The following is a 56,687-nucleotide window of genomic DNA, read 5'->3' as shown; positions in this document are numbered from 1 at the left end:
AAGGCTTCGTCCCGATTCAGGCCAGCTCTGGTGCCGAATGCCTAAAGATGGTCGCCGAGAATGAGATCGACGTAATCCTGCTCGACCTGATGATGCCCGAGATGGACGGCTTCCAGGTCGTGCAAGCACTCAAGGAAAATGCCGACACGGCGGAAATTCCCGTCATCATGATCACGGCGCGCGACGATATGGACGCACGCGCCGAGGGGATGCGACTTGGAGTGAGCGATTTTCTCGCCAAGCCCGTGTTCCGGCGTCAGCTCGCGAATCGAATCCGCGCCCAGCTCGAGGCCGTCGCGGCCGGCCGCAACGCCACCGAGACGCTAAGCCGCTTCGACGCGGCGAGTAAAAAATAGCTAGACGATTTTTGCGCCGAGCATTTGGACGATCGTCACCGCCTGCGGCGGATCGATCGTTAACTCGGAGAATTGCGCTGCCTTGATCTCGAGGCCGTCGATTTTTGAGCCGCGCAGATCGACGTTCGTCAACTTGGCATGCGTGAGGCCGGCCTTGCGCAGATCGCATCCGATGAATGCGACGCTTTCGAGATTGGACTCCATGAAGTCGGCTTCCGTCAGGACGCATCCTTCGAAGCGGACATTGCGCAGTTTCGAGTTGGCAAGCCGCAGATAGTCGATGCGGCAATCATTGAAGCTCACGTCGGCAAGCTCGCCTTCGGCGATCGTGAGGCCGGTGAGGCGCGAGCCGAGTATCTCGACGCGGCGGAGGCTGGCCTTAGGCCATTCGCCGTTGGCGGCGCTCGATTTTTCGATTCGCACGTCGAGCAGCTTGAGGTTCGGCAAGCGCGAGCGGTTGAGCTCGAAGCGGTGGAGCACGCACGAATCGAAGCGCAGGCCTGAGAATGATGAATCGACGAGCTTTGCGCCTTCGAGCGCGAGCAGTTCGTAGGCGTCGCGCTCGAATTGCTCGATCGCGAGCGTCTCTAGCCCGCTCCTGGGTAAATCCGGGGAGTCGATTTTGAGTTCGCTTCGGGCGCTGGCTCGTTTCATCTCAAATTGATGCAGCAGCGGCGCTGCGTCCTGTATCATTGCGTATCGCGCTAAGCTTCGACTACAGATTAGGCGGCCCGGCCCACGCAGCCGGGACCGTGGCCAGGAGGAAATTACTCGATGAACGGTGAGGCAGCCGGCAAGCAAAACAATGTGATCGCGGCGCTTACTTATCTGCTGGGTTTCGTCACCGGCATCATTTTCCTTTACCTCGAACCCTACAACCAGGACGAGTTCGTGCGCTTCCATGCGCGCCAGTCGATCGGCTTTTCGATCGCGTGGTTCGCGGTCTATATCGTCTTCAGTGTTTTCATCGGCGTACTGCCGCATGCGCTCGGCGCCGTGCTGAATTTTCTGTTGACGATTATCGGGATCGCGTTCGCGTGCTTATGGGTCTTCCTGATGTGGAAGGCCTACAGCGGCGAGCGGTTCAGGATTCCCGAGCTCGCCGACATTATCGACAACGTCGCGGGCAGTTCGGTCTGAAAATCGTTTAGGCTGATTCTTTTTCGGCGGCCGCGCCGTCCGACGCCGGTATCGGCACCGCCTGGATATTTGCCGTGCCGGTGACGAGGCGGAGCGCCGGCTCGCGGGCGATCGCGTCGAGCGTGCGCCGCGCCACTTCATCCGCGACCTGCGCCGCGCGCCGCGTCTCGGCGGGATAGCGGATTATCACTTCGAGGCCCGACGAACTGAGGCTGAGGCGGCTCTGCGGCTTTGGCGAATCGAGGATGATATTGAGATCGCGCTCGAGGTGCCGATAGTCGCCCTGCACCTGTTCGCGATAGCGGGCATAAACCTGGTCAACGGCGTCGGTAAGACGCTTCTCAGCCAGCCGATAATCGCAATCGGGCGCGAGCGTCAGGCGAATCTCGTTCCAGACGAAACTGGTGCCGGGCGCCTGTTTGAAGAAATTGCCGTTGGGCTGAAAGACGACGGCGTTTGAAAAAACCACGACGCGGCCGGTGGGCTGCAAATGATTGCCGTTGCCGCCGAGCTCCATCAGGCTCAGCTTTACGAGACCAACGTCGATAACATCGCCGGTGACGCCGCTGATCTGCACGCGATCGCCGGCTTTGATCCCGAACCTGCCGATGAGGAAGAAATAGCCGGCAATCGAGAGAATCACGTTCTGGAGTGCGACCGCGACGCCCGCCGCCGCAAAGCCAAGAATCGTCGCAAATGAGCCGAGCTGATCCGAGAACGTGATCAGCAGCACTATAACCACGAGCACACCGACAACGAGGCGGCGCGCAGCGAGCACCTGGCCGCGGCGGCGCACATCCTTGACGTACTTCAGCGTCAGGCTTTTCCACAGAAGGCCAAGGCCGAAGATCAGCAGGAAGGCGAGCGCAATACCCGCGAGCCGAATCGACAGGCTGCGGATATCCTGGCGCATCCGCAGCCGAATCGCGTCGCGCCAGCGCTCGACATTGTTGCTGTATGCGTCGAGCAGGAGGAGCTGCTTGCTGAGCGGCAGCGCAACCGCGGCGAGCGCCTTGTGCTCTTCGATCAGCGCGTCGAATTCCTTCTTGCGTTTGCGCAGCGTGGCGGCGTCGGCGCTCGTGGCGCTCCTGGCGAACTCGGTGCCGCGCGAATCGAGTTCCTGGATGCTCTTCAGAAAGGGATCGCGCACGCGCGTCACGTCGCTGATAAAGACGCTTGTCTGCGTGAGCGTCTGATCGAGCAGATCGAGCTTGTGCCTGAGTGCCAGCAGGTCGAACACAAAGCCCGTGGTCCCCGAGCTCTGAGCGGGCTTGAACGCCGGAGCCGGTGTGGCCGGCGCGCCAGGGTTCTTCTGCGGTGATTGCTCGCTTTCGGGAATCGATTTCTGCAGCTCGTCGATTTGCCCATGAAGTCCGCTTGATTGCTCGGGCGACGAGGTGCCGGTCTGATACTCGATGATCGAAGTCAACGCATCGGCGCGCGCCTGCGCGAGATCGACCTCGCCCTGCGCCGCGACCACCTGCGACGCGAGCACGTCGCGCTGTTTGCCGCGCGCGCGAGTGAGTTGCGCTTGCAGAAGCTTGAGCCGCGCTTGCGCCTGATTCAGCTCCTGCTGAATCGCGGCGAGCTTCGTGCCGACGGCGGTATCGGATGCGCGCGCGCCCGTCAGGGTCAGGTTCTTGCCCGATGACTTGGCGAGGAAGTCGGCAGCCTTGCGCGCGTACTCAAAGGCGAGCGAGAGGATATCGGTCGCGGTCTGGCGATCCTCGGCATAGAAGAGGGTTTCGCTCGGCTCGTCGACGAGCTGCGCCTCGACGTTGAGATGGCGATACCAGTTGATCGCGTCGCCGAGGTAGCTGAGCACACCTTGTGGCGAAGTCGCGTGCGATTCGGCCACGGGTGTCGCAGTCGCGCTCGGCATCGCCGAAGCAGTCGCGGCGGATGACTGCGAGGCCGATGGCGCGGGCGTTGGACTCAGCGTCGCTGACGGCGATGCACCGCTGGCGCGAGCCGCGAGCGTCACGACCATTGCGAAGCCAAGCAGGATCGAGGCAGCCGGTCTGACGAAAAGAGTTTGCAAACGGGAGCGAATCATTTCGGGCAGTTCCGGAGCGAGCAATTAGTCGGGCAGCAACTTCGCGACGCAAAGGACTCTATCACGCGCGGGAAGCGTGTTCGATTCGCGCGCGGTCAGCCGCCGACGTCGAGTTCGAGGCTTTCGACTCGCACACCCGCGGCTTCGAAGCGGACGACGATCTGGCACTTGCCGGTCTTGATCGTGAGCGAATACGCGCCGGGGCTCCGCTGCGTCGTCGTGATGTGCTCGATCTCCTGTCCGCGCAGCTCGCCAAGCGCCTGGTTGAGCTCGGCGATCGACGCTGCGATCTCGCGTCCGCGCGGCGTCTTCATGAAGAGCGAATTGAGCGCGAGCTCGGCACCAGGGCCGAAGAGCTTGCGCACACGGCCGCTGGTGAGCGCGACCTCGACGATTGCGCCGAGGCGCGCCTGCAGCTGCGCCGGAATCGACATCGCCGCGACGGCCTCGCGCAGCGCTTCATAGACCTCGCGCGCGGCGGGATCGCTCGTCGCATCAAGGAACGCATCGATTTGGGGGATCAGAACATCACGCTGCAACGCATCGAGCTCGATCGCCATGTCGGAAGTATCGGCCATCGGATGATTCGAGATGATAGCGTGTTTGCGCGAGACGCGCCGCACGTGTTGGGGCCCGGCAACGCACCCCATTAGCTATTTATTCAATCGGCGAAAAAGACCGTCATCCCGAGCGACGTCGAGGCCCCCAAAGGGGCCGGTGCCAGACATCGCGCCAGCGCTTTCATTACGTTCCGTTAGCGTGATGCTTGCGCTGAGTGCTATGCGCTGCACCTCTCCCTGGACTAGGAGAGGAGATCAGAAAAGAGGCTGTCGGATGCGATTAGTGCGCTTTGCCGTTATGCCCGAGCAGCGCGGCTAGCTCGTGCTCGAAGCCGCCGGTTTCGATTGAGCAGTGCATGCCGCATTCTTTGGGTGCGCCCGTTTCCCACCACCATCTGCCCGCGCGCGGATCCTGGCCTTCGCCGACGGCGCGCGTGCATGGGGCGCATCCGATTGACTTGTAGCCCTTGTCGTAGAGCTCGTTGTAAGGAACGTCGTTGGCGCGGATGTAATCCCAGACTTCCTCGTCGGTCCAATCCGCCAGCGGCGCGAGCTTCACGATTCCGCCGTGATCGTGATCGATCTCGATCTTGCGGATATTCGAGCGCGTCGCCCACTGGTCGCGGCGCAGTCCCGTCACCCACGCGCTGTAGTTCATGAGCGCGCGGCGCAGTGGCAGCACTTTGCGGACCTGGCAGCAGAGCAGGCGCAGGTTGATATCGCGATAGAATAGGTTGTTGCCGTGCCGGGTGAGCATCTGCTCGACGATGCGCGTGTCGGGCAGAAAAATCTCGGTCTTGATTCCGTAGCGGTCGCGAACCTTGTCGATAAGGTCGTAGGTTTCCTGCGGCGTGCGGCCGGTGTCGATCGTGAAGACGCGAATCTTCGGATCGATCTTGGCCGCCATGTCGATCAGCGCGCATCCTTCGGCCTGAAAGCTCGAGCAAATCGCGAGTTCGCTGCCGAAGCGATCCATCGCCCAGGCCAGCACCTCCTGCGGTTCCTTATCGTCGAGCTCGACCGCGGCTTCGCCCGCTTCGAGTTCGTCCATCTGAAGAGTCAATTCGGGCTTTTCGATTTGCTGTTCCACGGCTGGCTCCGGTCGTTGTCGAGTAGGAATCCTATTGAGCGGCGGCCTGTGCGGCTGCCGACTCTCCCTGGGCAATCGCGATCAAATCGATGTCTGGTGTGCGAACGCAGAAGCGGCTGAAAGTCTCATTGGCTGAGCGCTGCGCAAGATAACCAGCGAACAGGCGCGCCACCTGGTCTTCGACTTGCTCCGATGGCACCCGCCGCAATAGAGGCTTCCCGATTGCGGCATCACGCCCGAGCCCGCCGCGCAGGATAATGTCGAACGCCTCGAGCGGCTCGCCGTTGGGACCGCGTCCCGTCGTGCCCTGGAGGCCGATGTCGCCAGTCCAGTGCTGAGCGCACGCGTGAGGGCATCCATCGAGATTCAGCTTGAGGTCACCGACCGCATCGCCAAACTGTGTCGACAGCCGCTCGATAATCGATGCGAGCTTGGTCTTCGTCGGCGTCACCGCGTAATTGCAATGCGGATCGCCGATACATCCGATCGACGACGCGTACAGGCCGTTGACGTCGAGCGGAAATCCGATCTCGGCGACCTTGGCGATCACTTCCTCGAGGCGCGCCTCGGGAATTCCGGCGAGGATGAAATTCTGGCGCCGCGTGAGCCGGATATCGCCGCCGTACGATTCCGCGAGCTCGCCGACCTCGCGCATCTGCTTGCCGCTCATCAGGCCGAGATAAACCGGGAAGCCGACGTAGAAGAGCCCCGCCTGCTTCTGCGCATGGATTCCCATGTGATCGCTCTCGTCGTCGGGCAGCGGCATCTCGTCGAGGCTCTCGAGCGGCGCGCCGAGCCGATCTTCGACCAGCTTGCGGAACTCCTCGACGCCGTAGTCGTCGATCATGAACTTGAGCCGCGCCTTGACCCGCGAGATCCGGTACTCGGTGGTGAGGCGCCATACGTCGAGAATCGCGCGCAGAACCGGAATCACCTGCTCGCGGGTGATGAAAACGCCGAGATGGCGCGACAGCCGCGGCGTCGAAGATTGCCCGCCGCCGACGCGCACGGCGAAGCCCTCGCGTCCATCGCGAATCATCGCGACCAGCGATATGCAATTAATCTCGGGCGCGTTGCATTGATGGACGCACGAGGCGATCGAAATCTTGTGCTTGCGCGGCAGGTCGGAGTACTCGCGATTACCGTAGAAAAATTCCGCTGCGTCGCGCACCTCTCCGGTTACGTCGAACAGCTCGTTGCGATCGACGCCCGCGACCGGGCATCCGGTGATATTGCGCACCACGTCACCGCATCCGCCCATCGTCGTAAGACCGGCGGACTTGAGCTTGTCGAAAATCGCAGGCGCCTTGTCGAGCGTGATGTAATGAAGCTGGATATTCTGGCGCGTCGTGAGCTCGCCCTCGCCGCGGCCGTATTCTTCGGAGATCTCGCCAATTGTGCGGAGGCCTCGCGCGCTCAGGATGCCGCTCGGAATCTTGACGCGCATCATGAAGGTGCCGATCTTCGGCTTGTCGTGATACATCCCGAACCATTGGAGACGCACGATGTCCTCCTCCGGCAGTTTTTCGTAGGACGTGTCAGCCAGCCGCTGCCATTGGTTGGCTAGCTCGGTGGGAAACAACTCATGCTTGAGGCGCTCGACGGAATTGCGCTTCAAGACCATTTCCCACGCAGGCGCTACCCTCTTCGGCACAGACAATTCTCCTCGATACTTTGGAAAACGTAACTTTGATGAGTACCTTAGTCAACTAATTACATGACTTATCAAGTCAACTATTTAATGTTCTCGTCACTTCTGCTAGAAATACCTCAGGAATGCAATGAAATTTGGCGTCGGAGTGGATTACTCGGTCAAGGCTCTGCTGATGCTGGCCGAGCGTTTTCCGGGCGGAAAACCGACCCGCGTCGAGGAAATCGCCGAGCGGCAGGGCCTGCCTGAGAACTACCTGAGGCGCCTGCTGATCGAGCTCAAGCGCGGCGGCTTAGTGGTCAGCCAAAAAGGCCCCAGTGGCGGCTACCTGCTCGCGCGGCCACCCGGACGGATCTCTATGGCCGATGTCGTCGAAATAATCGAGGGCGACTACAATCCCGTCGAATGCCTTGATGATCGCGCGGGAGCGCCCTGCTCGCGCGATAATCCATGCGCGATGCGCGACGTATGGCGCCAGGTCCGCGACAGCACAAATCAGATTTTACGCAGCGCAACGCTGCAATCTCTCGCCGAAAAACGCAAATCCGCGCTTTCCTTCAGCATTTGATGTCCTGGCCGTTTAGTGCGACTATCGTCCAGATCTCAGCCGTTGAACTTCACTTATGTTGAACGCATTGTGAAATAATGGTTATGATCAAAATAAGGGCAGGTGGTGGATGAGGCGGCGGTTTCGCTTCTGCTGACGCCGTCCGAAGTGACGCCAGAAACCGCGAGCTGCCGGAACGGAAAGCATATGGCGAACGCAGCAGCATACTCCTCTCTCAACGGCACAAATCTCAGGCGGCCGTCGCTTTTCGATGCACTCGGCGAGTTCCGTGTTCCCCTCGAAGCGACGATGACTCTGTGGAGCGCGATCACCAGCACGTGGCCCGCGGTCGAGCCCGCGCAGCGCAAGATCGTGATGCTGATTCCGGGCTTCATGGCCGGTGACAGCTCGTTAATCCCGCTCGCGAATTTTTTGCATCGCCGCGGCCATCGCACGATCTTCGGTGGCATCGTTTCGAACTCGGATTGCCCGCGCGACACCGTGCGCAGCCTGAGTTCGCGGCTGCTCCAGGCGCGCGAGCGGTTCGCTCAGCGAATTGTGGTGATCGGCCAGAGCCTCGGCGGCGTTTACGCGCGCGAGCTCGCCCGGATTCATCCAGATGCGGTTGAGCGTGTGATCACGCTCGGCGCGCCGATTCGGCAGCCTCGCGACGCCGCCAACGTTGCGGTGCAGGCCGTCGCGCGCTCGATGGCGATGCTCCGCGGCAGGGCCGACGGATGCCTCAGCGAAAGCTGCCGCTGCGGCATGATGATCAACGACATCGCGCCCATCGGCGTGCCGATCACGGTGCTCTATTCGCGCAGTGATGGAATCGTCCACTGGCAAAGCTGCATCGACCATAGTGAGCTGCGCACGGTCGAAAACGTGGAGATCCCAGGCAGCCACTGCGGCATGGGCATCAACGTATCGGCCTACCGAATCATCGCCGACCGCCTCGCATTGCCTCGGCGCTCCGTGACAAGGCCCGGCCGCGCGTCGGCCAGCTCGAACTAACTATCGGTCAACTCGGCGCGAACTCGGAAATCCCTCTCCTGTGCGCGGCTACGGCCATCGGCCGCAGCCGCCGGAGAGGCTATTCCAGAAGCTGCGCGCGAATTGGATGCATTCACGGACTCAGCAATCAGGCGCGGCCGTATACCGGTACCACCGCGCCCGATGTCACTTGGCAGTCCTCTGAACACAAGTAGTTGAGCGTGCGTGCGATGTCCTCCGGCTTCACCCAGTTCTCGTGCTTTGCCTTGGGCATCGCCTTGCGATTCGCCTCCGTGTCGATCGTGCTCGGTGCGATCGCGTTGACGAGCACGTTGTCGCCCAGCACTTCTTCGGCGAGCGATGCGGTCAAAGTTGCGATCGCGCCTTTCGCGACCGCGTAGGCGGCGAAGTCACCCGCCCCTGAGAGTCCGCTGCGCGAAGTCACCGACACGATCCTGCCGTACTTGTTGCGCTGCATGATCGGTACGACGCTACGTGCGGCAAGGAACGCGGTGCGCAGGTTCAGATCGATCATGCTCTGCCATTCGTCGAGCGTGGTTTCGGCGATCGGTTTGCCGCCCCAGAAACCGCCGACCAGGTTGACGAGAATATCGACCCGGCCCCACTTCGATGCGACCTCGTCGGTAAACTGCTTGACCTGCGCCTCGACGCCGACGTCCGATTTGCGCACCAGGTACTGCGTGTCGGGAAAGCGGTTGCCGAGCCGCTCGCGCAGCATCGGCACTTCAGCATCGACCACGTAGGGGATGGCGACCTTGGCCCCCGCGACGAGAAAGTTTTCGGCCACGGCGCGGCCGAGCGCCCCCGTGCCGCCGGTAATAATCGCGATTCGGTTTTCGAGAGTCTGCATCTGCGTTCCCTCCACCTTCCCGCATACGCGAAAAAAAACGCCGGGCGCAAGCCCGGCGCTCATTCTTTTTCGTGAATGATCTCAGCGGACCTTTCAAGGGCCGCCTCTGATCCCCCTTCCCGCACCGGGAAGGGAAGTTGCCGATACGAGCACTGCGCTTGACTCGCCCGCATCGTTCACCCAACTAGTTGCTTACTTCAGGTTGTCGTTGGCGAACTCCCAGTTAACGAGCGTCCAGAACGCCTCGACGTACTTGGGGCGCGCGTTGCGATAGTCGATATAGTACGCATGCTCCCATACGTCGCAGGTGATTAGCGGTGTCTGACCGTCGCGAATCGGGCATCCGGCATCGTGGGTCGAAGTCACTTTGACTGAGCCGTCCTTGTCCTTCACCAGCCAGGCCCATCCGCTCCCGAAATGCCCGGTCGCGGCTTCGGTGAACTTTTGCTTGAAGGTCGCAAAATCGCCAAATGCTTTCTTGATCGCGTCGGCCACCGGACCCTTGGCCTCTCCACCCGCCTTGGGCGCGAGGCTCTTCCAGTAGAAGCTGTGATTCCAGTGCTGCGCGGCCTGGTTGAAGAGCACACCGGGCTCGGCCTGCTTGACGATCTCGTCGAGCGAGGTGGCGTTGGCGAACTTGCTCGTCGGGAGCAATTCGTTGAGGCGCGTCACGTAGGCGTTGTGATGCTTGCCGTGGTGAAACTCGAGCGTCTCCTTGGAGATCGCTGGCGCGAGCGCATCGATGGCGTATGGCAGCTTGGGAAGTTCGAATGCCATGATCGGGACTCCATTCTTTCGCCGACCGGACGCGCAATTGGCGTCAGGATCGGGCCAGGTTTAAGCAGATCCGGCAAGCCGGAATTAACGAAAATGGGCTGATCGTTCGACTCGATCCTTACCTTACCGCCACGCCGAAAGCGGTTGCAAGGCGAGATCGGCAGCGGGAGCGCGTCAGCGCTCCTCCTCAGGAAACAAAAAGGAAAGCGCTTCGCGCGCTAACCGGTGCCGGCACTTTCGGTGCCACCAAAGATCCCTCAACTCCGCAGACTTTGCTCAAGTGACTCAGGAATATAGTGGGGCGGGCGTCCCTGCCCGCCGTTGATTGCGCGGAGCTTTCTCCGCGCCACCTTTTGGGCAGATATCGAGGGCGCGCAACGCGCCGTCTTAATGGCGGGCAGGGACGCCCGCCCCAGGACATTGTTTTCTATTCTCAGAGTTAGAGTTCGCGCCGACCCGTGAGGGCGCTGGCGAGGGTGGCAGAGTCGGAGTATTCGAGGTCGCCGCCTGCGGGGAGGCCGCGGGCCAGGCGCGTGGCTTTTACGCCGAGAGGTTTCAGCGTGCGGGCGATATAGAGCGCTGTTGCTTCGCCTTCGACCGTCGCGTTGGTCGCGATTATAACTTCGCGGACCTCGGCGGGCGGGCTGACGCGCATCACCAGCTCTCGCATCTTGATGTCGTCGGGGCCGATTCCGTCGAGCGGCGACAGCGCGCCGTGCAGCACGTGATACAACCCGCCGAATGAGCGCGCGCGCTCCAGCGCCATAAGATCGGCGGGGCCTTCAACGACGCAAATCAAATCGCGCTCGCGCTGCGGGTCTTCGCAGATCTGGCATCGCGGATTATCCGACAGCGCGAAGCATTCGGCGCAAAGGCCGACGCGCTCTTTCATTTCGAGCAGCGACTCCGCAAGCGCAATCACCTGGTCACGCGGACGATTGAGCAGATTGAAGGCGAGACGCGAGGCAGTCTTCTCGCCGATTCCGGGCAGGCGCGAGAGTTCCTTCACGAGCCGCGTCATCGCGGGCGGCAATCCGTCGCCGCGCTTCAGGTTCTCCGCCATCGCGATTCGCTACGCGCCCGGAAAGCCGGGGATCTTGAGGCCAGCCAGCGGGCCCATCTTGCCCATCTCTTCGCTGACGAGCTGTTGGGCGCGCGCGAGGCCGTCATTGACGGCGACGACGATCAGATCCTCGAGCATCGGCTTGTCGTTGGCGGCGATGAGCGTCTGGTCAATTTCGATGCGCCGCACACGCAGGCCGCCGTCGACGGTCACACGCACCATGCCGCCGCCGGATTGCGCCTCAACGGTTTTGGTTGCGACCTCTTCCTGCATCTGGCGCAGTTTTTCCTGGAATGCCTGGGCCTGCTGCATCAACGAGGCGAAATCGAAATCTGCCATGATCAACTCCACCCGCGCGGGCGGGACTTCACGATTCCTCTTTGGTGCCGGGAGCCGGGATGCGCACTTCAACGAGGCGCGCTTCGAGCGTATCAACGATTCGGCGCATCGTGGGCTCGGCGAGGAGTGCGGTGCGTTCCTCTGGAGTTGCACTCCGCCGCGGCGCACCGGGATTCGCTGGCGGAGGCACGGGATCGATCGTGAGCTTCAGCGTCCGCTCTTCAGGCTCGGGCTCGGGAGCGGGACGTGATGGTGCGGCCGTGGCCGGAGCGCTCGCTGCGGCGTTCGCCGGTGCGCTCGTGCTCGAAGGCGGCGCGGGCCTTACCGGCGCCGCGGGATTGAACTGCGCAAGCTCGACGCGCATCGGACGCGCATAATGTTCCGTTGCGAGCTCGGCGATCACGGCCTTGTTGTCATTTAGATAGCGAACGTAGATGTCGTTGCGCGGCGTGACTGTCAGCAGGTCGCCTTCGGGGCTCAGCGCGAGCGCGGCGCCCTGCTCCATGAAGCCCGCGAGCGCAGCGCGCTTGCTGCGGATAAAATCGCGCAGTTCGGGCAGCTCGCGCTCGCCGCTCGTGACCGGCGGCGGAGGAGGCGCCTGCGGAGCTGGACGCAAAGGAGCGTCGGCCTTTACCTCGCCTTCGACGCGAAGCTTGCGCGTTCCGGCGGGAGGCGGCGGAGCTGCGGGCATACTGAGCGGACGCGATCCTCCGCTCGAAGATGGCGTTCCGCCCGATGAGGTAGGCGCGCCCTTTTCGAGCATCCGCATCAACTCGTCCGCATCGACGACCGGCGCGAGCGACGCCATCCGCACCACGGCCATCTCAAGCAGCAAATCGGGATACGGCGACTTGATCACCTGCTCCTGCGTGTCGGCGAGCAGGCGGAAGAGGCGCATCACGTCGCGCGAGCTGAGCTTGGCCGCGATGCGTTTGAGCTCGGTCACTTCGTGATCGGGAATATCGTCGAGCGGGCTCTGGGAGCCATCGGCCGGCAACTTCGCGACTGCGAGGTTGCGCAGCGTTTCGAGCAGGTCGCGGCCGAGAGATTCGAGGTTCGCGCCGCGCGCGGCCAGCTCGCGCACCTGACGCAGCGCCGCGGCGGCATTCTTATCGACGATCGCATCGGCGATTTTGAACACCGTCGAGCGGCTCGCGACTCCGAGCGACGCCGCGACTTCGGATTCGATCACCTTGCCATCGGTGCCCGAGGCGATCGCCGTTTCGAGCATCCGCTCGGCATCGCGCATGCTGCCGCCCGCCTCACGCGCGAGCACGCGCAGCGCAGCCTCCTCGGCCTCGGCATTCTCGCGCGAGGCGAGCTCTTTCATGCGCTCGAGGATCGTCGTGTATGGAATTCGGCGGAAGTCGTAGCGCTGGAGCCGCGAGAGGATCGTCTCAGGCATCTTCTGCGGCTCGGTGGTGGCGAGAATAAACTTGACGTGAGGCGGCGGCTCTTCGAGCGTTTTCAGCAGCGCGTTGAAAGCCTGGTCGGTGAGCTGATGCGCCTCGTCGATAATGTAAATCTTGAAGCGGTCGCGCGCGGGCCGGTAGCTGAGGTTTTCGATAATCGCGCGCGCGTCGTCAATTTTACGATAGGTGGCGCCGTCGATCTCGCTTACGTCGAGGGCGCGCCCGGCGCGAATCTCAACGCAGGCGGCGCATTCTCCGCACGGCTCGGCGGTGGGACCCTTCTCGCAGTTGAGGCATCGCGCGAGGATTCGCGCCGCCGTGGTCTTGCCGACGCCGCGAATTCCGGTGAACAAGAATGCGTGCGCGATCCGGCCGCGCTCGAGCGCCGCGGTGAGTGTGCGTGTGACGTGCTCCTGGCCGACCAGCTCGCTGAAGCGTTCCGGGCGCCATTTGCGGGCGAGTACGAGATGTGAAGCTGGAGATGCGGCCATCGCGAGTATCTAAATAGCGACGCTGCCCGTCGAATGATAGCCAGGCACCCCTGCGGCACAGGGTGGCGGCCGGTGCCGTTGCTTCCTTCCGGACCTGGCGGGGTTCGCGGCCTTCCCTTGCGCAGGACCCGGCTATCAACGGCGAGCAGCGTCGCGAAAAATTGCGCGGCGGATTCCTTGGCGCCGAGCTATTAGAGTATCACAGCAAGGGGCATGCAACCGCATCGCGGGATTTTGATCCTGATGGACCGCTGATACGCGACGATCGGCAGTGGAAGAAATAACCACGAAGACACAAAGGCACGAAGGGGTTGAACAGGCGCCCCTTTTTTTTCTTAGCGTCTCGGTGCCTTGGTGGTGATCTTTTTCTGCGAAGTCTTGGATGCAGCTTGCGCCGCCACCACTCAATAAATTAGTAGCGTGAGAATTGCGCGGTTGCTATCTGATCTTAGATGGCTCGTGAAAAGGACATTCTCTCTGTCGGGCTCATCCAGATGGCTTGCGATCCTGAGCCGCGCGTCAATCTCGCCAAGGCCATCGCGCGGATCGAGGAAGCCGCCAAGCGCGGCGCCGAGATCGTATGCACGCAGGAACTCTTCGCCTCGCATTACATGTGTCAGGTCGAGGATCCGGCGCTGTTCGATCTCGCCGAGCAGATTCCCGGCCCGACCACCGAGATGCTGGGATCGATCGCGCTCGCGCGCAAGATCACGATCGTCGCCTCGCTCTTCGAAAAGCGCGCCCCCGGCGTTTACCACAACACCTCGGTCGTAATCGGTCCGGACGGCAAGATCGTGGGGCGCTACCGCAAGATGCATATCCCCGACGATCCGCGATACTACGAAAAGTTTTATTTCACGCCCGGCGATCTCGACTTCGTGGCGCATCCGACGCCGCACGGGCCGATCGGCGTCCTCGTGTGCTGGGACCAATGGTTCCCCGAGGCGGCGCGGCTGACCGCGATGGCCGGCGCGCAGATCCTTTTTTATCCGACCGCTATCGGATGGTGGCACGGCGAGCCCAGGGAAGTGCGGCCCAAGCAGCAGAACGCATGGGAGACGATCCAGCGCAGCCACGCGATCGCCAACGGTGTCTACGTCGCCGCGGTGAATCGCGTCGCCGTCGAAGGCGAGCTCGAATTCTGGGGCCACTCCTTCGTGGCGGATCCGTTCGGCGAAGTGATCGCGTGCGCGAGCACCACCGACGAAGAGACGCTGGTCGTCCAATGCGATCTAAAGAAGATCGAGTACACGCGGCGCAACTGGCCGTTCCTGCGCGACCGCCGAATCGATGCCTACGGCGACCTCACGCGGCGCTATCGTTCATAAACGTGAAGTCGATTCCGCCTGAGCATCGCCGGCTCCTCGCGAACTACCGGATGCCGCCGGAGTGGGCGCCGCACGAGGCCTGCTACCTCGTCTGGCCGCATAATCGCGAAACCTGGCCGGGCATGTTCGAAGTGATTCCGCCGCTTTACGCCGCGATGGTCGCGGCGATCGCGCAGTTCGAGCCGGTGCGGCTACTGTTAAAGGACGAAGCCACGATGCCGGATGCCGCCGCGCTGATTCGCGAGGCGGCCCGCGGCAACGATGCGATTATACGCAACGTCGAGGCGTTCGTGCTCCCGACCAACGATTCGTGGGCGCGCGATCACGGTCCGATCTTCGTCAATCGAATCACGGGCGCAGGGCCTGCGCAGATCGCACTCGACTGGAAATTTAATTCGTGGGGCGAGAAGTACGGCGAGTTCGATCTCGACGATGTCGTCCCGCAGAAACTCGCCGCGCGCTACGGCTTCGAGTTTATTGAGCCCGGAATCGTGCTCGAAGGCGGATCGATCGACGTCAACGGCGCGGGCACGCTGCTCACGACCGAATCGTGCCTGCTGAATCCCAATCGCAATCCCGATCTCACACGAGAGAAGATCGAAGACTATCTCAAGACCTACCTCGGCGTATCGAACGTGCTGTGGCTCGGCGACGGAATCGAAGGCGACGACACCGACGGTCATATAGATGACCTCGCACGCTTCGTCGCACCCGAGAAGATCGTCACCGTCGTCGAGAACGATCCCGCCGACGCCAACTACGAAGTGCTCCAGGAAAATCTGCGCAAGCTGCGCGCGATGCGCGATCAGGACGGACCCCCGTTTCGAATCGAGACGTTGCCGATGCCACCCGCGGTCGTTCACGACGGCACGCGCCTGCCCGCGTCATACGCCAACTTTTATATAGCCAACGGCGGAGTCGTGATGCCGACCTTCGGCTGTCCCGCCGACAAGATCGCCGCCGACACGCTCGCGCGCCTCCTGCCAGGCCGCCGCGTCGTCGGCGTTCCAAGTACGGATCTGGTGTGGGGCCTCGGCTCAGTGCACTGCCTGAGCCAGCAGCATCCCACGCCGAGCAGATAACGGAAAAAAGCCACCACAAAGTTCACGAAGACACCAAGGGAAGGAAGGGCTGCCCTTCTAATCCTTAGTGCCCTCCGTGGTAAATTCGTTCTTAAGTCTTTTAACTTTGATATTGACTTAATTAATTTCTAGTTTAATATACTGCACATGAGGCCGCTTATTCTTAAGTGTCCGTCCTGCGATGGCGCGCTTAGCGTCGCTCGGCTCGAGTGCGCCAAGTGCGACATCGGTATCGAGGGCGAATTCTCGATGCCGCCCCTGCTGCGGCTCTCGCCCGCGCAAATCGACTTCGTCGAGGTCTTCATCAAGAACCGTGGCAGTATCCGCGACGTCGAGCGCGAGCTCGGTGTGTCGTATCCCACCGTGCGCGGTCGTCTTGATGACGTGATTCGCGCGCTCGGCTACCCGGTGAAGGGTGAGGCCGCCGAAGAGGTGCCACCCACCGAGAGCGCCACAGGCCGACGCTCCGTGCTCGCCGATCTCAAAGCGGGCCGGATCTCGCCCGAAGAAGCGCTGGCCGCGCTCAACGAACCCGAACCGCAAAAAAATCGCTGATCAAACGGAGAAGCTGGCGATGGAATCTAATCTTAAAGGAATTGAAACGCTTCGAATCATTCGCGCCGACGGCAACCTGAGAATCTCGGGAGGCGCGGGCGTCACCGAGCTCGGCAGAGATGCCGAAGTGATGCGCGATGGGGGCCTCGCCGAGGTCCGCCTGCGCAGCAACGCGACGGTGACGGTGGCACCGGGCGTGACCGTCGAGGTGATGGACGCCGCCGGCAATCTCGAGGTGCGCGAGCTGGCGGCCCCGCTCACGCTGGAAAAGGTGCGCGGCAACTTTAACGCCTCTCGCGTCGGCGCTGTTTCGATTCGCTCGCGAATCGCGGGCAATGCTCATCTGGAACACGCCGGCGCGATCGAGGCCGAGCAGATAAGCGGCTCGCTCACGGTTGAAGACGCGAAGTCGATCCAGGTTTCGCAGGTGGCGGGCGGGGTCGAATGCGGAATCATCACGGGCGATATAGCGATCGAAAAAATCGCGGGTGGTGCGCGGCTCTATGAAGTGCGCGGCAGAATCACGTCGCGCCTCGTAGCGGGCTCGCTCGAAGTTGCCGATACCGCGACAGTCGAAACGAGCGTTGTCGGCGGCAAGGTGCGCGCTACGCAAATCAACGGCAACCTGGCGTTTGGGAAAATCGGCGGCAAGTTCGTCGCCGACGGCGTCACTGGCGATGTCGCCGCCGGATTCGTCGGCGGCCGTGCGAGTATCACGCGCGCCGACGGCAAGATCGAACTCTTCGACGTGAGCGGCGCCGCCGAGGTGCGCAGCCAGTTCAAACCCGGCACGACCTGCACGATAAAGAGCCGCGGCCGGATCAACGTCGAAATCGATGGCGGGCCTGTGCTCGCGATCGCGGCCTCCGCCGGATGGGGCAAGGTCCGCCTCTACGGAATCGATACGGCCGGGCTCAAGTGGACGGGGCGCGCTCGTGTCGAGGGCACAGTAGGAGCGCAGCCCGAAAACGCCGAGCGTGCGCGCCTCGAGCTCGATACCACTTCTGCCGACATCATTATTACGACCGCATCTGCCGAAGGCCGCGACTACTGCGGACGCGAGGGCCGCTTCGGCAAGCGCTTCGGAGGTCCGTTCGAGGATTTCGCTGCCGACCTTGGCGAGGAGATTCCCGAGTTCGTGAGCTCCGTGCTCGATTCGGTCGGCAAATTCGTGTCCGACAGCGGCGTCCGCTCGGGCAGCTTCGTGCGCGACGTGACGCGCGACATGAGCCGCGGTATCCGCGAGGCGATCGGCGAACTCGAGCGCACGATGTCCGATCTCGGCAACCGCGTGCCGAACGATATCAAGGAGCAGCTCGCCAAGCTGGGCCGCGATCTGACCGAGCTGCTGCGCGAGGCGACCGCCGCCGGCTCGAGCATCACCCGCGAGGAGCGCCGCGAGCTGCGCGAGAAGATCCGCCGCGCCGTGCGCGAGATGCGCGACGCGCTGCGCGATGCCGCTCGTGCCGCTCGTCCCCGTTCGGCTGGTGCGACGCACGATGCCGCTCATTCAAGCGATTCATCGTTCAACACCGATACCGACGACATCCCGCGTCCGGGCACGACAGTAAAACTCTCGCGCGACGAGGCGATCCTGCAGATCCTGCGTGCGGTCAAAGAGGGCCGACTCGAGCCCGAAGAGGCCGACGATTTGATCAATGCATGGAACAAGGAGCCGGGCGACGCCCGCACCGCTTAGGCGGACGATCGTGGCACGAACTTTTCGGCGTAAGCGCGCAGTGCGCTGACAAACAGATCAAGCGTTTCGCTGATTTCGCGGCGCGCCTTGGGCTTGTCGTTGGATTCGGCGATTCGCACTGCGGCGGCCTCGAACGCTCCCGTCATAAGCGACGAAATCGGCTCGAGGGGAAGGGTGCCCGGCACTTCGCCCGCCTGCCTCAGCGCCGCGACCATCGATTGCACGAAATTTGCCTGCACGGGGCCCATCCGGCTTCTGATCTCGCGCCGGCGCGCCGGGCTCAGCACGCTGCGGCCATCGGCCAGCACGATGCGGTAGGCCTCGGGCTCGCTACAGCAATCGAGGAAAGCCTCGCGGCCATTGTGGATTCGCCCCCACAGCGTCGGACCCTCGGCCGCCGCAGCGAGCGTCTTCGCAAACATCCCGCGCAGCACGCGTTCAAAAACCTCCGCGAACAGGTCGTCTTTACTTTTGAAGTAGAAATAAAGCGCCCCGCGCGTGACCCCGGCCGCATTCACCAGGTCCGGGATCGAAGTGTTGGCGTAACCCTTTTCGGCGAACAGCTTGCGCGCGCCGTCAATTATCTTCTCGCGTACTGCACCGCGATCCTGCTTCATCAAACGCCTGCGCTTTCCCGGACCGGGGTTAAGCTTCTGAAGTTCTTACCGATGAACGAAGGAGACTGCCAACGGTTTTCGAGGTCCCGTTCGACAGCTTGTGTAGCATAGCTATACTGCGAGGTCACCCCGCTTTCCCATATCCGAGCTTACGTACTCTGGCGTTACCTTCGAACGCGCGTTCAGATTCCTTGACCGGGACCGCGGCGTTGATGTTCACTCAATGCCGCGGAGCGGCGGCCCATGATCAAGCGCATCCTGGTCTTCTATCTTTCGATGCTCGTCCTGACCCTCGCGGTGTCGGCGCGAGCGCAACTCCCCCCCGATCAGATGACCTCGCTGACCCTGCCCGAGATTGGCCCGGGATGGGTATTCGTTCTTGACGCGGGCTTTCCGACCACCAGCATCGCGCACTTCGACATAATCGACGGGCAGCATTTGAAGATCCTCGGCCAGTTGAGCGGCGGCTACCTGTCGAACTTTCTCGTTGCCCCCGACCATCACGAGTTCTACGCCATCGATACCTTCTACTCGCGCGGCTGGCGCGGCACCCGTACCGACGTCGTGTCGATATTCGATGCGAAGACGCTCAACTGGCAGGCCGAAGTCGAGCTGCCGCCCAAGCGCCTCCTGATCGTTCCCAAGCGCGACTCGGCGGCGATCACGCCCGACGGCCGCTTCGTGCTGGTTCAGAATATGACCCCCGCGACTTCGGTCAGCGTCGTCGATACGCAGTCGCGCAAGTTTGTCGGCGAGATTGAAACGCCCGGATGCGTTCAGGCGATCGTCTCGGGCAATCGTCAGTTCAATTCGATGTGCGCCGACGGCTCGCTGCTCACCGTTCAGCTCGACGACAGCGGCAAGGAAAAAGCCAAAGTTCCGGGCAAGCCGTTCTTCGATGCGAGCCACGATCCTGTTTTCGATCAGCCTGCCGTCGCCGGCACCAAGGCCTACTTCGACACGTATCATGGCAGCGTGCATGTCGTTGAGCTCGCCGGCAACGAGGCCGTGCCTGAGCCCGCGTGGCCGCTCCTGACTAACGCAGACAAAGCGCAGAAGTGGCGGCCAGGCGGATGGCAAACGGTCGCCGTTGAGCCGAAAAGCGGGATGCTCTTTGTGCTGATGCATCAGGGCGGCGAGTGGACGCACAAGCAGACCGGCACCGAAGTGTGGGTGTTCGACATCGCGAAGAAATCGCGGGTGAAACGGATCAAGCTCAAGACCAAGGGCTATTCGATTTTCGCGGCCAACGCGGACAAGCCAATGCTCTACGTGCTCGACCTGATCCCGCCGGCCGGCCAGCTCGAGGCTTACACAGTTAACGACGGCAAACTTGCCGGCACGCTGACGGAACTCGGTGCGCCGTTCCTGGTCTCGGGGCCGTGATGATCGATCCGGTTATCATATGGATCGCCACGCTCGCGCTGGCCGCGATCTTTACCGCGTCAGCGATCATCAAGTTCGCCGACCTCGATGAATTTCGCGGTGCGCTTGAGAATTATCGGATTGCGCCCGAAGCGACTGCGCCTCTGCTGATGATTGCGATACCGGCCACGGAGCTCGCGGCTGCGGTGGCGATCGTGATTCCCGATACTCGCTCGTGTGGCGCCGCGATTGTGTTCGCCCTGATCGCGGTATTCACCGCGGCGATCGCAATCAACCTTTGGCGCGGCCGCGTGTATATCGATTGCGGATGTTTCGGGCCCGCGCTGCATCAGAAGATCGGTTGGCGGCTCGTCGTGCGCAACGGCGTGCTGGCGATACTCGCGATGGTGGCCGCGATGCCGCAATTTGGCCGTGCGCTCGAAACGCTCGACCTCGTGACGATCGCTCTGGGAGCCGCCACGAGCGTTCTCGTCTATGCCGCCGCAAATGTTCTGCTCGCGAACGCGCCGCGCCTCGCCGCGCCGGAGATGAGCGATGCATGAGGCGCTGGTCATCTCTCAGATCGTGCTGTGGATCGCAATCGTCGCGCTGTCGGCCGTGGTCTTCGCGCTGGTGCGGCAAATCGGAGTGCTGCACGAGCGAATCGCGCCGATGGGCGCGCTCACGATCGACAAGGGACCCAAAATCGGCGAGCATTCGCCGGTCTTCGAGCTTGCTACGCTCGACGCTCGCCCGCTCACGATCGGCGCGCCCAATACTCGCGAGCGCTCTACCCTCCTGATGTTCGTGTCGCCGACGTGCCCCGTGTGCAAGAAGCTTTTGCCGGCGGCGAAATCGATGGCGGCCAAGGAATCGCGCTGGCTCGACCTCGTTTTCACCAGCGACGGCGATCCCGCTGAGCAGGCCGACTTCGCGCGCAAGGAACGCCTCGACGGATTCCCGCTCGTGCTCTCCTCGGAGCTCGGCATGACCTATCGCGTCAGCAAGTTGCCGTACGCGGTTTTGATCGACGAGGAAGGCGTCGTACGCGGCAAAGGCCTTGTCAACACGCGCGAGCATCTGGAGAGCATCGTGCAGGCCAAGCAGATGGGTGTGGCTTCGCTTCAGGAGTATCTTACCAGGCGGCACGAGCAGTCCGGGCACGCCGAGAGAGAGCATCATGGATAACCTGGTCGAAAGGATGACCCGTGCGGTTGCGCAGCGCTCGTCGCGCCGCAGTTTTATCGCTCGCGTCGGCAAGCTGCTCGTGGGCGCTGCGTTTATACCGCTGCTGCCAATCGATCGCGTGGTGAACAGCGCCGCTGCCGCCGAGAAAACTCCCAAGGGCATCAACGACGACACCAGCTGCGATTATTGGAAGTATTGTGCCGTCGATGGCTATCTCTGCAGCTGCTGCGGCGGCACTTCGCACGATTGCCCTCCCGGAGCGACACCGTCGCCGACCTCGTGGGTGGGGACCTGCACGCATCCGACGGACAGCAAGCAATACATCGTGAGCTACCGCGATTGCTGCGGCCAATCGGCGTGCGGACGATGCCTCTGCGGCAGGACCGAGGGCGAGATGCCGCTCTACCGCACGCAGCTCGACAGCGATCTGATCTGGTGCTTCGGCTCGCCGACCATGATGTACCACTGCTCGACGGCCGAAATCGTGGGAGCGAAATAGCGCTTGAGGATTGCGATCGGGGCCGCGGCGCTCATGCTCGCGGCCGCTTCATGTTCGAACAAGCCGGCCCAGGCTCCGCCGGCGACGGGACAAGTCTTCACTGAGCGCTGTGTGATTTGCCATCAGTCGAACGCGCAGGGAATCGCGGGCATGTATCCGCCGCTGGCCGATTCGATTGGCAACTACGTGCGCGAGCCCGGCGGCCGCCAGTATCTCGTGCACGTTTTACTCAACGGCTTGAGCGGCCCGCTCGACGTGAAAGGCACGACGTACAACGGGCTGATGCCGCAATTCGCAAGTCTGAGCGATGACGATGTCGCCGAGGCGCTCAACGAAGTGCTCGAGCGTTACAACTCGAGCGAGCTACCCGCCGATTTCCAGCCGATCACGCCAGATGAAGTTAAAGCTGGCCGCGCGCTCGAAGAGACGCCATCGCAGCTGAAGAACGAGCGCGCGCAAATTTTCGATGAGCTCAAGGCTGCGGGAGACGCAAAGTGAAACGTATCGCTGCGATGCTCGCGCTGGTGATGTTCGCGCCCGCGATCGCGAATGCCGACCCGCCGGCGCAGCTCTACATGCTGAACTGCTGGGGATGCCATCGGCCGCAGGGCGAAGGAATTCCCGGTACGGCGCCGCCACTGCGCGGTGTGGCCGATTTCTTGAAGGTGCCCGGCGGGCGTCAGTATCTGATCGAAGTACCAGGCGTGTCGCAATCAGCACTGAGCGACGAGCAGGTCGCCGACGTGATGAACTGGATCCTGCGCTCATTCAGCAAGGATCGCCTCCCCGCCGACTTCAAGCCCTATACCGCCGAAGAAGTGAAACAGTACCGCACAGTCAAAATGCTGAGCATCATCGACAAGCGCCAAAAGCTCGTCGACGAAATGGTCGCGATGAAAGTGCGCCCGGCCGAGAAGCCGTGAACGCTATTCCGCATTTTCGGGTTCGCTTCGATCACCCACGCTCTGCCCGAAGAGAATGAGATACCCATGGAAGGCGCGCTAGTGCGCGGCGGGCGTGGTTGGATGCTCGAGGCGAGGGTGATGTTGGCTTAGCGGCAGGACGATCGTGAAGGTTGAGCCGACGCCGGGCTCGCTATCGACTTCGAAGCGGCCGCCGTGGGCGGCGACGACCTTGCGACAGATCGCGAGGCCGATGCCGATGGGCTTCGGCGGTTGCGCGCCGACGCGCTGAATCTGGGGCGACGTGAGTATCCGCGAGAGGCGCGCGCGGGTCATCCCCGGACCCTGATCGACAATCCTGAGCGTAGCGTTGGCGCCCGACTGCTCGAGGCTCACGCTCACGCTCGCGCCGCTCGGCGAAAACTTGATCGCATTGGCGACGAGATGATTCAGCACCTGTGCGATACGTCCGGGATCGACGCGCGCGGGATGCAAATCGCCGGGCAGCGTCGCGCTCAGGTGCACATTTCGTTGGCGCGCGAAGAGTTCGTTGGTCGCGAGCGTGCCTGAGACGACCTCGCTCAAACATACGGCGCGTTTTTTCAGCTCGAGGCGGCCACTTTCGATCGCCGAAGGATCGAGGAGGCTGTCGATCAGATCGATCGCGAACTCGCTCGACGCCTTGATGCGGCTGAGCGACTCGCACGCCTCGGGACGCATCGCCCCGTCGCCGTCTTCCAACATCAGGCTCGCGTAGCCGTTGACCGCGGCAAGCGGGCTGCGTAGGTCATGCGCGACGGCAGCGTAGAGACGATTGCGTTGATCGGCGGCGCGACTCAGCTCGGCGCTGCGCACGCTCAGCTCGCGCTGCATCGTGTCGAGTTCGCCGTAGAGTTTGGCGTTGTTATCAAAAGGCTGGGGCCGCGGTAACGGTTCGGATCGCAATGCCGCGAGAAACTGGTTGAGCGCCGACTCGGGACATTCCGAGCTGCCGTCGCATTCGAGCAGTTCCTCGCAGGTGCGGATCAGGCCTGAGCGCGAATGCGATGCGACCAGCAGCAGATGATTAAATCGCACCGCGCATCCCACGAACGAGAGCGACACGCGCCGCGCGAAGATTGGCATTTCGAGCTGCCATTCTTCGATCGGCTCGCCGAGGCGCAGGGCTTCGATGAATGCGCGGGCTTTGGCCGCGCTGCCGACGCCGATAATGTCCTGGAGCAGTCTGCCCTCGATGAGGATTTCCTCCAGTCCGATCGTGTCGCGCAGCACGCGCTTGATTTGGCCCGCGCCGTCACAGATGAGGACAGCGCTCGCGGCCTGCGCTTCCTGGACGAGACTCAGCTTCATCGCTCGGGGCTCATCAGCCAGTTAGCAAGGAGCACTGCGTCGGTCGCGTCGCGCGCATAGCCATCGGCGCCGATCTTGCGCCAGAGATGAGGGTCTTCGTTGAACATCCGCCCGCCGACCATGATGCGAAGGCCTTGGAGCGCCCCGCACTTACGAATCTCGGTGACCACGTCGACGACGCGAAGCAATCCACCGAGCATCGTCGCCGAGAGCGCGAGCACGTTGGGCTTGCGGCGTTCGAGCGTGATGATCAGGTCGTGAGTCGGCACGCAAGCGCCGGCACAATACGCGTCCCAGCCATCGAGATCGATCAGGTCCGACAGCATGAGGATACCGATGTCATGCTGATCGCCATCGACGCATGCGGCGACGATCGAACGGCCGCGGCGCGCCTGACGCGGCACCTCAGCCTGAAGACGCGCCATCAGCCGCTGTGTGATCGTGGCCGCATAGCGCTGGTCGGCGGCAGTGGCGAGATTCGCTTCGCATCGCCGTCCGATCTCGGCGAGAGCGGGCTGCAGGATACGCACGTAGACCTCGGCGAGGGGAATTCCCGAGGCGACCGCGCCCTCGATTATTTCCATCGCCCGGCGATGGTCCGACTGCATCAGCAAGTCAACATAACAATTGAGAACCATGTCGCAGGGCGCGGGCGAATCGGCGACGACGCGGCCCGGAGTATGCCAGGCAACACGCGAATCGCGGCGCGGAATCGGGCGCCCAACTTCGACAAAGGGTGTTTCGTTTTGTAGTGCGGCTTCTTCCGGCATGGCGAATTATCCTTGAAAGGAAATTCAGCAAGAAACATTCCCCGGAAAACCGCGCCCAGCGCCTTGAGATATCCTTTGTTATCGCTCTTTTGGTGCGGGGAACGACGCATCGCGGGTCTTTCGATGTGTCATGAAAGAACACGGCGGAAAACAAGGATTTTTTCTTTCGTGGCAGATGTAAACGAACCGCGCGGGCTTCGCGTCTAAGTTTCAAGAACGCAGAACATAACCCAACAAATCGGGGTGAGGATCATATGAAGAATCTAAAGACAAAGTTGGCAATCGCGGGAGTCATCGCAACGATGGCGCTCGGTAGCGGCACCAGCTTCGCCGGTCAGTGGGGCTACAATCATCCGCGGCGCGTCGAGGTCAACTCGCGCCTTGCCAACCAGAACCGCCGCATCACCGCGGGCGTCCGCGACGGCCAGCTCACCCACCAGGAAGCGCATCAGTTGCGCAGCGAAGATCGCAGCGTGCTCCACCAGGAGCGCCAGTACGCACACTTCGACGATGGTCACATCTCGCGTCCCGAGCAAGGTGTGCTGAACCAGGACGAGAACGGCATTAGCCATCAGATCTATACCGACCGTCACGACGGCGAATAGGTTTGACCGCGAGCGCATCGACGGGCGGCTCCGATTTCGGGGCCGCCTTTCTTTTTGTAAGCTCGAGCCGGCGTCGCTATCTGCGAGTCAAGCTGATACCACGTCGAGCTAGCGTCTCAGCGCCGCTTCGGCTAAATCATCTTCGTGGATGCGAGGACCAAGGGGGCGGCGGCTGCCAGCATCGGGTTGGCCGTAGGTTCTGGCTCGGCCGGCCCGGCGCGCGGCGCGGGCATTTCGCTCGCTGCCACGATCGCGGGTCTCATCGTTGCGCTTGCGTTCCCCTTCGTTCCGCATGTGAAGCTGCTGCCGTTGCCGCACGGACTATCGGCGTCGGAATTACTCGGTATCCAGGGAATCGCGGCGGGCCTGACCGGCCTTGCGCTCCTGCTTGTGATCATCACGAGGTGGGAGCGCTTGCCGCTGAGCTCGGTCGGAATCCGGCCGCTTCGAACAACTGATTTCCTGATCGGGATCGGGGCTTTCTTCGCGATCCTGGTTCTGAACTTCGTGGTCGGGCTTCTTTATCACGTTGTGTTCGTGGGCGGCCCTTTTCCACATTTGATGGGAATCGCGGAAGTCGCACCCAGGCAAACAGCGCTTCTCCTGGGGATGCCGCCGACCATGATGCTGCTGACCGCGACGGTGGCGGGCTGCGTCGAGGAGCTGGCGGACCGCGGCTTCTTCATCGAAAGGATCGAGATGCTCACCGGCAGCACGGCGCTTGCCGCTGTGGCTGCCTGGCTGCTGCCGTCGGCGCTGCATATCGCGTTCTGGGGCCGGAACTACTTACTCGTAATCGCGCCGATGGAAGCCGCGCTGGTTGCGCTTTACCTGTGGCGCAGACGATTGCTGCCTTGCGTAATCGCGCATGTGCTGGTGGACGGATTCGTCGCTCTGGTGCTGATCTTCGTCCCGCTGATTCCCGGTGCGCCGAGCGCGGACGACCTCCAGGGAATTGCCTTTTACCTGCTCGGCCGTCAGCCGCAGGCGATCGCGCGTTTCGACGCAAGCCTCGCACTCAACCCGAGGGACACGACTGCGCTCATCTGGCGCTCCAACTCGTACTGGAACCTTCACGAAACCAAACGATCAATCGACGATCTGGATCGCGTTCTTCAGATCGATCCGCGTATGGCCGCAGTTTATGACCTGCGCGCACTTCGACAATTTGTGTTGAGTGACTACGATGCGGCGCTCGCCGACATCAACAAGGCGATCGCGATAAAGCCGCTCGCGCAGGAGTACGAATTCAAAGGCGCGATCGACGCCGCAAGAAACGACAGCTCCGCGGCTATCGAGGACTTGACGCGGGCGCTGAGCTATTCGCCGTCCGACGCGGGCGCTCTCACTGCAAGAGGCAGGCTCTATGGGCTGCGCGGGCAGAATGATCGTGCGATTGACGATCTTACCGCGGCGATTCAGATTGCGCCGTCAGCACAGGCTTATCTGGGCCGGGGTCAGGCTCTGATGGCGATCGGCGAGTGGCAGCCGTCCTACGAAGATCTCAAGAAATCGGTCGCGATGAACGGCAAGGATCCCGAAGCGCTAAATGCTCTCGCGTGGATAATGAGCACGGCGCCGCTGGGCAGCGTCCGCAACGGCGAGCAGGCTGTTCTGCTCGCGACCAGGGCCTGCGATCTCACTTCGTGGAAGAACCCCAAATATCTTTTGACCCTGGCCAGCGCATACGCGGAGGCGGGCGATTTTCACAGCGCCGTAGATCGGGCGCGGCAAGGAATCGATGCCTACGACGCCAACGATCCCTGGGACATGTTGACGGCGATCGACGAGCGGGGTCTCTACAAGAGCGGCCACCCTTATCGGATGAAGCCGCCGAACGCTCAGCCGACTTCCGCTCAACTGCCGCAATCGCAGCGCAACTGAATATTGCATCGGGCATTCGGTTTGTCGTTGCGGCGGCCAATTGATATTGCGTGAATTGTAGCAGTCAATTTTGGCGCCTTCGAGGTGACTCATGATCTTCACCGTCGTTGCCGATGTTCAAAACGATACGGAGCTGGCTGGTATCGCGGCGGTCGCGCTTTTTGGCGCGGGGCTGACGCAAGCGATCGACGGCTCTCCGTTTGGAATCAACCCGGTAAACAAAGGCTCGCTCGACATCTCGTGCACGACCGAGAATGGACCGCGGGTTCGAGCCGCGTTCATCCGCGCCGGATTCACCACCACGCAGGTCGTCGACGCTCCCGTCACTCCGCCGAAGACAAATCTGCTGACCATCACTACGGGCCCCGAGAAAACGCAGTACCTGCAGATGGCCGATCCCGCATGCGACGCGCTCTGCGGCGCGGGACTCACCGTGCAATATGCCGACGGCAGGTCATACAGCGGCGATCTCAATCATGATGCGACGCTACAAGTGCAATGCGACAGCTCGGATTCAGCCGCCGTCAGAAACGCGTTCACGGCGGTGTGGAACTTCCTCGCCAATAGTTAATGACCGGAATTTCCGAAGAGGTGCGCAATGCTGACTGAGCGTGAACAGGACATCATCAAGCGCTGGCACGAGTTCTACCTGAATCCGACGCCGTACCCGATTGCCGAGCAGCGCACGCGCCTGGTCGATTATTTCAAGGAGTTCAACGCCGACCCGCCCGCCATCGGTGCGCTTCATGAGCGCGTTTCTCTCAAAGCCGGGCTCACCGCCAATATCGCCGTGCCCAAGGGCGCAGGGCCGTTTCCGGTGATGGTCTATCTGCACGGCGGAGCGTGGACGCTCGGCAGCGCTTCGACGACGCATCGCAAGCTCATCCTGCAATTCGCCGAGGCTGGTTATGTAACGATCGCACCCGACTATCGCCTCGCGCCCGAAAATCCATTTCCGGCGGGCTTCGATGACTGCGTGTTTGCAGCGGAATGGGCGGCTGAGAATGCGCGCCAGTACGGCGGCGATTCTTCGCGGATGGCGATGGGGGGCGATTCTGCGGGCGGCAACCTCACGGCCGCGGTGCTGCCGTCGATCGCATCGCGAGCGCACGGTCCGAAGTTCAACGCCGCGGCGCTCATCTACGGCGCATTCGATTTCGCCGGTCTCGTGAAGATGGCTCCGCAAGCGGCCGAGCCGCTCGCCAAGGCATATATTGCCGGCAAGTATCCGGCGTTGCTGAGCGACCCGCGCGTGAGCCCGATCAATGCGATCAAGCCGGGTGCGATGCCGCCGAGCTTCATTATCGCAGGCACCGCGGATGGGATCGTCGGCGAATCGCGCACGATCTCAGAAGCGATGCATCGCGCCGGAATCGAGAATGAGCTGCGCATCTTCGACGACATGCCGCACGGCTTCATGCAGATGAACGAGCTGTCCGGCTGCCGCGAGGGGCATCGGCTGATGTTCGATTTCCTGCGCCGTCACGTGTGAATTAAGCGCCGGTGTCGTTTACCGGTGGTCAGAAACGAATGGGTCGATTTCGCTTGGAATTTTTCCATCGTTGCATAAGAATGCCTGTAGCTCTGAATTAGCCGACAGTCCTTACCCTGGCGAGGAGGGAACACCAATGGCCGAGTATGACATTCAAATCAAAGGCGGCACCGTCGTCGATGGAACACGCGTGCCACGTTATCAAAGCGACGTCTGGATCAAAGACGGCAGAATCGCGCAAATCGGCGGCCGCGCTCCTGGCTTCGCCAAGAAAGTTATCGACGCCAACGGCCTCGTCGTAGCGCCGGGCTTCGTCGATCTGCATACGCATTACGACGCGCAGATCAGGTGGGATCCCTGGTGCACGATTTCCGGATGGCACGGCGTGACCTCCGTCGTGCTCGGCAACTGCGGCTTCGGCTTCGCTCCGGTGAAGCCCGACTTCCGCGATCGCTCGATGCTCACGATGACGCGCACCGAGGCGATTCCCTACGACTCGATGAAGGAAGGGATGACGTGGGATTGGGAAACGATCCCGCAGTATCTCGATTCGCTCGATCGCTCGCCCAAGGGCGTCAACTGTATCCAGTACATGCCGACTGCGTCGCTGATGACTTACGTGATGGGCCTCGACGCCGCCAAAACGCGCGAGGCGACGGAGGCCGAGCGCGCCGAGATGCGCCGCCTGCTCAGCGAAGGCATGGACGCGGGCCTCTGCGGATTTTCGATCCAGCGCCTGGGCAAGCATTCCGCGCAGGCCGACTTCGACGGCTCGCCGATGGTCACCGACACGATGTGCGACGAGGACATCCTGAATCTCGCGCGCGTCCTGCATGAACGCGACGAGGGCTTTATCGAGATCACGCAGGCTACGGGACATATCAAAGACGACCTCGCATTCGTCGAGACGCTCGCCGCCACGGCGAACCGTCCGATCCTGTTCCAGGCGATCACGGCGAGCACCCGCAACGCCGATATCCATCGCAAGAGCCTCAACTGGCTGCATAAGGCGCGCGCCAAGGGTCTGCCGATCTTCGGCCAGGCTGGCACGGTGCGCAGTGGCTTCGCGTTCACGCTCGAGCATTGGAACCTCTACGACATGGCGCCGGCGTGGCGTGACATGACGACGGGGACCAAGGAAGAGAAGATCGCGAAGATGCAGGATCCGGTGATCCGCGAGGCGGTGAAGAGCGAGCGCTCGATGGCGGCGCTCGACAAGAACGCGCCCGGCATCGGCGGGCGCCTCGTGAAGCTGATCGTGCAATGGGTCGAGAACAAGCCTGAGCTCGAGAAGTACGTCGGCAAGTCGCTCGGCCAGATTGGCCAGGAAGAGGGACGGCATCCGGTCGACGTGATGGTCGATCTCGCGCTCGCGACCGATCTCAAGGCCGAGTTTCTGCAGGCCGAGCCGCAATTCAACGGCGAGTTCAACGCCGAGATCATCAACAGCTCGATGTACACCTTCCCCGGCGTATCCGACGGCGGTGCGCATACGAAGTTCTTCACCGGCGGCGCGTTCACCACGGACTTCCTGCGCTGGATGGTTCGCGATGAAGGGCGCGTCACGCTCGAAGAGGCGCACTATCGGTTGTCTGCCCTCCCTGCTCATGCGGCGGGCTTCCGCGATCGCGGTGTGCTGCGCGAAGGCGCGGCGGCCGACGTCGTCGTGTACGATCTGAAGAACCTCGGCATCGAGCCCGACTGGATCGGCGAAGTGGTCCATGATTTGCCGGGCGGCGAATGGCGCCGCGTGCAGCGTGCCAAGGGCTACCGCTCGATCATCGTCAACGGCGAAGAGACTTTCGCCGAGGACAAGTGCACTGGCGCGACCCCCGGCAAGCTGCTGCGCCACGGCCACGCCTGATTGCGGTTCTCACCTTGATCAACGCGGGAGCGGCTGAACGTCGCTCCCGCTTTCTTTTGCAAACGTCGTCTTTCGCGGCGCGCCGCAAACTGGCAGATTGCACTATCCGACGATGCCTGGAGGATCCGTGAGAATCGCAACTACCATGGCGCTTGCAGCGATATTGCTCGCGACGCCGAGCCTGGTTCTGTGTCAGACGAATGCTTCACCTGCTGCGAGCGCGACCTCGGCGCCAGCGGACTGGGATTCGCACATCCCTATACCGCCGGGCGCAGTGTTGATTTCCTCGACCAAGCCCAAGGTCGGCGTCGTCCACTCGGCGACGTTCGAGGTCGCAGGCGATTACCAGGAGCTGGTCGATTTCTACGAAAAGGCGATCCCCAAGGCAGGTTTCCAGCCGGGGCCTAAGGTGGTGCTGCCCGCGCGCAAGGTTTACAACCGCAGCTTCATTCACAAGTCCGCGCTCGACAGCGTCGTGATCTCGCCGAGCACCGATCATCCCGGAAAATTCACCATTAATATCACCTACACTCCTGTGGCAAAGTAGAAGCATCTTGCCGCAGGAGTTTCGGTCATGGCTGGATGGCCTGATCGCCGCGTTCTCGAGCTGTTCGATATCGAGATTCCTATCATCCTCGCGCCGATGGCTGGCCCGGGAACCCCCGAGCTCGCGATTGCCGTTAGCGAGGCGGGCGGTCTGGGCTCGCTGCCTTGCGCGCAGCTCAGCGTCGATGGCGTTCGTTCCGCATTGCAGACGATTCGGCGTGCGACCTCGCGTCCTATCAACGTCAATTTCTTCTGCCACACTCCGCCTACGCCCGATCCTGTGCGCGCGATGGCTTGGCGCGCGCGGCTCGCGCCCTACTACGTCGAGCTCGGCCTCGATCCCGAGGCGCCTGTGCCGGGACCAACACGCAAGCCGTTCGACGGTGAGCTTTGCAAGATCGTCGAAGAGGTAAGGCCCGAGGTCGTGAGCTTTCACTTCGGCCTGCCGGAGCGAAGCCTCCTCGATCGCGTGAAGGCCACGGGTGTACGTGTGATCGCGTCGGCAACCACGGTCACAGAGGCGCGATGGCTCGAGGAGCGCGGATGCGACGCGATTATCGCGATGGGCCTCGAGGCGGGCGGCCATCGCGGCAATTTCCTCACCGACGACATCACGCGGCAGGTCGGAACCTTCGCGTTGGTGCCGCAGATCGCTGACGCCGTGAAGGTCCCGGTCATCGCGGCAGGCGCAGTTGCTGATGCGCGCGGGATCGTGGCCGCATTCGCACTCGGCGCATCGGCGGTGCAGATCGGGACCACGTACCTTTTTTGTCCGGAAGCCAAGATGCCTCCGCTTCATCGCGAGGCGCTTATCACCGCGGCTGACGACGATACACAGGTGACCAACGTCTTCACCGGGCGCCCCGCACGGGGAATCATCAACCGCGTGATGCGCGAAGTCGGTCCGATGTCGCATGACACGCCGGCATTCCCGCTCGCCAGCAGCGCGCTCGCACCACTCAGGGCAAAATCCGAACCGGCAGGCTCAGCAGATTTCGTGAATCTATGGTCCGGCCAGGCTGCCTGCCTCGCACGGCACGACGTTCCCGCCCGCGAGCTGACGCTCGACCTGGCTAAGGGAGCCCTCGCAAAATTATCTTTACTCTCAGGCTAGAGCTTAAAAACCCGGCAATTCGCCGCTATTCCGGACCGATTGACGCCGAAGATCACGTGCGATCGTCTTCCGTTCGCTGAAGTCCTACTTTCGTACGTTAACGTTGTACAAAATTGTACCGTGGGATCTTACGCCTCCTCTTCAAAAGTGCCGTCAAGCGCAGCAGCTTGCGGCTAACAATCGGAGAAGGAGGAGACTCATGAACTCACAAACCATGGCAGGAACTAACAGCACCCTGCCACGTGCCAAAGGATTGATGCTTTCGCTGCTCCTGATGATGGCCTCGGCCTTCAGTTGTGTCACAGCGTCGGCGGCCACCTTGACCGTCGGCCTCTGCCAGCCGGGTGGTTATTCCACGATTCAGTCCGCGGTGAACGCTGCCGCGGCGGGCGACACCGTCAATGTTTGCCCTGGCGTCTATCCGGAATCCGTACTCATCACCAAGAACCTGACGCTCGCGGGAATAAACGCAAAGGACCAACTGGGTGTCCCAACGATCACGTACGGGGGAAAAGGCGACAAGCCGGTATGCCAGCCCGAGGCTGAGGCTCAAGGTGCGTGTCCTCAGGTCTTTGTGGTTGGCGCGACGGCAAAAATCATCGGTCTGCACATCGACGACTCCGCGTTTCCTAAATCCACCTGCGATGCGACGCCTGTGGCAATTTTTTTCCTCAACGCAGCCGGCACCGTTTCTTCCGATACTCTCGTGAACCAGAACACGATTTGCGATGAACTGCAGAATGGTCTTGGTGTTCTGGCAGCTTATACGATCGATACCGGGAGTTACTCGCTCGATATCGCGAACAATACGATCAACAACTTCGGCTTCGGCGCTATTTATCTGGATGGTTACGATCTTTCCGGGGACGGCCTCGAAGCTGTAAAGCTGACCGGATCGATTTCGGGCAATATGATCACTCCGGTCCAGAGTTCGACTGACGTCATTAGTCTCTTCGTTACCAGTGCGGAGATAGTCAGCAGCAACAAGATCACTGGAGTCGGCACCCAGGACGATAGCCTTGCAATATACATTAATCACAGTGACAAACCGTCGCTTATTGGCAACACCATCAGCAATATTGGTGCGGGAGTCGATCTCGAGGATGTCGGTCCGGGTACTCTAGCCACGAACTCATTGTCGAACATCGGAGAATCGGGCGTTATTTTAGTTTGCAGCCACAATAACGCGCTGATTGCCAACACCATCGCCGATACGCCGAATGTCGGAGCCGTCGGAGTCTTTTTCGTCGATTGTAACTCGTTGCCACCGGTAGGCTCTGACGACAACCTGCTTATCGGCAACAAGTTCAACGGGTTTTGCAGCGGAATACTCACTGGCAGTTCCCTGAATGTCGGGAACATATATGCCGGTAACTCGTTCGCGAACATCACGCCGGGAACTGACATCATGGCGGGCGACAACTGCCCCTGAAGCGGGTTGGGGCCGCCGCGCAACGCGGCGGCCCTTCACCTCGCCGGTTGACGCTCGCCTGCGCAGTAATAAATAGTGGCGCAGGAGAATCGCAATGATTCTGAAATCGCTTGAAGTAGATCGCAAAGCCTTTGAAGCCCGTACCGAGTGGGCGATCAAGCCCGAGGGTGCCTGCAAGGGTGATGTATGCGTTCCGTTGCCTCCCGGCGCGTCGTCAGCCAGCAAGCTCAATGCAAAAATGCTCTCCGAGCGGCTCGGGATGCCGCTAGTCCAGGATGCCGACGCGAAAATCTGGTCGCTCGGCCCCGAGTCGCTCGGCGGCCGCGCGCTAACTACCGCGCGCGCACCCGAGCTCAAGCTGCCCGACTACAAGGGCAAGGAATTCGCGCTGAGCTCGCTGCGCGGACAGAAGACACTGATAGTCACATGGTCCTCCTGGTGAGGATGCCGACTTGACCTGCCCGTGTGGCAGGCCCTGCGCAACGAGCTGCATCCGAAGGGTCTTGAGATCGTAACCGTCGCGCTTGATGTCGATCCCGATGCGGCGCGGCAATGGATCGAACCGGTAAATCCGAATCATCCGACTCTGATCGACAGCGCTCATCGCGTCGATGAGTTGTTCGGCGTCATCAATGTTCCCAACAGCGTCTGGATCGATGAAGACGGAATGATCGTGCGCCCGGTCGAGGCGGCGTGGCCCGAGCGTGCCGAACAGCCCGACTGGCAGAAGATGGCCGACAGCCCCGACATCCCGCCCGAGATGCGCGAGACGCTCCAGCTCGCCAAGGGCATCAAGGTCCAGGCGAAGGAATATACCGACGCGCTGCGCGATTGGGTGGCGAAGGGCAAAGATAGCAACTTCGCGCTTTCGCCCGAGGAAGTTGTCGCGCGCAGCGGACCGCGCGGTGAGGCTGAAGCCACGGCAGCCGCGTACTTCGAGCTGGGCGAGTATCTATACGAGAACGGCCATCGCGATCTGGCGCCGCGTCACTGGCGCGAGGCGCATCGCCTGCAGCCTGACAACTGGACCTACAAGCGGCAGGCCTGGTCGCTCGCCGACCCGTTCCAGGGTCCGACCCAGCTCTACGATTCGTGCTGGGTCAACGACGTGAAAAAAATCGGTGCGGAGAATTACTATCCGCCGCTCGATCTCACTCCGGCCCGCGGCAAATAGTCAGTTGTGCGGCGACGCGTTGGTGTCGCCGCATAAGTATTTGCGGTAAATCGGCAGCGACGGATCCTTCGACGTATTGACGGTGCTGCGCTTGTCGTTTTTCCAATCGCCCTGCTCGACGCACATATACTTGATATTGCGCGAGCAGTCGTAAGCGTCCTTCATGAACCCGCTCTTGCCGATGTCGTCAGGCTTCATCACGTCGGCGCTCTCATTGAAATAGACCAGGCCGTCGCTCTCGCGATGCACCGAAGCGGCGTCGAGGTAGGCGCGGCCCGAGCCGCCTTTCTCGTTCAACGTTTTGAATCCGGGTTCTTCGATCCAGCCGTCGGAATTCGACTGCGCGAGAGCGATGCACGCGGTCGCGATAACGAGCGCGGCGACGACTACCGAGGCGCCGAAATGTCGAGGTCCCATCGGTCTTGATCTTTCGCCGCGTGATCGCGCAAACGCAAGCCGGTTTGGGAAGAGCGTCTGCTCCCAAGTTCCATCGCCAAGTCAATTTGACGCAGGGCCTCCTCTTATGCGAATCCCTATCAGTTACGCACTGGAGGAGTTGGCATGCCCTGCTGCGCGTTCGCGGCTTTCATCCTCGGGCAGGTTCTGATCGGATTCGACGCTGTGAAGCGGTTCGTGTTCGGCCGCACCACGCCCGCGGTGGTAAATCCCGCCACCGAATGGCGCCTCGGCGCGCCAGCCGCCCCCGCATCCAGGTCCCGACACGCGTTTAGATGGTTCGCGATAGCGGCTCCAATCGAGATAGCGCTCGTGCTCGGCGCCGGTTACGGGCTGCATGCGCATCGCAGTCACGATCATGAAGCGAGTGCGCTCGGCGCCCTCGTCTGTCGCAGTCCGCGCATCGCACAAATCAGATAACAAGAATCCGCAGGAGAAGAAGCGATGGCAGTTGCACCTCGCGAAATGGTTCAGCCCTTCATCCGTCGCGAATCGAGCGAAGGCCCGGTCACGACCGCGCGCCAGCGCCGCACCGCGATGATTTACGCCGCGATGCTGGTGGTAGGGTTTCTGCCCTACTTGTTCGGCCTCTCGCCTGCCGCACGCGTGACGGGACTGGGACTCTGGCTACCAGGCGGCGGTTTCGTCGCAGTGGGCGGCTTCGCGATCCTGCTCTTTCCGGTGACGCTCGCGCTTTTTGCGCTGGCGGTCTTCGCCTGGTTCGGTGCGGGGATGGTGATCGCGCCGATCATCGTATGGCTCGGCAGCGCTCTGCTCGCGGGTGCAATGACCGGCGACTCGGTATGGTCACTCGCGCCCCTTTGTCTCGCCGCGGTCATCGGCGGTATCGCGATTTATGAGTATCGGCGCCGCAGCGCGCGCCGAACCGCTGATATCGTGAAGCTGGAAGCCCGTAATCAATATCTCGCCGACGCGATCGTCGAAGTCGAAACGACCGCCGCGCCAATCACCGCTGCAGCCGAACGCGAACTGACCTTCGACGAGCTCTCATCAGTACGCTATGCGCTCGAGCGCGCATTGCAGCCCGTCGGCCAGATCAATGGCTACGACAAGGTCGATCAATTTCAGACGTCCGCACTGCGCTATCAAATCAACTATCTCGGCTACATGCTGGGTATGCTGCAATGCCAGTACACGCCGAGTTTTCATGGCTACCTCTCAGAAGCGCAGCGCAACCTGATCGATCTATACTTGCAGAAGCAGATTTGGGGCTACTGGGTCTACGAAAGCGCGTGGGGACATCTGAATCTCACTAATCCCGATCCGGCCGCCAAGGACAACATCATGCTCACCGGATGGTTCGGCATCCAGCTCGGCATCTACATGTCGAACACGGGAGATCGCCGTTACGCACAACCCGGCAGCCTGCCATTCCGCCTCAACAAGCATCGCGTTTTTCACCACGACATTCACAGCATCGAACAGTCAGTGGTGAAGAACTTCATGGATTCCGAGTTCTGCCTCTATCCCTGCGAGCCGAACTGGGTATATCCAATCTGCAATCACTTCGGCATGACATCACTGGCTATTTACGATCGTCTGTTCGGCACTTCGTACACGCAGGCGACGCTCGATCGATGGCTCCACAGTCTCGATACTGAATTCACCGACGACAGCGGCAGCGTAATCGGTTTGCGCTCGGGTCTTACCGGAATCAAGTTTCCGTTTCCCGCGGGCGAGGCAGGTTTTGCGATTTTTGAGAATTGCTTCGCACCGGATCGTGCCAAAAAGATGTGGGCGATCGCGCATACCGAGCTGAAGTACATCACCAAGCCCGGTCCTGATGGCGCCCCGCGCCTGATGCTCGATGGACGCGGCTTCGATTTCGGCAATTATAAACCGGGTTTCGGCGGCGCCTATGCCGCGATCATGGATTCGGCGCGCGAGTTCGGCGACTACGAATTGGCGGAGTCAGCGCGCCGCGCACTCGATCAGGATTGCGGCCTGACGGCCGAGGGCGGCATCAAGCGCTATTCGAAGATGTCGAATCTCTCAAATATCAACGCCGCGCGCGGCGCGATCCATCGCCGCGACGATTTCCGAAATACTATTATGCAAGGGCCGCCCGAGGCTGCGCTCAAAGGTCCGATCCTGACCGGCGCAAAATATCCGGACGTGTTAGTCGCGCGCGCATTCAGTAACGGCGACGATCTCGATCTCGTTCTTTATCCCGGTATGAGCGATAGTTCGCAAAATATCCGAATCGAACGCCTGCGAGCCGGCGCCAACTACGTGATGCGTAATGGCACCGAGCATCAGTTCCAAGCCGATGATTCGGGCGCCGCTTTGCTCACGGTCGATCTGAAGGGCCGTACGCCGATCAGGATCATTCCGGCCAACTGAGATCGCGCGCAACAAGGAGACCAGCGCCATGGACCGTCTCAAGGGAAAGATCGCACTCATTACCGGAGGTGCCCGCGGACAAGGCGCGGCCGAGGCCAGAATTTTCGTTCGCGAAGGAGCGAAGGTTGCGATTGCTGACGTTCTCGATCGCGAAGCGCGCGAGCTTGCCGATTCGATCAATCACAGTGCCGCTGCGTCCGTTGCGCTAGCAACTCATCTCGACGTGAGTCGCGCCGCTGACTGGCGCTCCGCCATCCAGCTCTGCGAAAAACAGTTTGGCGGTCTCGATATCCTGATCAATAACGCCGGAATACTAAGTTTCAACCGGATTGAAGATACGACCGAAGAAGAATGGGACGCCATCGTCGCGGTCAATCAAAAGGGCGTCTGGCTCGGCATGAAAGAAGCCGTGCCTGCAATCCGCAAACGCGGCAGCGGCGCGATAGTCAATATATCTTCAATCTATGGAATGATCGGCTCGGGCGGCGCCGCCGCGTACCACGGCACCAAGGGCGCAGTTCGAATACTAAGTAAAGTCGCCGCCGTCCATTACGCACCCGACAATATCCGCGTGAACTCAGTGCATCCCGGCGTAATCAAAACGCCAATGACCGACATAATACCAAGCGATGAGCTCGCAATGATCGCCGCGATGGCCCCGATGAAGCGTGCCGGCACCCCCGAAGAAGTCGCCAACGTAGTCCTGTTCTTGGCCTCCGACGAAGCCTCCTTCGTAACCGGGGCAGAATTCGTAGTCGATGGCGGATACACCGCCGTCTAATCAGGAGAGCTGCGATGCGTATCGGATTCATCGGTCTTGGCAACATGGGCGGGCCGATGGCGCTTAACCTGCTGAAGGCCGGCCACTCGCTCATGGTTTACGATGTTCGCCGCGAGGCTGCTGAGCCGCAGCTCGCGGCGGGAGCGCGATGGGCCGAGTCGCCCGCCGCTGCTGCTGCCGATTGCGATCTCGTCATGACCTCGCTACCCGGACCCAAGGAGATCGAGGAAGTTGCGCTGGGCGAGGGTGGAATCATGAGCGGCCTCGCGCGCGGCGCGATCTACGCCGATCTCTCAACTAACTCGCCCGCGGTGATTCGACGTCTTAACGCCGCATTCAAAGTGAAAGGCATCGAAGTGCTCGATGCGCCCGTGAGCGGCGGCGTTCCTGGCGCGCGCAATGCGACGCTGGCGGTGATGGTCGGCGGCGATCGCGCGGCCTTCGACAAGGTCAAACCTGCGCTCGATGCGATCGGTGATAAAGTTTCTTACATCGGCGCGAGCGGCGCGGGCTCGGTCGCCAAGCTCGTTCACAACATGATCGCGATCTGCTCGACGCAGCTCCTGGCCGAGGCTTTCACGATGGGCGTGAGGGCTGGCGTCGCGCCCGAGGCTCTCCTCAAAGTTGTGCAGGATGGCGCGTATGGGCAGGGGATGCTGCTCGCGGGCACGATGCCGAAGATGGTGTTTCGCGGCAACTTCGATCGCGTGACGTTCGCGCTCAAGCTCGCGCGCAAAGACCTGGGCCTCGCGACCGAAGTCGGACGCGAGCTCAACGTGCCGATGCCGCTGGCGAGTCTCGTCGAGCAGGATTTTCTCGCCGCGCTGGCCAACGGCCTCGGAGAGAAGGACTCCACCGCCGCGGTGACGATCCAGGAGAACCGCGCCGGAGTGAAAATCCGCACTTAGTCGTTGCGTGGCGCGTCAACGACTCGTTCGCGATCCGATAAGCGCGCCGTCTTCGAGACCTCGCGAGTGGCGCTCCGGCCATTTGCCGCGCTCGACCGTGTCGAAGAATTTTTGCACGGCGCGATTGAACGCATCCGGCTCTTCGAGATTCACGGCGTGCCCGGTGCGCGGCACCATCCAGAGTCCGGCGCTGGGAATCGTCCGCTTGAGATAGATATTAGCGTCGAGGCACGGATCGTCCTCGTCTCCGACCACGAGCAGAACCGGAATCGTCAACGTGGCAAGCTGCTCCGACAAATCGTAGAGCGAGGGTCGCAGCGCCTGGTAATTGCGCAGCGTGAGCGCTGAGCCGAGGGGAGAATGCTCGCTCAGATGTCGCACGAACTCGTCCCATCCGCGCGGATCTTTGTTACGAAGCTGGATGCGCGTCGGGCCGAGACCCAAATCCTTCGCTACCCGAGCGGAACCATCTGTCAGAAAGCGTTCCGCAGTCGCGTTGCACTGGCGCTTGAAAGTTTCGCGCTCGGATTTCGGCGCGCCTGAGCCGCATCCCGCGACGATCAGCGCGGTCGCTATCTCGGGATAACGCATCCCGAAGTGCAACGCGGCGAAGGATCCCATGCTGAGTCCGACGACGTGCGCCTTTTCGATCTTGAGATGCCTCAGCACCGCCGCGACGTCGTCGGTCGCGTGATCCTGCCCATACTGCGAGTCAAGTTCGGGAACGTCAGACGGCGGATAGCCGCGCGCGTTGAACGTGATGCAGCGATACTGGCGCGAAAACCACCTGACCTGCGTTTCCCATTCGCGCAGGTCCGAGCCGAACTCGTGCGCAAAAATAATCGGATGGCCGGTCCCTGTTTCCTCGTAGTAAAGCTTCACTCCCGATGATTGTGCGTATGGCATCGGCTGATCTCCCGGCTGACAGAATCTTGATCCTTGATCTATTGCAGAGCAGGCTCGTTCGTACAGAGCGGGAGACGATTCATATGGCGGAAAGAGTTGCAATCGTGACTGGCGCGGGAACTGGAATCGGCAAGCACGCGGCACTCGCCTTGATGCGCGAAGGATTCGCCGTCGTCTTTGCGGGACGGCGGCTCGAGTTGATCGAAGCGGCGGCAGCCGAGGGCCACGCTTCCGGCGCTCTCTCTCTGACGGTGCAGACCGACGTTCGCGATCCGGAATCGGTGAAGAGTCTTTTTGCCGCGACGCGCGAGGCGTTCGGCCGGCTTGATGTGCTGTTCAACAATGCCGGAATCGGCGCTCCTGCCGTGCCGCTCGAAGACTTGTCGCTCGAGCGTTGGCGCTCAGTTGTCGAGACTAATCTCACAGGCGTATTTCTATGCACACAGGAGGCCTTCCGTATCATGAAGGCCCAGGAGCCGCGCGGCGGGCGTATCATCAACAACGGATCGATCTCCGCGCATGCGCCGCGTCCCAATTCCGCACCCTACACTTCGACCAAGCACGCGATGACGGGGCTGACGAAATGCACCGCGCTCGACGGCCGCAAGTACGATATTGCCTGTAGTCAGATCGATATCGGCAACGCCGCGACTGAGATGACGGCGCGGATGTCGAAGGGAGTTCCGCAAGCCTCAGGCGAACTCGCGGTCGAGCCGACCTTCGATGTCGAGCACGTCGCGCGCGCCGTCGTGTACATGGCGACGCTGCCGCTCGACGCGAATGTGCAGTACATGACGATCATGGCGACCAAGATGCCATTCGTCGGCCGCGGCTGATTGGATCGTTACACAACAAAAAAACGCGGGCCGCATTTGCGACCCGCGTTTTGCGTTGATCTGATTAGCTACTCAACCCAACTCGAGGCCTTCGAGGTCGCCTTTCTCGCGCCATTTTTTCATCAGCGCGTTGAATGCGTTGATCCCCGGTGCATAGGTGCCGCCGCCGAAACCCTCGGCGCCGTCTTCGCCGAAGTGGCCTTCGTTATTGTAATAGCCGGGCGTGCAATTCGTCAGGAATCGCGCCGCGACGACCGCGAGGCGCTTGATTTCCGCGACCCATGCCGCTTCCGCCTCTTTGGTCGGATGCGCGTAGTGCAGGCCGCGATCCTTTATCTGCTTGATGATCCAGGTAATGTGCTGGGCCTGGTCGTCGAGCACCGAGGTCAGGTTTACCGACGCACCGTTCTGCGACTGCCCGAGGATGTAGCAATTCGGGAAGCCGTGAGCTGAGAAGCCGTGGTAGGTCTTCACGCCGTCGGACCAATAGTCAGTCAGCGTTTGGCCGTCGATGCCGTAGATCTCGTAGCCCGCCCGCCGCGTCCATGCCGTGCCGACCTCGAAGCCGGTCGCGAAGATGATGCAATCCACCGGGTATTCAACGCCGTTGGAAACAATTCCGTTCTTGGTGATCCGCTCCACGCCCTGGTTCGGGCTGGTGTCGATAAGCTGAACATTCGGCCGATTGAAGGTCGGCAGATATTGATCGTTGAAAGTCGGCCGCTTGCAGAACTGGCGATACCACGGCTTGAGCGCATCGGCCGTAGCCGGATCGCTCACGATTTCATCGACTCGCGCGCGTACCCCGTTCATTTTCTGGAAGTCGGCGATTTCCATCATCATCGCGGCCTGACGCTTTGTCATCTCCGTCGCGCGATGATTCTTCTTGGCCGCGATTCCCAGGTTGCGGAAGATGTCGGTCCATCCGTCGGCCACCATATCCTCTTCGACCGGAACGCCGATAACGAGGTTGTTGAAATTCTCACGCCGCTCGCGCTGCCATCCGGGTTTCAGCGTCTTAGCCCATTCTGGATCGGTCGGCTTGTTGCCGCGCACGTCAACCGATGACGGCGTGCGCTGGAAGACATAAAGCTGCTTCGCATACTCACCGACGAAGGGCACGCACTGAATCGCCGTCGCGCCGGTGCCGATAACGGCGACGCGCTTGTCGGCGAGCTTCGTCAGACCGCCAGAATGATTGCCGCCCGTGTACTCGTAGTCCCAGCGGCTGGTGTGGAAGGTGTGGCCCTCGAATTCGTCGATTCCGGTGATGGCGGGCAGCTTCGGACGATTGAGCGGCCCGGTCGCCATGATCACGAAGCGCGCGCGAATCGAATCCTTGCGATCGGTCGAGACGATCCAGCGCGATGCCTTCTCGTCCCAGCGCAGCTCGGCGACGTGCGTCTGGAACAGCGCCTTCTCATACAGATTGTAATGTTTGGCGATCCGCTGCGAATGTTCGTAGATCTCGGGCGCGAAGGAGTACTTCTCCTTGGGCATGTAGCCGAGCTCTTCGACTAGCGGCAGGTAGCAGTAGCTCTCGATGTCGCACTGCGCGCCTGGATAGCGATTCCAGTACCAGGTGCCGCCGAAATCGCCGCCCGACTCTATGACGCGGACGTCCTTGATGCCGGCTTCGAACAGGCGGGCGCCGGCGAGCAATCCGCCGAAGCCGCCGCCGATAACGACTACATCGACCTCGTCGTTCAGCGGCTCGCGAGCGAAGCCGGGCTTTACGTAGGGGTCAGCCAGGTAGTGGGCGAACTTGCCCTTGACCTCGACGTACTGCGAATTGCCATCTTTGCGGATGCGCTTGTCGCGCTCCTTGATGTACTTTTCGCGCAGCTTGTCGGGATCGAAATCGAGTTTGAGTTCGGCGAGAAACGTTGCGTCATCCATTTTTGTATCTCACAGGTGTGGTGTTGAGATCGGCGAAAACTATAGTACAGGCCGCAGAAAACAGACAACCGAGGAAGCGCGCTGGCACTGACTATAGCGGCAGATCCAGTGCTGTGAACCTGGGTTCCATCAGAGGACGTGACCGCCATTGCCAGTTACCCAGAGTACTTAGGCAATCGCTCACCAGCACGCAGCGGCGAGATTGCAGACGAGCGAGCATTGGAGCACCATTTCGCCATCTGGGAACATACCGATGCGCTGCTCAAAATGCGGGGCGGAAAATCCAGCGGATAGAAAGTTCTGCGGCGAGTGCGGAACTCGGTTTTCCCTCCTTTGTCCGAAATGCGGCAAGGAGAACGGGCCTCCTTTCAAGTTCTGCGGCGACTGTGGCGCCGCGCTTTCCTCAGCATCTCGCGCTCCATCGTCAGCGGCCCGCATCGAGACTCCCGAGTCGGCGCTGCGGGTTGGCCCAGTAACGACCGGCGAAATTCTCGAAGGCGAGCGCAAGACGGTGACCGCACTGTTCGCCGACATCAAGGGCTCGACCGAATTGGAGCAAGACCTCGACCCCGAGGAGGCGCGCGAGATCGTCGATCCGGCGCTCAAGCTGATGATCGACGCCGTGCGGCGCTATGATGGATATATCGTGCAATCGACCGGCGACGGAATCTTCGCCCTGTTCGGGGCGCCGGTTGCGCACGAGGACCATCCGCAGCGCGCCCTGTACGCTGGCCTGCGGATGCAGGAGGAACTGAAACGCTACTCGGCCAAACTGGTCGCCGATGGTGGAAGGCCGATCGAGGCGCGCATCGGCGCGAACACCGGCGAAGTCGTCGTGCGCTCGATCTCAACCGGCAGCGGCCACGTTGAATACACGCCGATTGGGCACACCACCAACCTGGCGTCGCGGATGCAGGCCGTTGCGCCAACCGGCTCGATCGCGATCAGTGAGCAGACGAGCAAACTGGTGGAGGGATATTTCCAGCTCAAGCCGCTGGGTCCGACCAAGGTAAAAGGCGTGACCGAGCCGGTTAATGTTTACGAGGTGACCGGGCTCGGGCCGTTGCGCACGCGGCTGCAACGCTCGGCGGGGCGGGGGCTGACCAAGTTCGTCGGGCGCGAGCGCGAGATGGAGGCGATGCGCGACGCGTCGGAACTTACGCGCGTTGGACGTGGACAGATTGTCGCCGCGATGGCCGAGGCCGGCACCGGCAAATCGCGCCTGTTCTTTGAGTTCAAGGCCAAGCACCAGTCGGGCTGGATGGTACTGGAGACCTTTTCCGTCTCTCACGGGAAAGCGTCCGCGTATCTGCCCACAATCGAGTTGCTCCACGGCTACTTCCGCATCACCTCGGATGACGATGTGCGCACGCGGCGCGAGAAAGTCAACGGCAAGGTCTTGACGCTCGATCGTTCGCTTGAAGATACGTTGCCGTACCTTTTCGTACTGCTGGGCATTATCGAGGGCGACGATCCGCTGGCGCAAATGGACGGGCAGGTGCGCCGGCGGCGCACGCTCGAGGCGATCAAGCGCATCCTGCTCCGAGAGTCGATGAATCAGCCGCTGATGGTGATTTTCGAGGACCTGCACTGGGTCGACGAGGAGACGCAAGGCTTTTTGAACCTGCTGGCAGAATCCATCGGCACGGCGAAGATCCTGCTGCTGGTCAATTATCGCCCCGAGTACTCGCATCAGTGGAACAGCAAGACTTACTACATTCAGTTACGCCTGGATCCGCTGGGTAAAGAATCTGCTGAGGAGATGTTGTCCGCGCTGCTCGGCGACGGTACCGAACTCGCGCCGCTCAAGCGGCTGATTGTCGAGAAGACCGAGGGCAATCCGTTCTTCATGGAAGAGACGGTACAGGTCCTGTTCGACGAGAACGCGCTGGTGCGTGACGGCGGGGCGGTGAAGCTCACCCGGTCGTTGGCGGCGTTGAAGATTCCCCCGACAGTTCAGGCGATTCTCGCCGCGCGCATCGACCGCCTGCCGCAGGATGCCAAAGACCTGTTACAGACGCTGGCGGTAATTGGCCGCGAATTTCCGCTGTCGCTGATTCGTGCGGTGGTCTCGATCCCGGATGACGAGATCAGGCGGCTGCTCGATGTCCTCCAGGTCGGCGAGTTCATCTACGAGCAGCCGGCCATCGGTGATTCTGAATACACCTTCAAGCACGCGCTGACCCAGGAGGTTTCGTACAACTCGTTATTGATGGAACGGCGCCGACAGCTTCATGGACGAATCGGTGCGGCTCTCGAGAGGCTGTATGCAAATTCAATCGACGACTACCTCGACGAACTGGCCCATCATTACAGCCGCAGCGGAAATTCCGCGAAGGCACTCGACTATCTCGAAAGCGCAGGTCTCCGAGCCGTTGGGCGACTGGCGTACGGCGAGGCGACGCGGAACCTGACTGCCGCTTTGGAATTACTTGAACTCACGCCATCCAGCCCCGAGCGAGACCGGCGCGAATTCGCGCTCCAAACCAACCTTGGCCCAGCGCTGATGGCCGCCAAAGGGTGGGCCGCGCCGGAAACCGAGCGGGCCTATCTTCGCGCCGAGCGGCTTGCTGAGACTGGAGCCACACCAGAGCAGCAGTTCGCGCTCCTGGTTGGATTGTTTGGACTGCTCTACGTCGGCGGCAATTTGAGCGAAGCCCGCGAACGGCAGAAGCCGATCTGGGATTTCGTCGATCGCCACCCCGATCCGGTTTTCCTTCTCGAGGCGATTCATCACGACTGGTCGGTGGCGCTTTCCGCCGGTGAACTGGAGGCCTCGCAACGTCATGTCGAGCGGGGACTCGCGCTGTTCGAGTCGAAGCTTCGTTCCGCCGTCGTCCCGCTCTACAGCGCTCATCATCCGGCCGTATGCGCTCATGGATGGGAGGCGCAACTGTCATGGCTGCGCGGTCGTCCCGATGCGGCGCGGCGATGCGCGGATCGGGCCGCTTTACTTGCGAATGAACTTGGAGACGCAATGTCGGCAGCGTTCGCGTTGTACTTGAAGGCACTGGTTCATCGCATGATGCTGGAACCGGAGCTTGCGCTGGAAATCGCCGCGGCCGCGATAAACACAGCGGAGGACGTGGGGTTCCTCTACGTTGTGCGCCATGCGCGAGTTGTCAAAGGGTGGGCCTTAACCGAGCTTGGAAGAGCGGAGGAGGGAGTGGCGCTGATACGCGAAGAAACCGATGTGCTTGCGGCCAACCGAGAGGAGTTGTTTCTCACGCTCAGTCTGGCGACGCTCGCCGACGCGTGCCTCAGAGCCGGACGCATCGAGGATGGTTTGACGGCGATCGGCGACGCCTTGGACTTGGTCCATCGCAGCGGCGAATGTTTCTGGGAATCGGAAATTAATCGTATTCGCGGCCAGTTGCTCCTGGGTCAAAATCCTTCCGATCCGGCTCTGGCGAGAGCGTCGGTCGAGCACGCGATCAAGAAGGCCCGACAGCAGGGGGCGAAATCGCTCGAGCTCCGCGCGACGGCCTCGCTCGCGCGAATGCTGATGAGTACCGACCGCCGCGACGAGGCGCGTGCGATGCTCGCCGAAATTTACAACTGGTTCACCGAAGGTTTCGACACCGCCGACTTGAAGGAAGCCAAGGCGCTGCTGGAGGAGCTGGAGGCGCACCCCATTTTGGGCTAACAGCGATAGGGACATTGGTGGCGCCAGGTCTTCCGGCGTGCTGGCGAGGAGAGGATGTACCTGCCACTCATTCTGCGCGATCCGCGCCGCGCTGGACGCCGCGCTGGAGGAGATGGAGTGGGCCACACGGTTACCCGTCAGGGATGCTTGCCCAGCGCCTTCGCCTCTTCATCGTACTTCGCGTAGGAATTTTTCAACGTCGCGCCGTTGAGGATCATCTCCGCGATAAGCTCGCGCGTCTTCGTTTCATAGACTTTCGTGCGCACCCAGTTCGATTCTGTGCGCTTGCTCTCGCTGAGCGCGATGATCTCGCGCTCGAGGTCGTAAGGATGATCAACGAAGAGCGGACCCTTGATGAGTTTGATCTCCTGGGCCGCGAAGAGTCCGACTGCAGGACCGCGGGTGCGGAATCCGGCCCTGCCGGAAGTGTAGCCTAACAGCACGCTTATCATCTCGAACGGAATGATCGCCCGGCCCCAGGGCGACGCCGCACCGCCCGCGCTCGTGTACCAAGGACTCGGCTCGGTGATGACCTTGAGCTTGTCGTTTAGCGAGAAGGGATATTGATTGCCCATGTGCTGATCGAAGCCCATGCGCACCTGCTCGGGACTCGCGCCTTTCTGACCGACATTCAGATCGCGCATGATGACGAGCTGACTTGCCGGACGCAGCGCGGCGAGCCGTTTCGCGATTTCAGTCTCGCCGTATTCTGGACCGACCGAGGCCGTGCCCGTCAGCACCGTAGTGCCGTCGCGCTTCTCGGCCCAGATATGAATCGGCGCAGCCTTCTTGGATAGCTCGGCAAACGCGCGGACCTCCTCACCTTCGACGACCATGCTCTGGTAATGAGCGCTGATACATCCGCGCTCGAACCATGCGTTGCCGAAAATGTGATGCAGCAGCGGGATGAACTGGCTGAAATGGGTCGGGCCTTCGATCGGCCCCGCGCGGAAGCCCAGGTCCTGCGCCATCTTGTCGTCGTGCAGCGACAGATGTCCGTCGTAGGATTGGTCGGCAAGCATCTGCCGCGGCCGGCGGAACTCGCCGCAAATCGAAAGCGGTTGATCGAATGCCTCGCTCATCGGCACACCATCACAAGTTGTTAGCGGCCCTTGAAGACCGGTTCGCGTTTTTCGACGAACGCCTTGGCGGCTTCGCGATGGTCCTCGGTCTGGCCGCAGTGAACATGATGCGTGGCTTCAAGGTCGAGACAATCGTCCACGTCGCCGTGCATCGCGCGATTGAGGTTCTCTTTCATGTAGCGATAGGCGACGGTCGGTCCGCTCGCGAGGCGCCCCGCGATCTCGCGCGTCCTGGCCGCGAGCTCTTCGGGCGCGCATACGAAGTTCGCGAGCCCGAGCCGCAATGCCTCCTGAGCGTTGATGCGATCGGACAGGTAGTACAGCTCGCGCGCTTTCGCCGAGCCGATGAGTTGCGTCAGGAAGTACGTCCCGCCGTAGTCGCCGGAAAAACCCACTCGCGCGAACGCAGTCGTGAGCACGGCAGTGCTCGCCATGATCCGCAGATCGCACGCGAGCGCGAGCGAAAGGCCAGCACCGGCTGCTGCGCCCGGCAGCGACGCGATTGTGGGCTTCGGCATCTTGAAGAGCTTGCCGGCTGTCGCACGCTGGTTGACGCGCTGGCGATGAATCGCGCCGTCGATCGTATTGTCGCCGACGGTGCCGTCGCCGCGCGCCGCCATCCCTTTGACGTCGCCGCCCGCGCAGAATCCTTTGCCCGCGCCAGTCAGGACGATGCACTTCACCGCAGGATCTAGCTCCGCCTTCGCAAGCTGCTCGGCAAGCGCACTCGTCATCGCACCCGACATCGCATTGCGTGCCTCGGGCCGATTCAGGGTCAGAGTCAGGACATGATTGTCGAGGCTTGCGAGAAGATCGTTGGTGCCGGTATCGATACTGTCAGAGCTCATTGAGATTCTCCTGGCGCGATCAGCTTCAGACTCCACCTCTACTGCATGAGGCGAAAACTTCAAGATACTGACCCGCAAATTGTCGCCATGAGTAGCGCGATGCAACCCGCTCGCGAGCGTGCTGGCCCATCTGGCGGCGCATTTCGGGGTCGCGCAGCAAGCGAATCATCGCGGCCGCGAGTTCGGCGGGCGAATTGTTTTCGCCGATCAGCAGGCCGGTCAGCTCATGCTCGACGATCTCGGGTGTTCCGCCGCTGCGCGTTCCGATGACGGGGATTCCCGCGGCCATCGCTTCGAGAAATACCAGACCGAGGCCCTCGGGCATCCGGCTCGGCATCGCGTAGATCGTCGCGCCTTTGTAAAGACTCCACAACTCTGCGCGCGGGACGATGCCGAGGAACTTAACGCGATCGGCCACGCCCGATGAAATCGCGAGTGCCTCGAGTGATTCGCGGTCGCGGCCGCCACCGCTGATCAGCAGATCGACCTCACGATGCTCGCTGGCAATCGATGCGAACGCTTCGATCAGCGAATCGATCGCCTTGTGACGAATATCGAGGCGGGCGGCGCAAAATATATAGGGATGCGGATGGGGCATCGGCACGGAGGCCTCGGCGAGGGTCGGATCGACGCCGCCGATGATCACTCGTGCATCGCGCGCCTCGGGCAGGAGCGGCTCGAAAAATCGGCGCGTTGCTTCCGATAGCGCAGTCAGCGCCGCGGCGCCGCGCAGCGCGCTGAGCGCGGCGGTGCCCATCGTGCCGCTGCCCCACGAATCGAAAAGACTATGCACCAAGGGCAGGTGAGCGCGTTGGCATGCGGCGACCACGGCCGGGAATTGATCCCACGACCAGCAATGCGAACTGACGACCGTCGGCCTGAAATCGGCGATCGCGTTGGACAGTTCGCGCACCCGGAGAGAAAGCGGCAACCGCAGGAGGCGCTCCGGATGCCGCAGCGTCACCGGGCGCCGACTCGGAATCCCGACGTATCGGCACTCGCCGCTGAATCGGATCGTACGCGGCTCTCCAGCGACGAACGGCGTTGACAAAATAGCAACATCGTTGCCGAGCGCTGCCAGCTCTGCAGCCAGGTTATCCACCACTTCCTGGACGCCGCCGATCGACCGGAAAGCTTCGCATAACAACAGGATACGCATGAATTAGAATTGGCTATTGGCCGGGAGCGAGTGTCTTCAGGTTTGCACAAATAGCTGCCTGGGCTGGTTTTGAATATGCGAATACTCTCAAGTCATCGTGATCAAAGAAGACCGTACCGCGGTCCGGCTGCCACAATATTACGTTCATCGCGCCGCGCGGAAGTCCGTATATAGATGAAAACTCCGCGAGGGAGTCACTGTTCGCGGCGATCAGATCGTCGGTCAGCACCAATGGCGAACCGCAAAAACATCGCCGCAACGAGCCAATCAACGCCTGCCGATTGAACTGCGCGATCGCCGTTGGTTGATCCGCGCTGTCGTTTGAAAGGATCGAGTTCAAGGAACAGGTCGAACCAGGCCATTTCATTGTCGGAGCTGACCACGAGGTTGTCAGGTAGCAAGAATCAGGGTCAACCATCCCGAAGAGCGGGTTAATATCGCTGGCAAGGCGCCGTTCCGCGATAATATCCCGTCCGATATATACAGTATTGAAAACTCCCACAACAGCGCCGGCCACTAATACCAAAAATGGCGTCACCGTGGAGAATACGAGCGCGACGATCGCCGGCATCAGCACGTAGAATTTTGTATAAGAATACTGGAAGGAGCGAAGCAGTGGCAGAATGAGAATTCCACAGAATGCTACTGCGATTCGCCAATCTCGATTGCGTGCAACGATTCCCGCGCCCACCAAAAGCAATGCGAACGAAAACACGATACCTGTCAGCTCGAGGAGTCCCTCGCCGGTGGCAGCGCGATCAACGACTAGCCTGACCGCGCCACTGAGGCCGCGATTGTCGGGAATCGGAATTATATTTTCGGCTGGTCCCACCGTTACGGCGGCGAAATAGGGCCAAACCGTCCGCGTCCTGGACTTCATTTCCGCTTTGTATAGATCATTGGCTTCGCCCGTCAGCATCTGGTGAAGCGCGGCTCTGGGCGGATGGCCGGACATCACGATCGCACTGAACATTGTTAATGGCGCAGCCGCGAGAAGCAGAAAGAAAATCGCAATCGATTGCCGGCGAAGTCGCAGTCGATCGCCGAGTGCGCAGGGGACTAGCGCGATCGCTAATAGCATCCCCTGGTAAATAAGCGTTGCAAGGCAAAGCGCAATCGCCGCTACGGCGAGGGCTCGCTCCTTACGCTCAGATGGTTGCGACGCAAGATACACAACCCCCGCAAGTGCAACTGCTGCGGCGATGATTGGCTCTACCGTATTGCTTGGATACTCCAGTAACGGCCGGCACATACTCGCAAAAAACAATGCCGCCGCCCTGGCTGTTGGTTTAATCGATCTTGCTATTAACCAGCGGCGAAGGAGAAATAGATAAGCCAACCCCGCGAGGAGGTCGAGCGCAACAAAAACATGCGCGGCCTGCTCGACTGAATCGACCAAGCCGATATTCTGCAAGGGCTTAATCGCCGCGAAAAGCACCGCTGGAAACAGCAACCATCGGGCCTCGCCCAGCGATGGATGTGAGCCGGCTAATATCGGTGCTATGTGTCGAAGGCCGTCTCCATTGAAATTTACCCGTTCGATCGCGAGCCATCCGGCGACCAGCGCCCAGATGCCAATAGCCAGCAAATCGGGCGCAACCAGGGATCCATGATTCCCGCCGAGGCTGTCACCCGTACCTGATTCGACCATACATTTTTCCAATCGAGAGCTGCTGACTATCAGGTGGATGAAACATTTACCAAGGACGGCTCGGACCCGCAAAATTTACATGGGCGGATGTTTTGCGCGACGCGCCGGCGAATTTGGTAAGTAATAGCGCTCCAGCAACTATCGGCCCGTGGCACAGGGGTTGCTGATTTCACCGGACTTGCTGCCAAAATCCGCGGGAGCCGCATCATGAGTTCAGCCGCCGAGGTACGACCCGGGTCACAACCGGAAATCCTGGAGACGCGAATCCCGGCCCGGCTCGATCGCCTCAAGTGGTGCGAGTTCCACTGGCTGCTGATCATCGGGCTTGGCATCACCTGGGTGCTCGATGGGCTCGAGATCACATTGATGGGCGCGATTAGCGCGGTGCTGCAGCGTCCCGATGTTCTGCATTTCACGGCCGCACAGATCGGCTTCATCAGTTCGTGCTACCTGGCCGGCGCCGTGCTGGGTGCGCTCGTATTCGGCCATCTGACGGATCGTTTCGGGCGACGCAAATTCTTTTTCCTCAGCCTCGGTCTCTACCTGGTGGGCGTCGGTCTGACGGCGCTGTCGTGGAACCTCGCGACGTTTGCGCTTTTTCGATTTCTCACGGGTGCGGGGATCGGCGGCGAATATGCCGCCGTCAACTCGGCGATCGACGAGCTCATCCCCGCGCGCTTTCGCGGCCGCGTCGATTTGATGATCAACGGCAGCTATTGGCTGGGCGCGGCGGCCGGGGCGGCGTCCACGGTAATCCTGCTCGATACGCAATACCTGGCGGCGAATCTCGGATGGCGGCTCGGTTTCGGCGTCGGCGCAGTGATCGGCCTCGTCATCCTTTATATGCGCGAGTTCATCCCCGAGAGCCCGCGCTGGTTGCTAACTCATGGTCAGAATGATGAAGCCGAAAGAATCGTCGGCGAGATCGAGAAGACCGTAAAAGAAGAAACCGGACAACAACTGCGCGGCGAACCTGAAGAGCCGCCGCTGCGCATCCACGTGCGCAAGGAATTCGGACTCGACGCGATCATTGCGCCGCTCGTTCACACATACCGCGAACGCTCGATTCTCGGGCTGTCCCTGATGATCGCACAGGCCTTCGTTTACAACGCGATCCTGTTCACCTATGCGCTGGTGCTGAACCGCTACTACTCGGTGCCGGCGGACCGTACCGGTCTCTACCTGTTGCCATTCGCACTGAGCAACTTTCTCGGCCCGGTCGCGCTCGGACACTTCTTCGACACGGTCGGGCGCCGCCCGATGATCTCGGGTACCTTCGCGATTTCGGGAGTATTGCTCATTGCGAACGGGTGGATGTTCGCACATGGCTCGTTGACAAGCACATCACAATCAGTTTTTTGGATGGTTATATTCTTCTTCGCCTCGCCCGCGGCGAGCTCAGCTTATCTCACGGTCAGCGAGATGTTTCCGCTCGAGATGCGCGCGCTCGCGATCGCGATATTTTACTCGGCCGGCACCGCAGTCGGCGGGATCATCGCGCCATGGTTTTTCGGCCGGCTCATCGATAGCGGGTCGCGCACGGAACTCTACTACGGCTATCTGGTCGCAGCCGTGCTGATGCTCGGCGCAGCGGTGATGGAAGTGCTCTACGGCGTCGCGGCCGAGCGCCAGAGCCTGGAAAAGATCGCCGCCCCGCTGTCGATGGTGCAATAGAAATGGGGCAAGGCTTGCACGGCGCTGCCTCAATCGCACGATGCCACGAAGTGTCCGCGATAGGCCGCGCCGCTGAAGTCATGGGTGCGCCCGGCAGCGATCGCGATTGACAATGAAGCGGGCAAGGCCGACAGTGGCCGCCGTGCGATACATTGTTATTTGGATCTTGGCGTTTGTATTTGTCCCTTCATTAGCCTTGGCTCAGGGAGTCCCGGTCTTCGCGATTTCTCGGTCAGAGAGCTCGATTAAGTTCCACGTAAAGGCATCGGTGGAAATCAGGGGCACGTTCGATCAGTGGAACGCCACCCTCGCATTTACATCGCCCGACGTGACTACAGGGCTTCTGGACGTCGAAATTCAGGCTGCCAGCGTGGATACCGGAAGCGGATTCAAGAATAGCAAGTTGAAGGGCTCCGACTTTTTCGACGTCGTGCAGAATCCGTTGATTACGTTTAAATCAACCAGACTCGTACAGACCGGCCCCAACACTTTTGAAGTTGATGGCAATTTCACGATACGTGGAGTCACCAGAGCCGAAAAGTTGACGCTCGAGGTTTCCGGCAGAGGTACAGGGTCCGGCGAGATCACCGGGACGATGGCCTTCGACCGCAAAGACTATGGGATGAACAGCGGGATCCCCTTCATCAGAATCGCCAACCGTGTCGAGGTTAGCGTCGCGCTCAAGGCAAAGCGCGTGAGCGGCCCGCCCGTCGTCTTTAAGCAGTAAACGAGCCCGGCATAAGCGTTGGCGCTGAATGCCGGCCTCATTTCCCAATGTTTAGTGAAATTCGGGAAGCACGGGTCCGTAATACTCGTACACGACGACGTTTAATTGCCGTTGAAACAGATCTTTCGCCAAGTTCGCAGAGTCACCTGGTTGCTTGCCAACTACCCTGTTCGACGATCTGCCCCTGTAGATAGCAGGTGTATTGTCCATTTCCATTGTAGTTTAAGGTGCCCGTATATCTGCAGTTAGATGAGTCGGGCAGGACCGTTATATTCAGGTTCACCTCGTCTCCGTTTGCGGTTCCGGTGATCGATCCCGTTTCGTTGAGATTGCGGCAGAGCGAATTACCTGCCGAACAACGATAGGAACCGGTGAGGTCGTCGCCCGTCAGCCGAAGGAGCAATTTGATTTTGCGAGTCTTCCCGGCCATCCCGATGAGACCACCGGTCGAGGTGGTTCCAGTCCACAGGCCGGACAGGGTCGCGTCGGTTACATCGCGTGCGGATGCCGTCGGCGTCGACATGGAGTTCCCGGAAGTCTTCGTTGCTTGCGCCGAGCAGCCGGCGCAGAACGCGAGCAGGCAGAAGCAGGTCAGTAGACGCCTCAAACTTCTTCGTGGTGCCGGCGAAACGGACTTCATCCCGATTCGCCTCGAGCTGCAGGCCACGGTTACCTCGAGCTAGGGTGCTACCTGGGCGGGAGGCGGTCCGACCCCCGGTCCGGCGCCTGCGTTCCCGCGGCCCTCGTAGGGTGCATTTGCGGTGGCTCCTGGAACGAGCGCCGTCGGCACGGGTGGAACGTATCCAGCCGGCTGCCTGGCTATCCACTGCTCGCAAGCAGCGATGTCTCCTTCCTTGATTTTTTCCTGCTGCATGACCTGGAGGTCTGTCCAAGCCTGCAACTTCTCGTAATGGACGGCGGGACACTTCGCCGCGAAATCCAGATTGGGCGTTGTGTGCTCGGCCGCCGAATCGGTCGCATACCCGGGAGCAGCGGTATTCGGGGTCGTGGAGGAGCAGCCTCCGATCAGCACCATCAGGGCCGCGCCTAGTAATAGTCGAGTCTCGTTTTTCAAAGCTATCCTCCCGCGACGATTGGTAACGCTCACGCGGTCCCGTTTTGGAACGGGATTAAGGTTGATTCGACGCATATCAAGTCGCGCTGTGAGGCCTGATCCCAAGGCGCTCCATTTTGCTGCGCAGTGTGTTGGGATGCAGTCCAAGGATCTCAGCCGCTCCTTTTCGTCCCGAAATCCGCCATCCAGTGACCTCCAGCGTCTCGCGGATGTAGCGCTGTTCCATTTGATCGAGAGTGAGCATGCCCGGTTGGAAACCGTGATAGTAACTTTCGGTTTCCGGATTGCTCGATTTCAAATTGGAGTCCAACTCGCTCCCCATCTCGAGTACCGGGCCGATGTTCAAAAGCACGGCCCGCTCAATGACGTTCTCGAGTTCCCGAATATTGCCGGGCCAGGAATAACGCTGGATCATTGCGCGAGCCGCGGGACTTAGCGCGCAGATATTGCGCGCGAATTTTTGCGCATAGAATTGAATGAGGTGGTCGGCGAGTGCGAGCACATCCTGCACTCGCTCGCGCAGCGGAGGCAGGTGCAGACTCACGACGTTCAGCCTGTAATACAGATCCTGTCGAAATCGTCCGGCCGCAACTTCAGCCTGCAGATCGCGGTTGGTCGCAGCAATCACTCGAATATCAATTTTGACCGGATTCGCTCCGCCTACCCGATATATCTGGCGATCCTGCAGCGCCCCCAGAAGCTTGGACTGGACCTCAAGCGGCATCTCTGCCACCTCATCCAGCAGCAGAGTGCCAGTATGTGCAAGTTCAAAGCGTCCCATGCGGCGGGAACTGGCGCCGGTGAAAGCTCCCTTTTCATGGCCGAACAACTCTGTCTCGATCAAACTGGTGCTCAGCGCCGCACAATCACACACGACGAACGGACGATCGCGCCGGCCGCTCCAGTCGTGCAGAGCACGCGCCAGAACGCCTTTTCCCGTGCCGGTTTCGCCGGTGATTAATACGGTGGCATCTACTTTGGCAGTAGTTATTAATCCGTCGCGAACCGCTCTCAATGAAGGACAGAGAAGGAGAAGGTCGGTCTTCGAGGATTCCTTGGTCAGTTCCAATAGATACTCATTTTGCCGACCTAGTTCCTCTTTTTGGATTCTCATTTCGTCGAATTTGCGGGAATTCGTCACCGCAATCGCGATTTGATCCGCGAATCTGACCAGGAGCGCCATTTCATCGCGATCAAATGGCTCCTCGTGTTTGCGATTTACATTGAAACATCCGATCGGCTTGCCCTCGATTATGAGCGGGATGATCGAACTAATATGCATCCCTTCTTCAACCAGTGGCTTGTCCTCGAAAAATGAACTCGCCGGCTCCAACTTCGTGCAAGATGCCTGACCGGAGTCGAAAACCAATCCCACCCTGCTGCCACGGTGTGGGATGAACCAGCCTTTGCCTATCTGGCTTCCTTGCTGCAGGGCCAATGCAACAATTTCAAACCGATCGCGCTTGGGATCGTAGATAGCGAGGCTCGCTCGGTCGATTTTGAGCAGTCGACCCAGCACCTCAGCAATCGTCTCGAATAACGACTCCGGGTTGAGTTTCATCGCCAGCAGATTTGCGATCTCGAGCAGCAATCCTTCCGTACCTGCTACTGCCTGTGAGGCCGCAGGCAGGCGTAGCACATGCCCACACTCATCTGCGGCGCGATAAGGATTGTCATTCATCGCGAGGGGTATTGAGGAAGCCTTCCTGTTTTGAACCGACATGCGAGTGTGAACACTCAGCCGTTGGCCACCGGTTCCAGCTCGTATTGAGCTTTTCCGGAGACGGTGACGTCTCCAACGATCGCGCGTTTACCGAACCATGACCAAAGAATTGGTGATAACACTCCCGAAAGTACGAAGCA

At 61.1% G+C, this 56,687-nt stretch carries 56 protein-coding genes and 1 other RNA gene (1 of these 57 running past the window's edge); 30 read left to right on the top strand and 27 right to left on the bottom strand.

Going from position 1 to position 56,687, the window contains the following annotated elements; translation table 11 throughout:
• Positions 1-356, top strand: partial view of a response regulator gene (locus VMA09_18225; protein ID HUA35552.1) — the 3' portion only. The gene continues 88 nt to the left of window position 1, outside the view; the window shows 356 of its 444 coding nt (coding positions 89-444); its start codon lies off the left edge, out of view; it ends in the stop codon at positions 354-356.
• Here VMA09_18225 and VMA09_18220 read toward each other — a convergent pair whose 3' ends face one another.
• The gene (locus tag VMA09_18220; GenBank protein HUA35551.1) at positions 357-1,010 is read right to left on the bottom strand and encodes a pentapeptide repeat-containing protein; all 654 of its coding nucleotides are present in this window, start codon (positions 1,008-1,010) and stop codon (positions 357-359) included.
• A gap of 120 nt (positions 1,011-1,130) precedes the next feature.
• Here VMA09_18220 and VMA09_18215 point away from each other — a divergent pair, with 120 nt between their 5' ends.
• A complete protein-coding gene (locus VMA09_18215; GenBank protein HUA35550.1) occupies positions 1,131-1,496 on the top strand; it encodes a DUF4870 domain-containing protein in 366 nt (121 codons plus the stop codon).
• A 7-nt stretch (positions 1,497-1,503) separates the two neighbouring features.
• On the opposite strand, the gene VMA09_18210 is transcribed toward VMA09_18215, so the two are convergent.
• The 4 genes from VMA09_18210 to VMA09_18195 all read right to left on the bottom strand — a co-directional run bounded on the left by VMA09_18210 (position 1,504) and on the right by VMA09_18195 (position 6,856).
• Positions 1,504-3,552 carry a hypothetical protein gene (locus VMA09_18210; GenBank protein ID HUA35549.1) on the bottom strand — a complete coding sequence of 683 codons (2,049 nt, stop codon included), beginning with the start codon at positions 3,550-3,552 and terminating at the stop codon, positions 1,504-1,506.
• 95 nt (positions 3,553-3,647) lie between these two features.
• Positions 3,648-4,130, bottom strand: coding sequence for a hypothetical protein (locus VMA09_18205; protein ID HUA35548.1), 483 nt, complete (start codon positions 4,128-4,130; stop codon positions 3,648-3,650).
• A gap of 262 nt (positions 4,131-4,392) precedes the next feature.
• Positions 4,393-5,202, bottom strand: a complete 810-nt coding sequence (locus VMA09_18200) for a phosphoadenylyl-sulfate reductase (protein ID HUA35547.1) — start codon at positions 5,200-5,202, stop codon at positions 4,393-4,395.
• 31 nt (positions 5,203-5,233) lie between these two features.
• The gene (locus tag VMA09_18195; GenBank protein HUA35546.1) at positions 5,234-6,856 is read right to left on the bottom strand and encodes a nitrite/sulfite reductase; all 1,623 of its coding nucleotides are present in this window, start codon (positions 6,854-6,856) and stop codon (positions 5,234-5,236) included.
• A 127-nt stretch (positions 6,857-6,983) separates the two neighbouring features.
• Here VMA09_18195 and VMA09_18190 point away from each other — a divergent pair, with 127 nt between their 5' ends.
• Positions 6,984-7,421, top strand: a complete 438-nt coding sequence (locus tag VMA09_18190) for an Rrf2 family transcriptional regulator (protein ID HUA35545.1) — start codon at positions 6,984-6,986, stop codon at positions 7,419-7,421.
• A 186-nt stretch (positions 7,422-7,607) separates the two neighbouring features.
• Positions 7,608-8,414 (top strand): hypothetical protein, encoded by an 807-nt coding sequence (locus VMA09_18185; protein HUA35544.1) that lies wholly within the window; start codon positions 7,608-7,610, stop codon positions 8,412-8,414.
• Between the two features lie 127 nt (positions 8,415-8,541).
• Here VMA09_18185 and VMA09_18180 read toward each other — a convergent pair whose 3' ends face one another.
• The 6 genes from VMA09_18180 to ffs all read right to left on the bottom strand — a co-directional run bounded on the left by VMA09_18180 (position 8,542) and on the right by ffs (position 13,480).
• Positions 8,542-9,264, bottom strand: a complete 723-nt coding sequence (locus VMA09_18180) for an SDR family NAD(P)-dependent oxidoreductase (protein HUA35543.1) — start codon at positions 9,262-9,264, stop codon at positions 8,542-8,544.
• Between the two features lie 192 nt (positions 9,265-9,456).
• Positions 9,457-10,041 carry a superoxide dismutase gene (locus VMA09_18175; protein ID HUA35542.1) on the bottom strand — a complete coding sequence of 195 codons (585 nt, stop codon included), beginning with the start codon at positions 10,039-10,041 and terminating at the stop codon, positions 9,457-9,459.
• Positions 10,042-10,480: 439 nt separating this feature from the next.
• Positions 10,481-11,104, bottom strand: a complete 624-nt coding sequence (gene recR, locus VMA09_18170) for a recombination mediator RecR (GenBank protein ID HUA35541.1) — start codon at positions 11,102-11,104, stop codon at positions 10,481-10,483.
• Between the two features lie 9 nt (positions 11,105-11,113).
• The gene (locus tag VMA09_18165; protein HUA35540.1) at positions 11,114-11,443 is read right to left on the bottom strand and encodes a YbaB/EbfC family nucleoid-associated protein; all 330 of its coding nucleotides are present in this window, start codon (positions 11,441-11,443) and stop codon (positions 11,114-11,116) included.
• A 28-nt stretch (positions 11,444-11,471) separates the two neighbouring features.
• Positions 11,472-13,346 carry a DNA polymerase III subunit gamma/tau gene (dnaX, locus tag VMA09_18160; GenBank protein ID HUA35539.1) on the bottom strand — a complete coding sequence of 625 codons (1,875 nt, stop codon included), beginning with the start codon at positions 13,344-13,346 and terminating at the stop codon, positions 11,472-11,474.
• Positions 13,347-13,381: 35 nt separating this feature from the next.
• An RNA gene (ffs, locus tag VMA09_18155) (signal recognition particle sRNA small type) lies at positions 13,382-13,480 on the bottom strand.
• A 318-nt stretch (positions 13,481-13,798) separates the two neighbouring features.
• Between ffs and VMA09_18150 the strand changes: the two genes are divergently transcribed.
• The 4 genes from VMA09_18150 to VMA09_18135 all read left to right on the top strand — a co-directional run bounded on the left by VMA09_18150 (position 13,799) and on the right by VMA09_18135 (position 18,010).
• Positions 13,799-14,674 (top strand): carbon-nitrogen hydrolase, encoded by an 876-nt coding sequence (locus VMA09_18150; protein HUA35538.1) that lies wholly within the window; start codon positions 13,799-13,801, stop codon positions 14,672-14,674.
• Between the two features lie 2 nt (positions 14,675-14,676).
• Complete coding sequence (locus tag VMA09_18145) at positions 14,677-15,756, top strand: agmatine deiminase family protein (protein HUA35537.1); 1,080 nt, start codon at positions 14,677-14,679, stop codon at positions 15,754-15,756.
• A gap of 147 nt (positions 15,757-15,903) precedes the next feature.
• Complete coding sequence (locus tag VMA09_18140; protein HUA35536.1) at positions 15,904-16,311, top strand: DUF2089 domain-containing protein; 408 nt, start codon at positions 15,904-15,906, stop codon at positions 16,309-16,311.
• A gap of 19 nt (positions 16,312-16,330) precedes the next feature.
• Entirely contained in the window at positions 16,331-18,010 is a 1,680-nt protein-coding gene (locus tag VMA09_18135; protein ID HUA35535.1) for a hypothetical protein, read from the top strand.
• Here VMA09_18135 and VMA09_18130 read toward each other — a convergent pair.
• Positions 18,007-18,627 (bottom strand): helix-turn-helix domain-containing protein, encoded by a 621-nt coding sequence (locus VMA09_18130; GenBank protein ID HUA35534.1) that lies wholly within the window; start codon positions 18,625-18,627, stop codon positions 18,007-18,009. The genes VMA09_18135 and VMA09_18130 overlap by 4 nt on opposite strands.
• A 243-nt stretch (positions 18,628-18,870) precedes the next feature.
• Here VMA09_18130 and VMA09_18125 point away from each other — a divergent pair, with 243 nt between their 5' ends.
• Genes VMA09_18125 through VMA09_18100 form a run of 6 tightly spaced genes read left to right on the top strand, consistent with a single transcriptional unit; the run spans position 18,871 to position 22,602 of the window.
• Positions 18,871-20,013 (top strand): amine dehydrogenase large subunit, encoded by a 1,143-nt coding sequence (locus VMA09_18125; protein ID HUA35533.1) that lies wholly within the window; start codon positions 18,871-18,873, stop codon positions 20,011-20,013.
• Positions 20,013-20,555: a MauE/DoxX family redox-associated membrane protein gene (locus tag VMA09_18120; protein HUA35532.1), complete on the top strand. Its 543-nt coding sequence runs from the start codon at positions 20,013-20,015 to the stop codon at positions 20,553-20,555. The genes VMA09_18125 and VMA09_18120 overlap by 1 nt, the downstream gene beginning before the upstream one ends.
• Complete coding sequence (mauD, locus tag VMA09_18115; GenBank protein HUA35531.1) at positions 20,548-21,180, top strand: methylamine dehydrogenase accessory protein MauD; 633 nt, start codon at positions 20,548-20,550, stop codon at positions 21,178-21,180. Before VMA09_18120 ends, mauD begins: the two co-directional genes overlap by 8 nt.
• Positions 21,173-21,679 (top strand): methylamine dehydrogenase light chain, encoded by a 507-nt coding sequence (locus VMA09_18110; GenBank protein HUA35530.1) that lies wholly within the window; start codon positions 21,173-21,175, stop codon positions 21,677-21,679. Before mauD ends, VMA09_18110 begins: the two co-directional genes overlap by 8 nt.
• Positions 21,680-21,682: 3 nt before the next feature.
• Entirely contained in the window at positions 21,683-22,177 is a 495-nt protein-coding gene (locus VMA09_18105) for a cytochrome c (GenBank protein HUA35529.1), read from the top strand.
• Entirely contained in the window at positions 22,174-22,602 is a 429-nt protein-coding gene (locus VMA09_18100) for a cytochrome c (protein HUA35528.1), read from the top strand. Before VMA09_18105 ends, VMA09_18100 begins: the two co-directional genes overlap by 4 nt.
• A 78-nt stretch (positions 22,603-22,680) precedes the next feature.
• On the opposite strand, the gene VMA09_18095 is transcribed toward VMA09_18100, so the two are convergent.
• Positions 22,681-23,931 (bottom strand): HAMP domain-containing sensor histidine kinase, encoded by a 1,251-nt coding sequence (locus VMA09_18095; GenBank protein HUA35527.1) that lies wholly within the window; start codon positions 23,929-23,931, stop codon positions 22,681-22,683.
• Positions 23,928-24,701 (bottom strand): cobalamin-dependent protein, encoded by a 774-nt coding sequence (locus VMA09_18090; protein HUA35526.1) that lies wholly within the window; start codon positions 24,699-24,701, stop codon positions 23,928-23,930. The genes VMA09_18095 and VMA09_18090 overlap by 4 nt, the downstream gene beginning before the upstream one ends.
• Positions 24,702-24,955: 254 nt before the next feature.
• Here VMA09_18090 and VMA09_18085 point away from each other — a divergent pair, with 254 nt between their 5' ends.
• The 9 genes from VMA09_18085 to VMA09_18045 all read left to right on the top strand — a co-directional run bounded on the left by VMA09_18085 (position 24,956) and on the right by VMA09_18045 (position 34,812).
• Positions 24,956-25,306, top strand: coding sequence for a hypothetical protein (locus tag VMA09_18085; protein HUA35525.1), 351 nt, complete (start codon positions 24,956-24,958; stop codon positions 25,304-25,306).
• A 186-nt stretch (positions 25,307-25,492) separates the two neighbouring features.
• Positions 25,493-27,190 (top strand): tetratricopeptide repeat protein, encoded by a 1,698-nt coding sequence (locus VMA09_18080; GenBank protein HUA35524.1) that lies wholly within the window; start codon positions 25,493-25,495, stop codon positions 27,188-27,190.
• A gap of 91 nt (positions 27,191-27,281) precedes the next feature.
• The gene (locus VMA09_18075) at positions 27,282-27,761 is read left to right on the top strand and encodes a hypothetical protein (protein HUA35523.1); all 480 of its coding nucleotides are present in this window, start codon (positions 27,282-27,284) and stop codon (positions 27,759-27,761) included.
• Positions 27,762-27,788: 27 nt separating this feature from the next.
• Positions 27,789-28,682 (top strand): alpha/beta hydrolase, encoded by an 894-nt coding sequence (locus VMA09_18070; GenBank protein HUA35522.1) that lies wholly within the window; start codon positions 27,789-27,791, stop codon positions 28,680-28,682.
• Between the two features lie 136 nt (positions 28,683-28,818).
• Positions 28,819-30,546 (top strand): amidohydrolase family protein, encoded by a 1,728-nt coding sequence (locus VMA09_18065; GenBank protein ID HUA35521.1) that lies wholly within the window; start codon positions 28,819-28,821, stop codon positions 30,544-30,546.
• A 145-nt stretch (positions 30,547-30,691) separates the two neighbouring features.
• Positions 30,692-31,093: a hypothetical protein gene (locus VMA09_18060; protein ID HUA35520.1), complete on the top strand. Its 402-nt coding sequence runs from the start codon at positions 30,692-30,694 to the stop codon at positions 31,091-31,093.
• Positions 31,094-31,120: 27 nt separating this feature from the next.
• A complete protein-coding gene (locus tag VMA09_18055) occupies positions 31,121-32,206 on the top strand; it encodes a nitronate monooxygenase family protein (GenBank protein ID HUA35519.1) in 1,086 nt (361 codons plus the stop codon).
• A 199-nt stretch (positions 32,207-32,405) separates the two neighbouring features.
• On the top strand, positions 32,406-33,638 hold the full coding sequence (locus VMA09_18050; GenBank protein HUA35518.1) for a right-handed parallel beta-helix repeat-containing protein: 1,233 nt from the start codon (positions 32,406-32,408) through the stop codon (positions 33,636-33,638).
• A 94-nt stretch (positions 33,639-33,732) separates the two neighbouring features.
• Complete coding sequence (locus VMA09_18045) at positions 33,733-34,812, top strand: ResA-like WAxxUGC motif-containing protein (GenBank protein ID HUA35517.1); 1,080 nt, start codon at positions 33,733-33,735, stop codon at positions 34,810-34,812.
• Here the strand turns inward: VMA09_18045 and VMA09_18040 are convergent, their stop codons facing one another.
• Together VMA09_18040 and VMA09_18035 are read right to left on the bottom strand one after the other, a co-directional pair.
• Positions 34,813-35,229: a hypothetical protein gene (locus VMA09_18040; protein HUA35516.1), complete on the bottom strand. Its 417-nt coding sequence runs from the start codon at positions 35,227-35,229 to the stop codon at positions 34,813-34,815. It lies immediately after the preceding gene.
• 123 nt (positions 35,230-35,352) lie between these two features.
• Complete coding sequence (locus VMA09_18035) at positions 35,353-35,679, bottom strand: hypothetical protein (protein ID HUA35515.1); 327 nt, start codon at positions 35,677-35,679, stop codon at positions 35,353-35,355.
• A gap of 33 nt (positions 35,680-35,712) precedes the next feature.
• On the opposite strand from VMA09_18035, the gene VMA09_18030 reads away from it, so the two are divergent.
• Genes VMA09_18030 through VMA09_18020 form a run of 3 tightly spaced genes read left to right on the top strand, consistent with a single transcriptional unit; the run spans position 35,713 to position 39,321 of the window.
• Positions 35,713-37,632, top strand: a complete 1,920-nt coding sequence (locus tag VMA09_18030; GenBank protein ID HUA35514.1) for a hypothetical protein — start codon at positions 35,713-35,715, stop codon at positions 37,630-37,632.
• A gap of 28 nt (positions 37,633-37,660) precedes the next feature.
• Entirely contained in the window at positions 37,661-38,413 is a 753-nt protein-coding gene (locus VMA09_18025; GenBank protein HUA35513.1) for a glucose 1-dehydrogenase, read from the top strand.
• A gap of 14 nt (positions 38,414-38,427) precedes the next feature.
• Positions 38,428-39,321 (top strand): NAD(P)-dependent oxidoreductase, encoded by an 894-nt coding sequence (locus VMA09_18020; GenBank protein ID HUA35512.1) that lies wholly within the window; start codon positions 38,428-38,430, stop codon positions 39,319-39,321.
• Positions 39,322-39,336: 15 nt separating this feature from the next.
• On the opposite strand, the gene VMA09_18015 is transcribed toward VMA09_18020, so the two are convergent.
• Positions 39,337-40,227 carry an alpha/beta hydrolase gene (locus tag VMA09_18015; protein ID HUA35511.1) on the bottom strand — a complete coding sequence of 297 codons (891 nt, stop codon included), beginning with the start codon at positions 40,225-40,227 and terminating at the stop codon, positions 39,337-39,339.
• 83 nt (positions 40,228-40,310) lie between these two features.
• On the opposite strand from VMA09_18015, the gene VMA09_18010 reads away from it, so the two are divergent.
• The gene (locus VMA09_18010; protein ID HUA35510.1) at positions 40,311-41,063 is read left to right on the top strand and encodes an SDR family oxidoreductase; all 753 of its coding nucleotides are present in this window, start codon (positions 40,311-40,313) and stop codon (positions 41,061-41,063) included.
• A gap of 72 nt (positions 41,064-41,135) precedes the next feature.
• Here the strand turns inward: VMA09_18010 and VMA09_18005 are convergent, their stop codons facing one another.
• The 3 genes from VMA09_18005 to VMA09_17995 all read right to left on the bottom strand — a co-directional run bounded on the left by VMA09_18005 (position 41,136) and on the right by VMA09_17995 (position 43,952).
• Entirely contained in the window at positions 41,136-42,962 is a 1,827-nt protein-coding gene (locus tag VMA09_18005; GenBank protein ID HUA35509.1) for an NAD(P)/FAD-dependent oxidoreductase, read from the bottom strand.
• A gap of 424 nt (positions 42,963-43,386) precedes the next feature.
• On the bottom strand, positions 43,387-43,671 hold the full coding sequence (locus VMA09_18000) for a hypothetical protein (GenBank protein ID HUA35508.1): 285 nt from the start codon (positions 43,669-43,671) through the stop codon (positions 43,387-43,389).
• Positions 43,672-43,721: 50 nt separating this feature from the next.
• Complete coding sequence (locus VMA09_17995) at positions 43,722-43,952, bottom strand: hypothetical protein (protein ID HUA35507.1); 231 nt, start codon at positions 43,950-43,952, stop codon at positions 43,722-43,724.
• Between VMA09_17995 and VMA09_17990 the strand changes: the two genes are divergently transcribed.
• Positions 43,873-46,608: an AAA family ATPase gene (locus VMA09_17990; GenBank protein HUA35506.1), complete on the top strand. Its 2,736-nt coding sequence runs from the start codon at positions 43,873-43,875 to the stop codon at positions 46,606-46,608. The genes VMA09_17995 and VMA09_17990 overlap by 80 nt on opposite strands.
• Before the next feature lie 137 nt (positions 46,609-46,745).
• Here the strand turns inward: VMA09_17990 and VMA09_17985 are convergent, their stop codons facing one another.
• From VMA09_17985 to VMA09_17970, 4 genes are read right to left on the bottom strand one after another with little or no spacing between them, the layout of a single operon-like run.
• On the bottom strand, positions 46,746-47,690 hold the full coding sequence (locus tag VMA09_17985; protein ID HUA35505.1) for a hypothetical protein: 945 nt from the start codon (positions 47,688-47,690) through the stop codon (positions 46,746-46,748).
• Between the two features lie 20 nt (positions 47,691-47,710).
• Positions 47,711-48,538 (bottom strand): enoyl-CoA hydratase, encoded by an 828-nt coding sequence (locus VMA09_17980; GenBank protein ID HUA35504.1) that lies wholly within the window; start codon positions 48,536-48,538, stop codon positions 47,711-47,713.
• A 25-nt stretch (positions 48,539-48,563) separates the two neighbouring features.
• Positions 48,564-49,697, bottom strand: a complete 1,134-nt coding sequence (locus tag VMA09_17975) for a glycosyltransferase family 4 protein (GenBank protein ID HUA35503.1) — start codon at positions 49,695-49,697, stop codon at positions 48,564-48,566.
• A gap of 13 nt (positions 49,698-49,710) precedes the next feature.
• On the bottom strand, positions 49,711-51,348 hold the full coding sequence (locus tag VMA09_17970; protein HUA35502.1) for a hypothetical protein: 1,638 nt from the start codon (positions 51,346-51,348) through the stop codon (positions 49,711-49,713).
• A gap of 207 nt (positions 51,349-51,555) precedes the next feature.
• On the opposite strand from VMA09_17970, the gene VMA09_17965 reads away from it, so the two are divergent.
• Complete coding sequence (locus VMA09_17965) at positions 51,556-53,022, top strand: MFS transporter (GenBank protein ID HUA35501.1); 1,467 nt, start codon at positions 51,556-51,558, stop codon at positions 53,020-53,022.
• 112 nt (positions 53,023-53,134) lie between these two features.
• Positions 53,135-53,749, top strand: coding sequence for a YceI family protein (locus tag VMA09_17960; protein HUA35500.1), 615 nt, complete (start codon positions 53,135-53,137; stop codon positions 53,747-53,749).
• 142 nt (positions 53,750-53,891) lie between these two features.
• On the opposite strand, the gene VMA09_17955 is transcribed toward VMA09_17960, so the two are convergent.
• The 3 genes from VMA09_17955 to VMA09_17945 form a co-directional block, all read right to left on the bottom strand.
• Positions 53,892-54,389: a hypothetical protein gene (locus VMA09_17955; GenBank protein ID HUA35499.1), complete on the bottom strand. Its 498-nt coding sequence runs from the start codon at positions 54,387-54,389 to the stop codon at positions 53,892-53,894.
• Between the two features lie 39 nt (positions 54,390-54,428).
• Positions 54,429-54,824: a hypothetical protein gene (locus tag VMA09_17950; protein ID HUA35498.1), complete on the bottom strand. Its 396-nt coding sequence runs from the start codon at positions 54,822-54,824 to the stop codon at positions 54,429-54,431.
• Between the two features lie 76 nt (positions 54,825-54,900).
• On the bottom strand, positions 54,901-56,505 hold the full coding sequence (locus VMA09_17945) for a sigma 54-interacting transcriptional regulator (protein HUA35497.1): 1,605 nt from the start codon (positions 56,503-56,505) through the stop codon (positions 54,901-54,903).
• Positions 56,506-56,687 lie beyond the last annotated feature (182 nt).

It is taken from the genome of Candidatus Binataceae bacterium, assembly GCA_035508495.1.
Classification (GTDB): domain Bacteria; phylum Desulfobacterota; class Binatia; order Binatales; family Binataceae; genus JASHPB01.
The sequence above is the reverse complement of the archived record's forward strand: the minus strand, read 5'-3'. Positions and strand labels throughout refer to the sequence as shown.

Excerpts from the sequence above, each read along its gene's own strand:
- VMA09_18220 (HUA35551.1), bottom strand. The coding sequence starts at position 1,010 with ATGAAACGAGCCAGCGCCCGAAGCGAACTCAAAATCGACTCCCCGGAT.
- VMA09_18215 (HUA35550.1), top strand. The coding sequence starts at position 1,131 with ATGAACGGTGAGGCAGCCGGCAAGCAAAACAATGTGATCGCGGCGCTT.
- VMA09_18210 (HUA35549.1), bottom strand. The coding sequence starts at position 3,552 with ATGATTCGCTCCCGTTTGCAAACTCTTTTCGTCAGACCGGCTGCCTCG.
- VMA09_18205 (HUA35548.1), bottom strand. The coding sequence starts at position 4,130 with ATGGCCGATACTTCCGACATGGCGATCGAGCTCGATGCGTTGCAGCGT.
- VMA09_18190 (HUA35545.1), top strand. The coding sequence starts at position 6,984 with ATGAAATTTGGCGTCGGAGTGGATTACTCGGTCAAGGCTCTGCTGATG.
- VMA09_18185 (HUA35544.1), top strand. The coding sequence starts at position 7,608 with ATGGCGAACGCAGCAGCATACTCCTCTCTCAACGGCACAAATCTCAGG.
- VMA09_18180 (HUA35543.1), bottom strand. The coding sequence starts at position 9,264 with ATGCAGACTCTCGAAAACCGAATCGCGATTATTACCGGCGGCACGGGG.
- VMA09_18175 (HUA35542.1), bottom strand. The coding sequence starts at position 10,041 with ATGGCATTCGAACTTCCCAAGCTGCCATACGCCATCGATGCGCTCGCG.
- recR (HUA35541.1), bottom strand. The coding sequence starts at position 11,104 with ATGGCGGAGAACCTGAAGCGCGGCGACGGATTGCCGCCCGCGATGACG.
- VMA09_18165 (HUA35540.1), bottom strand. The coding sequence starts at position 11,443 with ATGGCAGATTTCGATTTCGCCTCGTTGATGCAGCAGGCCCAGGCATTC.
- dnaX (HUA35539.1), bottom strand. The coding sequence starts at position 13,346 with ATGGCCGCATCTCCAGCTTCACATCTCGTACTCGCCCGCAAATGGCGC.
- VMA09_18150 (HUA35538.1), top strand. The coding sequence starts at position 13,799 with ATGGCTCGTGAAAAGGACATTCTCTCTGTCGGGCTCATCCAGATGGCT.
- VMA09_18140 (HUA35536.1), top strand. The coding sequence starts at position 15,904 with ATGAGGCCGCTTATTCTTAAGTGTCCGTCCTGCGATGGCGCGCTTAGC.
- VMA09_18135 (HUA35535.1), top strand. The coding sequence starts at position 16,331 with ATGGAATCTAATCTTAAAGGAATTGAAACGCTTCGAATCATTCGCGCC.
- VMA09_18130 (HUA35534.1), bottom strand. The coding sequence starts at position 18,627 with ATGAAGCAGGATCGCGGTGCAGTACGCGAGAAGATAATTGACGGCGCG.
- VMA09_18125 (HUA35533.1), top strand. The coding sequence starts at position 18,871 with ATGATCAAGCGCATCCTGGTCTTCTATCTTTCGATGCTCGTCCTGACC.
- VMA09_18120 (HUA35532.1), top strand. The coding sequence starts at position 20,013 with ATGATCGATCCGGTTATCATATGGATCGCCACGCTCGCGCTGGCCGCG.
- mauD (HUA35531.1), top strand. The coding sequence starts at position 20,548 with ATGCATGAGGCGCTGGTCATCTCTCAGATCGTGCTGTGGATCGCAATC.
- VMA09_18110 (HUA35530.1), top strand. The coding sequence starts at position 21,173 with ATGGATAACCTGGTCGAAAGGATGACCCGTGCGGTTGCGCAGCGCTCG.
- VMA09_18095 (HUA35527.1), bottom strand. The coding sequence starts at position 23,931 with ATGAAGCTGAGTCTCGTCCAGGAAGCGCAGGCCGCGAGCGCTGTCCTC.
- VMA09_18090 (HUA35526.1), bottom strand. The coding sequence starts at position 24,701 with ATGCCGGAAGAAGCCGCACTACAAAACGAAACACCCTTTGTCGAAGTT.
- VMA09_18085 (HUA35525.1), top strand. The coding sequence starts at position 24,956 with ATGAAGAATCTAAAGACAAAGTTGGCAATCGCGGGAGTCATCGCAACG.
- VMA09_18075 (HUA35523.1), top strand. The coding sequence starts at position 27,282 with ATGATCTTCACCGTCGTTGCCGATGTTCAAAACGATACGGAGCTGGCT.
- VMA09_18070 (HUA35522.1), top strand. The coding sequence starts at position 27,789 with ATGCTGACTGAGCGTGAACAGGACATCATCAAGCGCTGGCACGAGTTC.
- VMA09_18065 (HUA35521.1), top strand. The coding sequence starts at position 28,819 with ATGGCCGAGTATGACATTCAAATCAAAGGCGGCACCGTCGTCGATGGA.
- VMA09_18060 (HUA35520.1), top strand. The coding sequence starts at position 30,692 with ATGGCGCTTGCAGCGATATTGCTCGCGACGCCGAGCCTGGTTCTGTGT.
- VMA09_18055 (HUA35519.1), top strand. The coding sequence starts at position 31,121 with ATGGCTGGATGGCCTGATCGCCGCGTTCTCGAGCTGTTCGATATCGAG.
- VMA09_18050 (HUA35518.1), top strand. The coding sequence starts at position 32,406 with ATGAACTCACAAACCATGGCAGGAACTAACAGCACCCTGCCACGTGCC.
- VMA09_18040 (HUA35516.1), bottom strand. The coding sequence starts at position 35,229 with ATGGGACCTCGACATTTCGGCGCCTCGGTAGTCGTCGCCGCGCTCGTT.
- VMA09_18030 (HUA35514.1), top strand. The coding sequence starts at position 35,713 with ATGGCAGTTGCACCTCGCGAAATGGTTCAGCCCTTCATCCGTCGCGAA.
- VMA09_18025 (HUA35513.1), top strand. The coding sequence starts at position 37,661 with ATGGACCGTCTCAAGGGAAAGATCGCACTCATTACCGGAGGTGCCCGC.
- VMA09_18020 (HUA35512.1), top strand. The coding sequence starts at position 38,428 with ATGCGTATCGGATTCATCGGTCTTGGCAACATGGGCGGGCCGATGGCG.
- VMA09_18015 (HUA35511.1), bottom strand. The coding sequence starts at position 40,227 with ATGCCATACGCACAATCATCGGGAGTGAAGCTTTACTACGAGGAAACA.
- VMA09_18010 (HUA35510.1), top strand. The coding sequence starts at position 40,311 with ATGGCGGAAAGAGTTGCAATCGTGACTGGCGCGGGAACTGGAATCGGC.
- VMA09_18005 (HUA35509.1), bottom strand. The coding sequence starts at position 42,962 with ATGGATGACGCAACGTTTCTCGCCGAACTCAAACTCGATTTCGATCCC.
- VMA09_18000 (HUA35508.1), bottom strand. The coding sequence starts at position 43,671 with ATGGTCCTCGTGCGCAACCGGCGCCCCGAACAGGGCGAAGATTCCGTC.
- VMA09_17990 (HUA35506.1), top strand. The coding sequence starts at position 43,873 with ATGCAGGCCGTTGCGCCAACCGGCTCGATCGCGATCAGTGAGCAGACG.
- VMA09_17985 (HUA35505.1), bottom strand. The coding sequence starts at position 47,690 with ATGAGCGAGGCATTCGATCAACCGCTTTCGATTTGCGGCGAGTTCCGC.
- VMA09_17980 (HUA35504.1), bottom strand. The coding sequence starts at position 48,538 with ATGAGCTCTGACAGTATCGATACCGGCACCAACGATCTTCTCGCAAGC.
- VMA09_17975 (HUA35503.1), bottom strand. The coding sequence starts at position 49,697 with ATGCGTATCCTGTTGTTATGCGAAGCTTTCCGGTCGATCGGCGGCGTC.
- VMA09_17970 (HUA35502.1), bottom strand. The coding sequence starts at position 51,348 with ATGGTCGAATCAGGTACGGGTGACAGCCTCGGCGGGAATCATGGATCC.
- VMA09_17965 (HUA35501.1), top strand. The coding sequence starts at position 51,556 with ATGAGTTCAGCCGCCGAGGTACGACCCGGGTCACAACCGGAAATCCTG.
- VMA09_17960 (HUA35500.1), top strand. The coding sequence starts at position 53,135 with ATGAAGCGGGCAAGGCCGACAGTGGCCGCCGTGCGATACATTGTTATT.
- VMA09_17955 (HUA35499.1), bottom strand. The coding sequence starts at position 54,389 with ATGAAGTCCGTTTCGCCGGCACCACGAAGAAGTTTGAGGCGTCTACTG.
- VMA09_17945 (HUA35497.1), bottom strand. The coding sequence starts at position 56,505 with ATGAATGACAATCCTTATCGCGCCGCAGATGAGTGTGGGCATGTGCTA.